Below are 57,671 nucleotides of genomic sequence, written 5' to 3' on the forward strand. Positions count from 1 at the left end.
TGTGGGCGCCAGCGGCGCGCAGGGCGGCGGCGCAGGCGGCGAGGGTGGCGCCGGTGGTGAGGACGTGGGCGACGCAGGGTGGCGTGATGCCGTTATCCTCCGGCATCGTCCATCACCGAGCGGGCCAGGGCGAGGGCACTGACTGTGTGGGCGCCAGCGGCGCGCAGGGCGGCGGCGCAGGCGGCGAGGGTGGCGCCGGTGGTGAGGACATCATCGATGAGGATAAGCCGGGGCGGGGGTGGTGTCGATCCGATCCACACGAAAGCCCCAGCAACGTTGGCGGTACGGGCTGGGGCTTCCAGTCGGGCCTGTTGGTGGGTTGCGCGCACGCGGGCGAGGCCGTCGATTAGCGGTGGTGCGCCGGGACGTTGGAGACGAGCCGCTAATTCGGCGGCCTGATTGAAGCCACGTTCGCGCAGCCGAGTTGGGTGTAGCGGCACTGCGATGAGGGCATCGGCGTCGAGCGGTCCGGCGACAGCAGCAAGGAGATCGCCGAGCGGACGCGCGATTCGCCGGCGATGACCGTATTTGAGCCGATGAATCGCGTGAGCGAGGCCACCTTCGTAACGGAACGCTACCCGTGCCGCAGTTAGTCCGGTTGGCGGCGGGAATGGTGGGTAGGGACGGAGCCGAGCGCGACAGTCGGCGCAGAACAACTCTCCGGTGAGACGACCGCATCCGGCACAATGGTCTGGAAACAACCATCCAATCATGTGACTAATCCCAGTCCCCTTTTCAGGATGTAGGCTTCTATAAAGTTTCTCCACGGCATAGACGTTCATACCGGTAGCAAACCTTCGCCCCAGTCCCTTTTCAGGAGGTAGGCTTCTAGGGATTTCTACCCAAGCTGTGTAGTCCCACAGCTAAAATGTTTAACGCAGCATTGTGATCGCGGTCGATTTCTAAGCCGCATGTTTGACATCGGTGCAGTCGCGTTGATAGATCTTTTTTGACGATGCTACGACATCGGCTGCACCGTTGTGAGGTGCCGCGCGGATCAACTTCTACAAACATCCTACCGGCGCTTGCAGCCTTGTAGTGTGTGTAGGTGATGAGCTGTCGCCATGCTGCATCGGAGATACTTTTTGCGAGGCGACGAGCCTTGATCATCTGTGCGATGCGTAGTTGCTCGAATACGATGACGTCGAATTCATTGGCGAGCCGCCGACTGAGTTTGTGGGCGAAGTCTTTGCGGCGGTTTGTGATCCGTTCGTGAATGTGGGCTACCACTTTTTGGCGTTTCGCTCGTTCGGGTGTGTTTTGCTCGGTTTTCGCCAGCCGACGTTGGGCTTTGCGCAGGGCTTTTTCGTCTTTGCGAAAGAAGCGTGGATTGGCGATCACTTCACCGGTTGATAGTGTGGCAAATTGTTGCAATCCAACATCAACGCCGACTGCGCGGTTAGTTGGTGGTAATGTTTTGGGGTGCGTTTCGACTACGAATGATGCATACCATTTTCCTGTTCGTGTCCGACGAATTGTTAGTGTCTTGATAGTGCCTGCAATTCGGCGATGTACGATCATCCGTACTCGCCCAATGTTGAAAAGGTTGATCCACTGCCCATTGATGCTGAGACTGTATCCCACTTGCCTGAATGTGAAACTGTCATACCAGCCGCGTCCTTTGAAGCGTGGAAAGCCTGCTTTGTGCCCACGCTTGATGCGCCGCACAAAGGCTTCCCATGCATGATGTACTCGTTTCTGAATGTCCTGTAAGACGTGATAGTGGATTCGTTTAAGTTCGGGATGGCTTGTTCTCCAACTCGCAAGTAGGGCGTTGGTTTTGCCTAGTTCGATGTGTAATCGCTGGTTTTTCCATACCTGTTTGCGGTAGGCTAGCGTTTCGTTGTATACCCAACGACAAAGCTCAAGCGTCTGTTCAAGCAGACGTACTTGGCCTTTTGTTGGGGTGAGGCGATATTGATATGCTTTTAGTTCTGTCATCCTCGCTCCTTGGGCGTGAGGTGAGGTGTTGGGTTTAGTTTGTTGTTGCTGTCGGTTTGACCCATGTCTGGCGAGTTTTGGTACTCTACTTATATACCGTTTGAGTCGGCAAAAGGATTCGCTATGGCGCGCACAAAACTTACAAATGCTACCGCTCATACTCCGAAACGTAAAGGCCAATTACCTACGAAAGTCTGTGTCGGGTGTGGTCGCCCGTTTGAATGGCGTAAAAAGTGGGCACGCTGTTGGGATGAGGTACGCTATTGCTCAGAGCGTTGTCGGCGTGCCGCGCGCTTGTGATATAGGGCGCGAAAGGTGCCGACAAGGCGTGATATAATTGCTATATCTGGTATCCGCCGGCAGTGAAGATGAGGAAGTTGGTATGCCCCGATTCGGCGCACATATGTCTATTTCAGGCGGTGTCTCGAAGTCGTTTGCGCGCGGCGAGTCGGTTGGGCTTGATGCTATGCAGATTTTCGCCAAGAATGAACGACAATGGGTGGCGAAACCGATTTCTGCCGAAGAGGTGGCTGCATTTCAGGCTGAACAGCAGCGTACCGGTATCCATCCGGTGATCGTCCACGACTCGTATCTGATCAATCTCGCTGCTCCCGCTGATGATCTGCGTGAGAAGTCGATTGCAGCTTTTGCTGATGAACTTGAACGCTGTGCCCAGCTTAAGATACCCTATCTCGTAACCCATCCCGGTGCTCATACTGGGATTGGTGAAGAAGCCGGTTTGGTCCGGGTTGCTGATGCGATCAGTCGCTTGCTCGTCGAGGGTGTGGGTGGTCCGACGATGATCTTGCTTGAAACGACGGCTGGTCAAGGGACAGCTTTGGGGTATCGCTTTGAACATTTAGCTCGCTTGTTTGAGTTGATCCCTTACCACGACCGCCTCGGTGTCTGTGTCGATACGTGCCATATCTTTGCTGCTGGCTACGATATTCGTGACCCCGATACGTATGCCGCAACGTTTGCTGAACTCGACCGCTTGGTTGGTCTGGAACGGGTAAAGTGTTTTCATCTGAACGATTCGCAAAAGGATTTGGGGAGCCGGGTTGATCGCCACGCACATATTGGGCAGGGGTGCATCGGTACGGAGGCATTCCGGCTATTGGTTAATGACCCGCGCTTTGCCCATCTGCCGATGATTATTGAGACGCCAAAGGGTGAAGATATGGCGGAGGATCGAATGAATCTGGCTCTGTTACGATCCTTGGTACAGATGACGGCAGCGTAGGTGTCGAGGTGTGATGTGGATTCGTGTGAGTATGATGGGGAGCACACGACTATGTGGCGGAAGTTGTTATTTGTTGTTCTCCTAGTTGGAATTGGGTATCTGATTTGGCGCCGTATGCAAAGCGGTACCGAGGTATTGCCTTCGTTTGTACCGTCACCCGCGAAACCGGTGACTCCGCAATCGACCCCGCCGACTTCCTCTTCTGTAGAAAGTGGGCCGCGTCCGGTGGTGACGCAGGTGCATCGCGGTGAGCCACCGAAACAGACATCGATGAGTGCTGCTCCTAGTAGTACGTCTACGAGTGGGCCGCGTCCGGTGGTGACGCGGGTGCATCGTGGTCCACCGCCAGAGACTCGTCGTCGCCCTATGTCGACTGGTGAGACGATGGTTAGTCGGAATGGTGCCGGTGAGCCTTCGTCAGATCAGGTCTCATCTGCGTCGGTTTTGTCTGAGGTGTCTTTGCCTCTGTCAGAGGTACCGTCATCCGCTACTCCAGTATCTCAAGCACGCGACCCGGCGGCTGCGGGGCCGAGCACGTTGGGGGCAAGCGCCGAGGAAGCACGCGACCCGGCGGCTGCGGGGCCGAGTACGTTGGGGGCAAGCGCCGAGGGAGCCGCTCCAGCGACTCCTGATACGAGGAGCGAGGAAGAAGAGATTGCTGAGCTAATCGAAGCTTCAGCAGCAGTAGATTTCACACCGGTTGATATTAATCGCGCCGACCGCGCCACACTCATAACTTTACCCGGTATCGGACCGGTACTGGCCGATCGAATCATCGCATACCGTAAAGCGCACGGCCCGTTTAAAAGTGTTGATGATCTGATAGCTGTGTCAGGCATTGGTGAACGTAATATCAACGCCTTCCGCAAGCTCGTCTACGTTACGCATGACTGAACCGTATTTGCTGCCACGTGGCAACCATGCCTGCTTACTGATCCATGGTTTTGTCGGTGACCCTAGTGAGATGCGCAGCCTCGCTAATTATTTAGCTGAGGCTGGTCTTACTGTGCTTAGTGTGCGCCTACCTGGGCACACCGGTCATCCCGAAGACTTAATGGCGGTCAGTTGGCGTGACTGGCTTGCGGCTGTGCGGCAGGCATTTGATTGGTTGACCGACCGTTATGCTACCGTTTCGGTGATCGGATTTTCGCTCGGTGGGGCATTGGCAGCCCTGCTCGCCGCCGAACGACCGGTGCATCGGTTGGTGATGTTGGCGACACCGTACCGCCTCGGTGGCGACTGGCGGATAGACTTGTTGGGTGTGGCGCGCTACGTTGTGCCGTGGTTTTATCTGTTGGCGCAAGCTGATTTTTCTAGTCCCGATCTGCGGGCTTCTATTTGGCGACGACAGCCTGACCTTGATCTCGATGATCCGGCAATTCAGCAGATGTTACGCCGATCGGTTAAGGTGTCGGTGGCAGCGATTGATGAACTACGCCTGGCGTTGGCAGCAGCTCGGCGTGTGCTACCGGAAGTACGAACGCCGGTGTTAATCGTCCACGGTCGGGATGACAATACGGCTGACCCGGCAAGTGCTTCAGCGATTGCGGCACGGATCGGTGGTGTGAGTTGCGAGGTCGTCTATTATCCGGCGACCGGCCATCAACTGTTGTTGACCGGACCGTACCGGCAGACGATTTTTCACCGGATTGGCCGGTTTTTGTCAAGATAGGGCGGGACATTCCTACATCCCTACATATTTGTCTCGCAGCCAACAGTCGCTTGGCCGAGGGTCAGAGCTGTTTCGCTATGCAAGTTCGCTCTCTGTCGATGGTTGTCGGTTCTCTCGCACAAGGATTGCATTCGCCATCGGAATGTGCGCTGCTACTACCTCCAAACTTACGTTGACGCACGTTTAATCACGATCAGCGTAATATCGTCAAACGGTGGTTGGCCGTGACTATGACGAGCAACGGCAGCCAAAATTGCTTGCATAATAGTTGCTGCCGGTCCTATGGCGTAGGCCTTGATCACCGCCCGTAAACCATCAACATCAAAGGGCACAAGCAGTTCATTGATCGTCTCAGTTGCACCATCTGTATAGCAGACCAACACATCCCCCGGTGCTAACTGTGCCTCCGCCTCCGCTAATGTCGCTTCCGGCAACACTCCTAACGCAATACCGGGTGTACGTAGCTCTTCGATCTCACCGGTAGCTGCGCGGTACAACAGTGGAGGATTATGTCCGGCACACGTATAGCAAAGCTGACCGGTGATAAGATCAAGGCGGGCGTAAAAGAGGGTAACAAACATTCCCGACTCGGAATCGCGGTAAAGCCAGCGGTTGGCGCGTTCCATCGCTCGTGCCGGTGCCGAGCCATCGAGTGCAGCAGCGCGCACCAGCGAGCGCGCCATCGTCATAAACATGGCAGCCGGTATGCCCTTATCACTCACATCGGCGATGACGAACCCTAGTTCGCGAGGTGGTTCGGTGCCGGTCGGCAATGACCAAAAATCGTAGAAATCGCCGCCGACCAGCCGGGCCGATTGCCACGCAGCTTCTATCTGCCAACCGGCAACGTTCGGTAAACGAGTGGGCAGCAGCGATTGCTGAATCTCGCGCGCTACACGTAACTCTTGTTCGAGACGAGCAGCTTCGGCAGCTTCGGCAGCAAGCAGCAAACTTTCCAGCGCACCGGCAATCTGAGCCGCAGCACCGGTGCAAAGGTTCTGCTGGCGCGTACTCAGTGAAACGAACGGATCGTTGTAATCCAGCACCAAGACACCGAGGAGTGTGTTACGGGCACTGATCGGTAAGCCAACCAAAGTACCGCTGCGCGCTACGGTTATCAGTGTCGGCCACTGATCGGCATTGTCTTGGGCCTGCCAGAGCAGTTCGAGCCGTGGTTGATCCGTCTCGGCGGTCCGTTCTCGTAACCGCCAGAAAAACGGTGAACGTGTCGGCTGGTTTAGAACACCGGTACGTGCTGTGGCCGGCAAACCGTACACTGCACGTACCACAAAATCACCCTGTTCGCGATCCCACAAGGCAACATAACAGCGTGGACACCCCATCAGGAGTGGTGGTAAGCGCACCACCGTTGCCAGTAGATCGGAGAGTGTCGTCGCCCGACCGATATTTTCGGCGATCTGGAGCAGTGCATTCAGCGTCCAGGCTTCCTCTTGTTGAGCAGTGTAGGCATTAGCACTCTCAATCGCAATCGCAATCTGATCGGCCAACGTCCGGATCACGAACAGATCATCTTCATCGAAATCGTCCGGTTCATCGCTCTGCACATCAAGCACACCGATCACCGTCGTACCCACACGCAACGGTACCGCCAATTCCGAGCGAGTCTGTAAGGTATCGCGAATCGCACGATGGTCGTTCAGCACATCACCGACCAATACCGGTTCGCCGCGTTGCACTGCTTCACCGACCAACCCCTGACCGATACGCAGTGAAAGCGCACGTAACCGTTCGAGATCAGCACCATCGGCGGTAGAAGCACGAAAGTAGATTCGCTCATCGTCGGGTGAGAGGGTAAAAATGTGTACCGGATGATAGCCGAAACGCTCACGAATAAGTTGCACGATCGAGGGTAACAACCGATCGAGATTGAGAATAGCGGTAATTTGCTGGCTTACCTCACGTATCGCTTGCAACTGATTGGCCCGCTGACGTGCTTCGTGAAAGGCTCGCGCCCGTGCGATTGCCACAGCGGCCTGATCGGCGATGAGTGAGATCAGCCGCAGATCGTTAGCGTCAAATGCCGACGGTTCGTAGCTTTGCACCGAAATCGAACCGATCACCGTCTCACCGGCAATGAGCGGCACATAGATACCCGAACGTGGCGGTCGTTCGCTCTGATAACGTGGACGGGCGGGGAGGCGATCCATCTCGCGCGTAAAATCCTCGACCAGAATCGCCCGTCCGGTTTCGCGAATCCAGCCGATCAGACCGCTATTTTCCGACAGATCGACAGTGAGCCGTGGCAATCGTACCCGATCTTGGACCCGCACCACGAGCGTGTAGTAATGACCGTTGAAGAGACCAAGGTGGAACGATGAGGTGTCAACTATCCGGCTCGCCTCGCGGTAGATCAACTCACAAAGGGCATCGACATCAAGTTCGCTACGGATGATCGCCCGGCTCACTTCGTTAAGCCGTGCCAACTCGCGCATCGAGCGACGCTGGCGTTGGAGGTTGAGCGATGAGCGACGCAAAATCGCTGCTGATGCAACTAATGCTCCTCCGGCCAGTATCAAATGGAGCATACCGAGATCGTGGGCAATCGCTGCGCCCAGCCATGCCAGTGGCAGCGGAGCCATCTCTGCACCGAGGATAGCCGGCCACGCCGAGCGCCACCACGTTGCCAGCCCGCTGTAGCCACCCTGCAACAGCTCACGCCCGATCCGCCCAAGTTGAGTCACGAATGGAAAGCTAAGCAGTGTCCAGCCAAATACATGCGACATCGGTAATGCCGTCAGTGGTTGACCGCTTGAGATAGTGGCAAGCCATGCACCGACCAGCAAACCAAGCGCGCGTAAACCGCTCCGTAACAATGGTCGTCCCAAGAGCGAAAACAGAGTACGCGGACGGTTGGTCTGCAACAGAATCGTCACGCCAGAGACAAATCCCTCGACGGCTGCGATCCATGCCGCAGGAATAGGTCCTAGCGCGAGACTAGCGCTGACCAATACCAATGGGGCAAGACTATGAACATCGGCAGGAGGGGTGCGGAACGCAAGCAGATCAACAGCGAAGGCCAGTACAGCGAACAATACCACCAACGCCGGTACTGTCGGTACGGTTGGTAACAGTAGCAGCCAGCCCCATGCCACCCCGCCGACGATAAAACCGTACCATGTCAGCAGGTGTTCGCGCGACAATCAACGCCTCTGGGAAAATGCTGCCCGAGCTTCAGCCACAGAAGGATGAATGTTGAACACCTGGGTGAAGCCGGTGATAGTGAAGACTTCATAGACTTGAGGTTGAAGCGCCGCCAGTCGTAGCTCCCCACCGAGCGTCATCAACTCTTTACGGATGAGGAGAAGGGCGCGCAAGCCACTGCTCGACAAAAACGACACAGCGCTCAGGTCAAGCACAATCTGACGTGCACCTTGGCTAATCCGTTCGCTCACCAACTTGGTTAGGCGAGGCGCGGTAAGCGCATCGATCCGATCATGCACCGGAACGACCTGCACTTCATCAGAAGACTCTGGCCGATCGTGGGGCAGGTACTTTACCATAGTCAGTAAATTGCCGCCCTGTGGCGAAAACTCAAAGCGGACTTCATCCATCAAGCGGGTAATCAGATAAATACCTAAGCCGCCAACCTGACGCTCTTCAAGCGGTGATGTAATGTCTGGCACCGGCACAGCATTGGGGTCAAATTGGCGACCATGATCACGAACGGTCACAATAAACCGATGATCATGACACTGCCAACTCAGGGTTAGATCGCCGGGCCGATCGGGATCGTAAGCGTGCTGAATGACATTTGTGACGGCCTCATCAACAGCGAGCTGGACTTGCCATGTTGCCCGATCATCAAGACCGCAACGTTCGGCAGCGGCAGTAATAAACGCGCTAATTTTAGCTAATGCATCGAGGTCGGCGGTAAGGGTAATACTCTCCATGGCGATCGGGTAGACCGGTGTATACGAACCGGCATTGAGCAGGGCTAAAACGATCCAACTGCTTCGACGGTATCGCCATAGATCTCGAACAGCGAGCTAAAGCCGGTTAGGTCGAAGACTTCTTTTATCCGAGGTGGTAAGTTGGCAATACGCACATCACCACCTTCAAGATCGGTGATTTTCCATTCCCGGGCCTTTTTGCGCGCTTCGATCAAGACACGCAAACCGGGGCTACTAATATATTCAAGCCGGCTGAGATCCAGGACAATGCGATAACGACCGTCGTTAAAAATGGACTCGATGAGTTGCTTGAGTTGGGGAGCAGTAGCTGCGTCAACACGCCCGATAACCTCAATGAGATCAACTCGATTGAGCCGGCGGTGAGTGAGTTCCATCCTTAGTTCCTCCTCAACAGGCGCTTGCGACGCATCAAGCGATACTGAAGTACATTATACCATACAGTTGCAGAGTTCAGAAAAAGAGGCAATGTCCGTGCTATAATGACACCGCCGGTAGGATCGGCCGGTTATTTAGAGGTATGTCATTATGCCGAAATGGAACGATCTCAGTGTTGCTTTTAACACACTGCGCGAAATTGATGTTGCGGCAATCCGTACCGAAGCCGAACGACCACTAACCATTGTCTGTGTGGGGGCAGTGGGGGTGTGTCAGGAGATTGCAACCCGCCTCGAGCGTGGTACCCAACGGTACGGGCCGATCGGGCCTTCACCAATCCAGCTCGCAAGTTTGGCGACGATCATACCCGATGAGTTACACAGTGTCGATCTTATTATTATCGGACTTGAACGTACTACTCGTCTCTCGGCGCGTGAATTGACGACGATCGATCGATTAGCTGCCTTAGCATTACCGACCGTTGTCGTAGTATGGGGGACGGCGCTACCGGCTGACGCCGGGCCATTGCATCCGCGCGTTGCCCATGCTCGGTTGTTGGTGGTGCCTGATCCAATGACACCTGATGTTGATGAACAATTGGCAAGCGCAATCCTCGACCGCTTACCGACTGAGTTGCACCTTGCGGCAGCTCGGCGGTTACCCGGTCTACGGGCAACCGTAGCGCGCCAATTGATCAATAACGTCTCGTTTACCAACGCTTCATATGTACTGGCAACGGCTTTACCGGCGCAGATTCCAATCTTTAATGTGCCGTTTGCCGCAGCCGATATCCTGGTCTTGACCAAAAATCAAGCGATACTCGTGTATCGGCTCGCTCTTGCCTACGGAGCACCGCCCGATATTCGTGAGCGATTGCGAGAAGTTTTGCCGGTGATCGGAGGGGCTTTCATCTGGCGCCAATTAGCGCGCTCGCTCGTCGGGCTGATACCGATCTGGGGGGTAGCGCCAAAGGTAGCAATTGCCTACGCCGGCACGTATACCACCGGAATGGCAGCGTGGCGCTGGTTTGCCGAAGGCGAAATTATCGATCAAGCGCGTTTAAAAGAACTAGGACGCGAAGCATTGGCATTGGGCCGCGCACGAGCTGCCGATCTGATTGCACAAGCTCGTCGTACCGGTGCCATCCAAGTCAATCGTTGGCAACGTTGGGGAGAGGCGTTGCGCAGCCGGTTTCGCCGGAAAGAAAAGTAACCGCTTGGCAAACATCGGCTCGCCCTGTGCCGTATGCCGCGGACGCCAACGGCTGATTGGAGATTCAACACCACAATAGGAATAAACCGTATGGATCATTTTGTGATTGAAGGTGGGTACCGACTGTCCGGTTCGATCCGGCCAGCCGGCAACAAGAATGCCGCCCTCCCTTTACTTGCCGCCAGCTTGTTAACCGATGAGCCGGTAACGTTGCGTAACATTCCGGATATCGGCGATGTACGCACCAAACTCGCGTTACTGGCCCACCTTGGTGTTCAGATCGAGCAACCTGCACCGAATGTCGTGCAATTGCATGCCGCTCATCTGCCCTCACACGACCCTGATGTTGCGCTAGCCCGTCGTATCCGTACCTCACCCCTGTTAGCCGGTCCGCTCTTGTTTCGGCGTGGCTACGTCACATTACCGCGTCCCGGCGGAGATGCAATCGGTCGGCGGCGGCTCGATACCCACTTGCTGGCGTTGCAGGCGTTGGGTGTGCATGTTGAAGTGACGCCAACCAGCTACATCTTGACAACCGAAGGGTTGCGCAGTGCCGACCTGTTTCTCGATGAGATGAGCGTGACCGGTACCGAGCAAGCGATCATCGCTGCTTCAGTTGCCGAAGGACATACCACGATTGCCAATGCGGCTTCTGAGCCACACGTCCAAGATCTCTGTCATTTTCTCAACCAGATGGGGGCGCGGATCAGCGGTATTGGTACCAACCTGCTCGAAATCGAGGGGGTCAGCCGTTTACGCGGGGCGGATTATACGATTGGCCCCGACTTTATGGAGGTAGGATCGCTGATCGGGTTGGCAGCGGTTACCCGAAGTGAATTGCGGATCGTCGATGCGCGGCCACGTGAGCATCGCATGACCAAGATTATGTTTGGGCGCCTGGGAGTGATGTGGCGTGAAGAGGGTAACGACATTATCGTTCCCGCCGATCAAGAGTTAGTCGTGCGTCACGATCTGCACGGGGCGATTCCAAAGATCGATTCGGCGCCATGGCCCGGCTTTAACCCTGACCTGATCAGTACGGCGATTGTGGTCGCCACGCAAGCGCGTGGGACCGTTTTAATTCACGAGAAGATGTTTGAGAGCCGTCTGTTTTTTGTTGACCGGCTGATCGGCATGGGGGCGCGGATCGTGCTCTGCGATCCGCACCGAGCGGTTGTGGTCGGGCCATCGCAACTCTACGGCGAGCCAGACGGGTTACCTAGCCCGGATATTCGGGCCGGTATGGCCTTGGTCACAGCGGCGCTATGTGCGAAGGGGCGAAGTGTCATCTACAACATCGGTCAAATCGACCGCGGCTACGAGCGGATCGAAGAGCGGTTAGCCGCTCTTGGTGCGCGAATCAAGCGGGTGCGGTCGGCGTAGGGTTTAGATCGCAGCCGGCTCAATCAACGCCGGTCCATCGTTACGCACCTGATTTACCGCCTTACCGACCGGATAGCTGTGGAGGGCCACCGGTGGCGGAGTAAGGCAAAATGCATGCAGGCGTGGAATATCGGTCGCCGGATCGAGCCAGAAAGTAGTGAATTCCGGTGGCACAATCACCGGCATCCGGTTGTGGATGGGAGTAACTATCTCATTCGCGGTGGTGGTCAAGATCGTGCAACTCTCGATCACTTCACCGATAGGCGCCTGCCATTGATCCCACAGCCCGGCAAAAGCCATCAGATCATCGGCCACCGGAGTGAAGTAAAACGGCTGCTTACCGGTTGCCGTTGTCTGCCACTCGTAGAAACCGGAGGCCGGAATGAGGCAGCGACGGCGACGGAAGGCGGTGCGAAACGACGGTTTTTCGAGTACCGTTTCGCTACGAGCGTTGATCAACTTCACCCCGACTGAGGCATCTTTCGCCCACGAAGGGATCAAGCCCCAACGCATGGATACCCCCTCCCGTCCGTCGTTGCCTTCTCGTACTACCACCACCGGCTGGGTCGGTGCGATATTGTAGCGTGGTTGGAGATCGGAGATTGGAGGAATAGCAAAACGTTCAGCTAATTTGGCCGATGAAACGGCTAAGGTATAACGCCCACACATCGTGCAACCATCACGTAAGCTTAAAAAGAGTCGTTGTCTTTATCGAGCGGCGTCGTTGCGCCGGTTGATGGCTCACCGCCGGCAGGGGGCTGCATCCGTCTGATAAACTCGGCCAACTGCTTGTTAAGCTGATCGATCCCTTGGGCAAGCGCATGTTGCAACTCTTGGGCTGCTTGGCTCCGCTCAAGCTCGTGCAACTTTTGTTGACCACGTTCGGCCAGCTCTTGCAAGCGCGGGTCGTCGGCAATGGTTTTCAAAGCCGACTGGACCTGCTCGCCAAGGTTGCGAAAACCGCTCACCAACTCTTGCTGGACCTGGCGCGTGTGCTCGTTGTCGATTGCAGCGCGAAACGCTGTTTCGAGCTGTTGGCCTAACTCGCGCAGGGCTGTGCCGAGGTCGGGTGGTTGGTTGGGGGATTGATTCGATTGTGTCATGGTTGTCTCCTTATGGTAGCAACTTTCCGGTAACGATTGACCTCCACGTCAGCTATGTGCGAGATGAACGGGACGTGCAGGTAGTTATATGACGAAGGGAGCGATGAAAACGTTGCGCTCGATGTACCGTTTAGCGGCGTCGGCGCAAGAGCAACCAAAGGCTAGCAACAACGATCAGCGTACCGAGAGCGGGTCGAGTGCTACGGGCAGGGCCTTGGGCAGCAAGCGATGCGACATCGCCGATGGTGGATGGGCAGGTCGGGGCACTGTGGGCTGGCAAAGCGATTTGCGCTGTCGTATAGTTGCGACGGCGGGCTACGGCGTACACGTGCGCGAGTGGTGGAGCTAGCTCACCATCGCCAGGGAGCAGGTCAATTAGTTCGGCGCGAAAGAGGGCAAGTGGTAAAAGCGGATCGGCCTGATCGCTGACCAAAATCTGCTTGAGGAGCGCGGTGTGGGTACGGTGCAGCAAGCTGGTAGGCGCCGGTGTCCGCATACCGGTGATGATGTCTTGCCCATCGTAGGCGGTCAGCAATCGTTCAAGGGCTGAGGCTGAGGGTGGGGTTGCCGCATCAAACGCCAAGACCAGCTCACCACCGATCAGGGTGCAAGCGTCGCGTAGCAGATAGGCCGGACGACGCGGCTGACGATGGTATGTAGCATAAACGAACGGACGAGTAGCAGCGCGGTTCGCAGCGTCGGTGGCTGCCGGTCCGGCAGCAATAATGATCTCGTAGTTGGTGCTAAAACGGGCGGCAGTAGCGGCGGCACCGGTGACTGCTCGCTCGACGTGGGTGCCATCGGTGGCCCACATCACGACTGAGAGGTTATTGATCGTAGACACAAGGATCCTCCACCTTGAATCGTATTGATAGCAGTATAGCATAAAGCACGTACCGAGCACATTCGAATTGAAGAGTGGTAGCAGGTCGTTGAAAATATGTTTAGTATTTCTAAATAAATGCTTTTGCATGAACAATTTTTCATCTGAACGTTAAAAATTTGTCATTAATTTTTATGGTGCTTGTCTTGACAAATATATTCACTCGGTTTAATCTTCTCTCCACCATTTTCCCAACCTCAGCTCATCTTGCTAGCATCGTTGCTGCTGAGTAACCGGAACAACGGGATATACCAATTCCGGTGTCTCATTGTGCGCTCGCTCAGCCTTGAATAGGTCGTTATCCGATGACCAAAAGAAAGGAGGTCCAGAGTAAGCAATCTCGACAGCGCAAGTGTTAAATCTCTTTCCTGTATTGTGATAGGAGCTGAGGAGTGTTTATGCATTCGATGCCAAAACGACCGTTGATTACACTGGCGGTAAGTTTGTTACTGACGATAACACTGGTCACACCGATTACCGCTCAACCGCCCCGCCCGATTCCTAAACTCGATGCTTTACGTCTAGATGAACCGGTAACCCTCGATCAAGCACCGATCAAGCTATCACCGAGTCTTATTAATGTGACCGGACGGCAATCTGTTGTCATTCGTCTCAGTGAGAATCCAACCGCACGTATCCCACAGGGTGCCGCACAAGCGGCCCAACTCAACCGTATCAGCCAGCAGCAGGAGCGAGTTTTGGCGCGGTTACGCGCTATTGATCCGACACTGATCGAGCTGGCACGGCTGCGTGTTGCGCTGAACGCCGTTATCGTCGAAGTAGATGGTGCAGCACTGTCAGCCTTGGCCCGTGATATTGAGGTTGTGCGAATCAATCCAGTGGTCGATTATGAGCGTGCCGATCAACCCCCGATGGAGACGGTGCCGTACATCGGAGCCACGCCCGAAGTACAAGTCGCCGGCTATCGTGGTAAAGATGTACGGGTAGCCGTGCTCGATAGTGGTATCGATTATACCCACGCTGCATTTGGCGGCCCTGGTACGCTCGAAGCGTATCAAGCGGCATATGGCACGAGTCCCTCCGATTCGCGCAACACGACTCTCGATGGCCTCTTCCCAACCGATCGGGTCAAAGGGGGCTATGACTTTGTCGGCGAAATGTGGCCGAATGGGCCGCTGATGCCAGATCCCGATCCGATCGACTGTGGTGTATCCGGTTTGAGCAGCGGTACATGTGCTGGCGGGCACGGCACCCATGTCGCCGACATTATCGGCGGCCAACAGGGAGTAGCGCCGGAAGTCGATCTGTTTGCAGTGAAAGTCTGCTCGGCGGTATCGTCGTCGTGCAGTGGCGTCGCTATTCTCCAAGGCCTCAACTGGGTAGCCGACCCCAACGGCGACGGTGTCACCGATGATCACATGCACATTGTGAATATGTCGCTGGGTGCGTCGTATGGGCAGAACTACGACGACGACGCGGCGATTGCCGTCGATAATTTGCAGCCGCTCGGCATCTTGGTTGTTGCTTCGGCGGGCAATAGCTCCGACCGCCCCTACATTACCGGCACACCGGCAGGGGCACGCACGGCCCTTTCGGTGGCACAGACGGCGGTACCAAGTGATTCATCGTATCCGATTACTGTACTCAGTACAACGGTGTACGGTGTTGCCCAGCCGTGGGCGCCGATCCCGAGCACAGCGGTCAGTGGTACCTTGATTTATGGTGCAGCGCTGGGTAACGCACTTGGTTGTACCGCGTACCCACCCGGTTCACTGACCGGCCAAATTCTCCTGGTTGACCGCGGCACCTGCGCCATCAGCGTCAAGGGGTCTAATGGAGCAGCCGCCGGTGCTGTAGCTGTGATTGTGGCAAACAACGTGGCCGGTGCAGTCCCGCCGACATTCGGCTTCGGTGGTGGCTCACCGACCGTACCGGTACTATCGATCACACAGACTGCCGGCAATGCTTTGAAAGCGCGGGTAAATAACTCGGCGACTATCGACTTTGCGAATCCGGTCAGCAACGCCGGTAGCGTGGTTGGCACATCGTCGCGCGGACCGACCATGGGTCAGATGACCTATGGCAATCAGATTATGTACGGTCAGATCATCAAGCCGGAAATCGGCGCACCGGGCGCCTCGATCTCGGCGGTGGCCGGTAGTGGCACCGGCGTTGAACCATTCGGTGGGACCTCTGGAGCTGCTCCGATGGTGGCTGGCGCAGCGGCATTGCTTTACAACGCCTCAAACTGGAGCCTCTCACCGTGGGAGCTGAAGGCACGTCTGATCAACACGGCGGAAACGAATATCTACAACGGTCCGCCGGTCTTCGTTGGTTCGGCCTTGGCTCCAATTACCCGTATCGGTGGTGGTGAGGTACGCATCAACCGCGCAATCGCGGCACAGGCCAGTGCGTGGGAATTGAGCAACGGAGCAGCGACTATCTCATTTGGGTTGGTTGAGGCAACGCGCAACCCGACCACGCTACGCCGCACGATAGTCGTGCGTAACTACGGCAATACGTCGCCTATACGATCACGCCGACCTTCCGCTTTGCTAACGATGCAGTGAGTGGGGCGATTACCCCAAGCACATCGGTAACCACAATCACGGTGCCGCCGCGTAGCCGGCGCACGTTCACGCTGACGTTGCGCATTGATCCGACGAAACTGCCGGTGTGGATACTCAATTCAGGGCCGAACGGAGGCAACGGTGCAGCGCTGACTGCCGTCGAGTACGATGGCTATCTGGTGCTTGATGCGCCTGGTACTGCTAACGACTTGACGATGCCGTGGCATGTGTTACCGCGGGCTGCAGGTAACGTGAGCGCACCCGCTTCAGTACGGGCGACGACCGGCAGCCCGGCGATGGCGCGTTTAACCAACACTGGCGCCAATCCAGTATCGGTTGATCCATTCACGCTGATCGGGAGCAACACCACTGTGAATGCTTCACTAGGGTCCGGAATGCAGATGCCGCCCATGGATCTGCGTTATGTGGGTGTCCGTGCCTTCGATGGGACCGGCATTTGTCCGGCTAATAGCCCGCTGATCCAGTTTGCAGTTACGACGCACCAGCGGATTACCCATTCCAACTATCCGGTGGAGATCGATCTGCTGTTCGATACCGACCGTAATGGTACTCCCGATTATGTTGGCTACACGGCGGAGGTTGGTAACTTTGCCAGTGATGGACGCAATGCCTTCTTTGTCGGTCCGGTAGGTGGACCGTACAGTGCCTTCTTTTTCACTGCTCATGCAACCAACAGCGCGAATACGGTGCTGACACTGTGTGGCAGTCAAATCGGGGTGGCGAGCCTTGGTCAGCAGATCAACGTCGATGCCTACACTTACGACAACTACTTCACCGGCTTCGAGTTGAGCAAGATTGAGGGGATAAGCACAGTGCTCGGCGCACCACGCTTCGATATTGACACCGGTAGTGGGGTGGTACCGGCAAACGGTTCGCTCACGACGACTGTGTACCGCTTCAACGCCCCAAGTGATGTGACCGATTCAGGCATTCTCTTGCAATACTCCTTCGCGCCGGCAGGTCGCGAGGCGAGTGCGATCATTGTCCGTTAGGCGGTCGCGTTACAACACCATCAACCACGGCGGGCTAGGGGCTTGTCGTGGTTGATGGTTGAACCGCACCTTCCTACCTGCGTTCGGCTATCGTGCTCCCCGGCCAGCGGTAGCGCACCCCCGGTGGCAAGTGTAGCGTCTCATCACCGAGCCGGCCCAGGCCAAAGACAGTGCCATCAGTATTGCGTTCGAGGCGGGCATATTCCGTCCACTGCACGATCCAACCGTTGCGGAACAGTTCACCGCTGAGCGGTTGGCCGAGGTCGGCTATTTGTTCGCTATAGTTGGTAAATCCCGGACAGATCGTTGTGGCCGGTGTTCCGGTGAAACACTGTGCGCTACGCATCGTTTCGGCGAGATAAAGTTCTCTGCCCAATGAGCGTATGGAGATGGTACTATCACGTGCTTCGAGACACACCCGCTCGAAGCATTGCAGCCATCCCCACGTAAATGGCACTGCCGGCATAAGAGGCCAGCCGACCCGTTCAACCGCCCCAAGCTCGGCCCACGCCCGCATAAAGGCTGCCGGCACAAAGTAGCCGGTTTCGGTGAAGAAACTGCCGCCTTGCGCCTCAATAGCAATCGTAGCAACCGGCTGCGGCGCGATGAGGTCATGACCATTGCTGTCGCGCAGGCCGACGGCTAGTTGATACGTGCCGGGCAATAATTCGAGCGGCAACGCAATCGGCTGCATGTGCTCGATGGGAGCCGTCGTTGACCAGCGCGCTGGTGGCAGCGCGCCGTAGAGCAAGGGTAGCTCGCTGTGGGCAGCGACGCGATTGCCGGCAAAGAGCACCCGTACCACGACCGTCAGGTCGTCTGCCGGGTACTGATCGATCCGCTGCCATTGCAAGCTGAGTGTGAGGAGTTGGCCCGGTTCATAGGCGACACCGAGCGGTGGAGCCAGTTGCACCCCGGCCAGTTGCACTCCGCCTGCCGCCACCGGCTGCAACGGCGGTTGGGCCGGTCCGGTGGCGACCGACCGGTAGCGGTCGATCAGTCCCAACGAACCGTCTTGGGCATACCGGTGCTGTATAATCGTGATCATCTCTGGCGTCAACCAGTTACCGAGGTAATCGAGCAAGATCAACGGTGGTTTGCCATTCGCTAATTCTTGCAACAGCGTGGTCTGATCGGCTAAGCCTTGATCGAGTAATTGGCGAAACTCGAAGACAGGAATGCGTGCAGTGACACCGGCCCCACTGGCGAGACCGGGCACATCGGTGAAGATGACCGGCCCGGCGGTGCGTGCTTCGCGCGCTAACGCCATACCGGTGCGCGTCAATGCCGCCAATACATCGGCTTCACGCCGGACGTCGGCCCACAACCCATACTGACCAAAGGCCAAGCGGGGTGGGCTAGGCTCGATCAACCCTGCCGGACGCAGCCGGTTGGCGTCCCACAACGGCGGATAGTAGAGCAGACTGAGGATCAGCAGGCTGCTCATTGCAAGTGACCGAACGGACCGGCGTTGGTTCACAGCGGTGAGCGTGCTCCATCCCAAACCGCACAGCCAAATCAGGCCGGCGTACCACTCGAAGAAGTAGTTGGCATACGCACCGACCTTCCCTACGCCAATGGCGCCGAGGGTGCCGGCCAATGTGTAGGTGAGGGCCGGGAGGAGCATCTTCCGTCGTTCGGTGCGCCACACAATAGCTCCACCGAGCAGGGCGGCGATGGCGAGAGGCCAACGCAGCGTCAGTTGCTGCCGCCAGAAGCCGAGGGCTAAGTCTGCTTCCCAGCGGTTTGCGTTGGCGGCTATCACGTGGATCAGGAACCAACCTTGGGTAGCCCAGGCGAGAGCTGCTACGATGCCACCACCGGCCAGTGTTGCAGTCGCAAGAAACGTCAGTAGTGCATAACGGGCATGTGGTTCGGGTTGGGGACGGAGCCGGATCCATTCGGCGAGGAAGATCGTAGCGGCGGCCAGCGGCCCGGCGATCAGTGAGGGCTTGGTCAAGAGACAACCAACCGCCAACCCACCGGCCAACGCTCCCCGCCAGACTGGAGGCAGGCGATCGTTATCGGCTACCCACACTGCCCACAGCCCTAGCGCGACTCCTAGCAGATCAACCCGCATAAGTGGCATCCACTCGCGCACCACCGGTACAGCCAACCAGAGCAAGGCCAGCCATGCCCCGCGCCGCCCGATGAGTGCGGCCAACGCCGCAGTCGCTGCGATTGCAGCGGCGAGCGCGATTAATCGTCCGGCAACTAATGGCATACCGATCAGGACGGTTAGGCCGGCACTTAGCAGTAAAAAGAGTGGCGGGTAATTGACGATCAAAAACGGAGCGCGCGATGGATCGGCGTACAACTGATGGAGATCGTATCTATCGGTCAAATGACGAACCTGCGCCAGTAACGGCCCTTCGCCGTAATCGAGTGGGAAGGGAAACGAAAGCAACAGACGAACGTGCTCGGCGGCGTACCAGATGTAGAGAGTCACCAGACCGGCTAGGACGCTCAACAATATTTGATCAAGCCAACGTAATCCTGCATGTCCCATGGTAAGATAGAACTCACCGAGCAACGGTGCTCGGCTAAGCCGCTAACACGCTGTCAATCACCTATCCACTCTCTGCGACAGCGTGAAGGAGAGTTCCTATGACCAAACAGCGAATTGCGCATCGCATTCGTGCCGTTCCCCCCTCGGGCATCCGTCGCTTTTTCGATATTGCCGCCACCATGCCCGACGTGATCTCACTCGGGGTCGGCGAGCCTGATTTTATCACGCCGGCAAGCATTCGTGCGGCCGGACAAGCGTCAATTGATCGTACCACAGCCTACACCTCCAACTCCGGTCTCCGCGAACTGCGCGTTGCGCTGGCTGAACACCTCAACCGTCGGTATGGCGTCCAGTACGATCCTGAAACCGAACTACTAATCACCGTTGGCGTCAGCGAAGCGATGCTTGGGGCAGCGCTAGCCTTACTCGATCCTGGCGACGAAGTGCTGATGCCAGAACCGTGTTTTGTGGCGTATCCGGCATGTGTGACCTTCGCCGATGCGCGGGTGGTCTATGTCCCGACCAACGTTACCGACGGCTTTCAAGTGACCGGTGCGGCGCTGGAAGCGGCGGTGACGCCACGCACGAAAGCGATCTTGATCGGCTATCCCAACAACCCGACCGGTGCCGTACTGAGTCGCGCGCGTTTGTTAGAGGTAGCTGCGGTCGCCGAACGCCACGACCTGATCGTCATCTCTGACGAGATTTATGATCGGTTGGTGTACGGTGTCGAGCATACCTGTTTTGCATCATTGCCCGGCATGCGCGAACGCACAGTACTGCTCGGTGGCTTCTCGAAGGCATACGCCATGACCGGTTGGCGGTTGGGTTGGCTGGCCGCTCCGGCAGCGATCACCGGCGCGGTGCGTAAATTCCATCAGTATGCCATTATGTCGGCCCCGACCATGAGTCAGTACGCCGGTTTGGAAGCCATTTTGCATGGCGAAGAAGCGGTACAGGAGATGGTGTGTGAGTACAACCGCCGGCGCAACGTGATTGTGGCCGGGTTAAACAGCATCGGTTTACCCACGTTTGAACCGCAGGGGGCGTTTTACGCTTTTCCGCAGGTGAGCCATCTTGGGCTTAGTAGCGAAGCGTTTTGTGAGCAATTGCTCCAGCGTGAGCAAGTGGCCGTCGTGCCGGGTGATGCGTTTGGACCGAGTGGAGCCGGCTATGTGCGGGCGTGTTATGCGACGGCACTGAATAAAATTGAAGAGGCGCTCGAACGGATCGAGCGCTTTGTTCGACGGATTGGCTAATGGACGAACAGAATCGGCAGCAAGCGAGGTACACGATGGCATCGCACAACCATGAAACAACCACCGAACTCCGCTGCTCGTTGACCGGGCGACCGCTGACACCAGAAGAGGCGTATTGGGCACCGCCGTTGATCACGGCGCGTGACTTGATCACCGTCTTTTTCAAAACCCTGTTTACCAATCCGACAGCGCTAGGCGCGATTTTTCTCAGCGAGTTACCCAACGTGCCGTATGCACCAGAAGCGCGGCCTTTACTGGCCCGGCGTCGTTCCATTGAACAAGTCAAATTGCTCAGCCTCCTGTTCCTGATTGCCGTAGTGGTGGTAGCGCTGATCTTCTGGCTAGTCCAGTGAATGGGAGCGAATTCCAACCGGTCTCGACGACGGTAGGCGGTGGGCAACTGACTACCGGCCGACTAAGTACCGGTCGGCGTTGGCTGCTCAGTGGTTTGGCCATCGGCTTGCTCGTTGCTTTGACGCCGACCGGACGGGTTGTGTTGGCGACGACCTTCTGGCTCATTGCGCCGGGTTACCTGCTCGAACGCTATCTTCCCGGTGCGCGTCCGCATTGGTTGCTACGGATTGCGCTCTGGGTTGGGATCGGTTTGAGCATCCTACCGCTAGTTTACCTATGGACAACCGCCATCGGTGGAGCGGTGACGCCCGCTCTGCTGAGCGGAGGCGCATTCCTGTTAGCGATAAGCACCGGCGTTGCCGCTTGGCATGATCTCGCAGCCGTACACGATCGCCCATCAGCTGCGACGTGGTTGTTACTTACGATACTCGTTATCACCGCCGGGTTGCGCGCTGTGCAGATCGCCGATCTCGCTTTTCCACCGTGGGTCGACTCGGTTCATCACGCCTTGATGATCCGGGTTGCAGCCGAGACAGGGCGAGTGCCGTGGACGTTAACCCCCTACTTGCCAGTAGTTGACATGCCGTATCACTGGGGGTACCACGTGTTGATAGCCGCAGCGTGGCAGCTTAGCGGTGGTGAATTACCCGATGTAATGCTTTGGAGTGGCCAGTTCCTCAACTGGTTGCAGAGTGTAACGGCGGCAGCGTTGGCCTTGCTGTATTGGCGACGACCGGTGGCCGCGAGTGTAGCTGCCGTTATCGTTGGCTGCATTTCGTGGATGCCGGCTTACTACGTATCATGGGGTCGTTATACCCAACTAAGCGGGTTGTTGTTGTTGGTCGGCTTGGCAATCAGTTGGCACCATTGGCTGCGTGCCGGCGACAGACGGGAGCGGATCGGCTGGCTGGCTCTGATCATCCTCACGGCAATCGGTCTCAGTCTCGTGCATATGCGAGTCTTTGTGTTCGGCGGGGCACTGATTGCCGCAGAGAGTCTCGTGTGGGGCATTCGTCAGTCACGACGCACCATCAGCATCTACACGGGTCTCGTCGGGCTGGTCGGGGTTGGTGTTGCGCTCCTAGCAGCACCGTGGTGGTGGTTAATCCTCCGGCGCGTCTTATTACCGGCAGCAGTCGGCGAGCAGAGTTTAACCACCGGTGGTTCGTATGCGCGACTCAGCTACGACTTAATGTGGATTGGCCCGAACGAGTGGTTGGTCGCGTTGGCGTTGCTCGGCGCACTGCTCGGCGTTGCTCGGCGGCAACGGGCGACTACCATCCTCACGTTGTGGGTAGGTGGTCTGGTGGTGCTGACCAATCCGTGGCTGATCAGCTTTGTGTTGCCATCGGTAGGTGTGATTGTCTTGATCGTCGGTATTGTGCAGCGTCGTTGGCGTTGGGCTGGGATGGGGCTGCTCTTGTTGGCGATCAACCCGGCGACGGTACATCTGCCCTTTCTCTGGCTACTCCCGGTTGACATTGCTGCGATCAGTCTTTTTTTACCCCTCAGCAGCCTGATCGGCGGAGGGGTCGCATTGATCTGGCCGTCCCGACGCTGGTTGCAGATCGGTGGTGTTTGTGCTTTGATCGGGATTGCCCTGTGGGGTGCGCAGCAGCAACGTAACATCGTGAATCCGATCACCGTGTTGGCTACTACCGACGACCGCGTTGCTATGCGGTGGATCGATGAACATACTCCTACAGATGCACGCTTTCTCATCAACGCAGCACCCTGGCTACCGACCATCGAGCGCGGCAACGATGGTGGTTGGTGGATTACACCTCTCACCGGACGGTGGACAAGTACGCCGCCGGTTCTGATCACCTACGGCGACCCAACCGCCTTGCGCATAGCACGTCAGCTCAGCCAGCAAGTGATTGCGATTGGCAACGGTCAACCGATTGATCTGGTTCAACTGATCACCGATGCTCAGATCGACTACATCTACACCTCTCCGGCCGGCCCACTAACTCCGGCACAGATTGCCGGCCTGGGTTATGAGCCGGTATACACACAGGGTGGTGTTGTGATTTATCAGGTGCGAGCACCGTAGATCAGGTCAGGATCGACTACAACAGCGCCGGTGACGTTAGACCATCACGAACGCAGCCCAAGTCGTTACCGTACTGAGCTGGACCCCATTATTGTCCGATTATCCACCACCAATCACGCCATCCAACCAGTACCATGACATAGAGTATCAACATCACGCTCAGCACCGTATCAAACCGTTGCCAGCGGCGTGGTCGCGGACGGGCCAACCAACTAGCTCCGGCAACAACGATGAAAACGAGCATACCACTGCCGGCCAGGTAGAGTCGGTAGAGAGGGATGCTCGGATCAACCGGGCCGTGGGTCAAGCGCAGTACATTTTGCAAATCGGCAGCGATCGGTCCATCGGGTGGGAAGGCCGGTGCGAGTGGTGCAATAATCATAGCGAAGGGATTGAACGCGACTAGTGAGATGAGGGTAGGGTTAGGAACGGGATTGTTGGTGATGATCAGCGTCGCTGCTCCGACCCATACGAGCAGTGAACTATAGATTGCCACCAAGGCTGGCGGCGTTTGCTTGACTAAGGCTATCCAACCGAGACTATAAGCACCGCTAAGCAAGCCGCTTGTGAGGATCACGGCAAAGGCCCAGCCAATTTCAGGCCAGCTAAGGCTCCCAAACAACGGTAAGATGCTAAAGAAGGGTAGTGTGATCAGCACGACCAGGAGCATACCTCCCCACACAGCCAGCAAACGGGCAAACAAACGGGCAGGCGGTAACGCGGGTTGCAGGCCGGTCGGTGGTGACGTACTCGCGGCTACCAGTGGGGTTGTGACTATCACCCAACCTTGTAACGCCAGACAGAGACTCGTCGCAAATAACCGACCAATTTGCGCATGAGGAAGGGGAATAGCCTGCGGTGTTGCAACAATGATGTTGGTGAACCCCGACTGTTGGGCGATTAGCTGTGTGGCTGCGATCATTGCCAGCATTGTGCTAACGATCAGCACCGCGATGCGTCGTCGCCGGATCAGGTAGTGCCATTCTTCGCGCAAGATGACGCTCATGGTATTTCTCCCTGAACCCCACCGGCGGCAACCACACACCCAAGCCGATCGAGGTTGCCGTTGATCCGAAGCCGCACTTCACCGGCTCGCAAATATGGGTTGGCCGTCGGGATGGTGAAGTTGGCCGGATTGGTCAACGGAATGCTATTCCATTCGTCGGTGACCCAATTGTAGACTTGAATAGTGATATTATCCAAGGAGCCCGACGACTCAAGACGCACTTGAATGCTTGTAGCCTGTAGTGAGGAGAGTGCCGGTGGGAGGCGTAGGTGGAGATCGGCTGTGCTGCCGCTCAGTTGTATTCCTCGATCGTTGAGACAGCGTTTCGTCGTTGGATCGGTTACATCAAGACGCAACCAACCGGCGGGAAGATTAAGCTCGCCTTGACCGCTAATGGGTGGACGTAGCACCAACAGCGTCTCGCTGAGCTCAACCGTGAACTTTTCTCCGGCCAACGGATCACGATTGAGCCATGCCAACATAAACGGCCCCGGATCGAACCGATTTGGGAGCGTCGCGATGACCGCATCGATAAGGGAGCCACGGATACGAGCAATCTGTTCGACATTTGGACCGGTAAGCAAACCGTTATTCTGCAAGTCTTGTATGATCAATTGCCCAAGCGAATCACCGGTACTCGTTATCGGGAGACCGAGTGGCCAGCGCGCGACCGAACGCGCACCGGGGCGCAGGGTGCCGAAGAAGAGCAGATGATCACCGTAGACGAAATAGGTGTCGCGCAGGGTATACGGGCTATCGTTTTGCACATCAACCCGTAGCCGACCCTGATCGACAGTAAATATCGCCCGTATCGCCGGCGCCGGCAACAACGCAGTTGCCCATAACCCTTGGGCTTGCCATGGTTTGAGCTTGACCGCCATCTGTGTGGTCAATTGCGGCAGGTCCCTTTCGCTCCCATTCATCCCTTCGAGGTGACTCGCCACTCCTGAGAGCGGGCGAATCATGGTTGGGTAGGCAAACTCGATGTTCTCTATGCGGGGCATTGCCGACAGCATCACGATTGCCGTCTGGGCTTGAGCTTGTGCTGGATCGAGAACTTCGATCCACGTCAAACGGATGGCGGCGTGCGTAGGGGAGGCATTTGCAATCGCCCACCACACGCCTACGGTGCTGCTTATCATAGCAAATAATGCCAAGACGGCTGCCGGTACCACCTTTCGTCGCCACCAACCGATCATGAGTATGCCGGTAAGTGCTAAAGCGTACCACGTCAGCGCGGTCAGCGCTTGAGCGAAGGCTGGCAGGTCAAGCGTCGGTAGCTCGCTCAGCACCGGCAGAAGACGTTGTTCCTGGACGGTAGCAATCTGCGCAGTCGTGCCAAGAGCGGTTGGTAGCAACAAAGTCGGTTGCGCTAACGTACTCCAAAATAGTTCACGACCGGGCCAATCGGCCAATTGTTCGGGAGCGAAGGCCAATTGAGTAACACGCCCACGCCCTATCGGATATTCGATCCATGGCGGTGCGTTGGGATCACCGATTGCTTGCGCACCGACTACCGGCGCCAACTTCAAGCCGATCAACCGTGTTGTTAGCTCCAGCTTGCCGTACTCGGCGATTGGTTGGTTGTCAATGACCGTTACACCTTCGATCTGAGCAGCTTGTAACGCAGGTGGCAATGCAGCCAGCAGATCCACGGCGCTCACCCCACCGCCGACGATGAGGTGACCGCCGTTGGCAACCCATACTAGCAAAGCACTTTGTTGACTTGCCGTCAGTGGCTCGCTCAATGCAAACAGCGCTAATACGCTCAGAGTACTCAAGCCAAGTGGATGATCGGGCAGATCGTCGACGGTCAAACTATCGGTAGCAAATAGATCGCTATTCACCGGTGAAGGCCCGATCACAGCCCGCATCCGTTCGACCGGTCGCAAGAGGAGCAAGATGTCTTGTTGGGCGACAACTCCGGTATTGGTGGAAAGAATAACGGTAATTGCGCGCAGCGGTCGGGCAATAAACACATACAGCCAGACGACCTGCTCGGTATCGGCGGCGATACGGAATGTGCGTACATACTGTGTCGGCTCATCGATGAGTGAAGCGGTTAACGTGACCGTCACCGTAGGGCCTTGATTACGTAGCGTCGCGCGGATGGGTAGCCATTCGCCAACCACGTATTGACCGCCAAACGGGGTGAATACTTCCAACTCAATTTGGGCTTGGGCTAAGGTTTGTGCGGGCACACCGATCTGTACGACCAACAAGACGGTTAAGCAGTACAGCAGCAGAGCAAAACGCGACCGTCGTACAATCATACCAGAATGAACCTTGCACGTTAAGAGTGGCAATACCTAATTATACGAGAAGTTTTTGCCTGCTGTCAGCGTAATGCTTTGCCCACAGTTGTGCTCAATATTCTCTCCGTCGGGCGTTTGGTCACGCCGATACATCAAGTATGTGCTATGATCAACGCAAAATGTCAACCGAAGTAGCGTGCAAGATTATGACGAACGAAAGCCCTATCAGCGAACGAGAGCGTGAAATCTTGCGCCTCGTCGCTACCGGTGCTACCAATCAGCAGATCGCAGTTGCCTTAAATATTAGTGTCAATACGGTCAAGGTGCATCTGCGGAATATCTTTGCCAAGATCGGCGTTGAGTCGCGGACTGAGGCCACAGTGTATGCTATTCGGAATGGGATTGTAACCGTTGGCGAGACAGGAACCGTGATCAACGATGAGACATTGGCTACTGGAGAGGAGCCGGTCACTACCGAGCCGGTCTCTGCACCGATCGCTGCCGAACCTGAACCGCTCATCACCAAACCATCGGCGACCGAGGTGTCGTCCGTGTGTGCCGAAGGAGCAGAGCCAGTCACGACCGAGCCGGTCTCTGCTCCGACCACTGCTGAACCTGAACCGCTCATCACCAAACCATCGGTGACCGAGGCGTCGCCTGTGCGTGCCGAGCCGGTTCCAATCCCTCTACCGGCGCCTGAATTGACCGCATCTACTCAACCACAATCTCAGGCTATGCACAGGTGGTTTTGGCCGATTGGATTAGTGGTCGTGATCGTCATAGCTAGCATCACATTTTTCGTGAATACGCGCTTAGCGGCTAATCCACCGGTACCCGTCGTTTCGACCACGTCCGTTCTTATCGATTCCACTCAACGTTGGTTTATTCGCCAGCCACTCGACGAGCCACGCGATCATTTTGCGCTTGCCGGTTACGATCTCGAGCGACGACTCTATGTTATTGGTGGCATACGCAACAATACCGTTGTCGCCACCGTCGATCGCTACGATCCCGATACCAATCGTTGGGTAACTCTCACCGACAAGCCAACCGCAGTGAGCTATGCCCGCGCCATCACCCTCCGTGGTCAAATCTTTGTACCCGGTGGTGAAGACGAGAATGGGACGGTCAGTGACCGGCTCGAGATCTACGATCCGCGCGAACAGCGTTGGTACAGCGGTGCGCCCTTACCCGCACCGCGGAGCCGCTACGCCCTGGTTGCGTGGGAAGGTCAATTGTACCTCATTGGCGGTTGGGATGGCACGACGATTCGGGCTGAAGTCTTTATCTACGATCCGGTACTCGACCGTTGGGAGACGGGGCCGTCGTTACCACAGCCACGGCAATACGCCGGTGTAACCATTGCCGATGGGCGACTGTACCTGATCGGTGGTGAGGGGAGCAACGGCCCATTGCGCGAGAGTGCATGGCTCGAACCACCGAACAGTCCGAGTCGGCGTTGGATGGTCATTGCCCCGTTGCCGCAGGCGATCGCTCGCCCGGCAGTGATTGGTCTCTCTAACGCCTTGTTAGTCTTCGATAGCGAACGCCGCGAAAGTCTCTCATATGACATCGCTGCCGATGCATGGAGTAAGGTGTCGTTGCCGGCAGACGCGCAAGTATTTCCCGATGCCGTCTTGCTCGGTCAAAACGTCTATTTCGTGGGCGATAGCCATGCACAAGGTACATTGAGCGAGTATCGCGCCTTGTACGTCATCTTCATTCCCGGTCAGTAGGATGAGAATGGTAGACCCTGATCCACTGCTCGGCTAACCGATCCCAGTCATATCGTCGGGCCTGTGCGACTGCTGCTGACGCCATCGCCATGCGCCGTACTGGGTCGGCAAGCAATTCATTGATGGCTGTGGCCAGCGCTTGTGCATCACCGGGTCGCACTACTATCCCCGCAGCACCGAAGTCAAGCATCTCAGCCCGATCACCGACATCACCGGTGATGACCGGTACACCTAATGCCAAACTCTCGATCAGCTTGAGTGGTGAACGTGCGCGGGCGACGGCGTCATCGTAGACCGGATCAACACTCAGATCGGCGAGGGCAAGTAACCCGCGCACCGTTGTGTGTGGTACGTATCCGGTGAATATGACGCGGTCGTGCCACGGTTGGCGCGCAACATTCGCTTGCACGGCAGCCAAATCCTCACCGCCACCGATGATGAGGAGACGTGCGGTTGGATGTTGCGTTACGACCTGCGCGAATGCCGCAATCAACAGATCAACGGGATGGTTGTGCAGGGCAACCGTACCAACGTAAGCGATGACCGGTCCTTCGTCAAGGCCCAGCGCGTGCGCAAGAGCTGTGCGGATTGAGTCCGGTGGCACGGTGAATTGCGCGATGGCTACCCCGTTGGGAACGATAACGCATGGTTTGCCGGGTTGTCCCAGTTGGGCGGCGAGATAGTGCGTATTGACGGTGATGCCAACAGCCAGGCGTGGTAGGAGCCATTGCCAGAAGGCAAACATCGCCCGTTGCCAACCGGCAGTTACACGATTGGCAGTCACTTCATCGTCGTCACAATCAACAAAAAAGGATTTTCGGCGCAACAGGCATACCGCAATGATTGCCGCCATGCCATTAATCGGTTGCGGTTTGCCCAGATGGTAGTAATCTGCCGGCGAACAGAGTACTCCCCAGATCAGACCTAACGTTGAACGGATCACCACCCACAGCAAGGCGAGCGGGCTGAAACGCACCGTGGTGTTGCCAGTTTTGCGGGCATGCATCTGGCCCACATACCAGACCTCGACCCCATCGGCGACGAAGCGACGTTGATGGCAGGTAGCGAAATCGGGATGCAGGGCCAACAGACGCACGTGCCACCCACGCCGAACCAGACCGCGCGCGATATTGAAATACCGCCGGCCCGACGGTCGGTCAATACCCATTGGGAGGAGAAACACGATCCGCATGCTAGGTTGTTCCCTGCAACTCACGCGCGAGATTGGCGATAATCTGAACCAACCGCGGCCACGACTCGGCTCGTTCGGCAGCCGCTGTTTGTAGATTCGCCGTAAAGCGCGGCCCTAAATCCTCTTGGAAATAGCGAATAATCGCCCCAGCCAGCGCATTGGCATCTTGCGGTGGCACGATCAAGCCGTTTACCTCATCTTGCACAACCTCAGGCAACCCACCGACATGGGTAGTGATGACCGGTTTGCTCGCACCGAACGCTAACTGCACGACAGCGCTCTGAGTTGCGGAAATATAAGGTAAAACTACTACATCAGCCGTGGCGAAGATCGCAGGAATCTCTTCATTTACCACGTAGCGATTCACGAAGGTAATATACTGCGCAACATCAAACTCTGCGGCATAGCGCTGATAATAGGCTAACGATCCCCAAATCTCCCCAACGACTACCAAATGGACATCAAGATGTTGACATACTTTGGCCAGTGCTTGGATTAAATATTCAAGACCTTTGTATGGTCGCACAAAGCCAAAAAAGAGCAATACTCGTCGTTGCTCGGGGATGCCCCATTGTGTGCGCAAGTGTGCGATGGTTGCCGTCGGTGTCTCGGTCAAGATCGGCTCGTATGTTGGAAGGAAGGCCTTGACGATCCGGACATCCGGTGCCAATGCTCGTGCCCGATAGTAATCGGGATCGCTATGGACAATGAGCGCGTCGGCACGCCGCAAGACGGTGGATGTCAAACGACGGTCAATGACGCCACCACCATCATGGGGTAAGACGTTGTGGCAAATGATAGCAATGTTCGTGGGTGGTGGGCGTTTGAGCAGACTGGAAATCACCGTGAGGCTCGGTGTCCAATAAGGAACCCACCATTGCAGCAACAGCAGATCGGGCCGATCGACCCGCACGCGCCGCACTAACCGCCACCACGTGAGCGGGTTTATTGGATCGAGAATGTACTCACACTCCACACGCAACGGGTTCGAGCTTGGATCACGGTCACTCCGGCCAGGGAAGAGCCATGCCGGATACTGACGAGTAAAGGAATAGAAGAATGTGGTGTGACCGGCTGCACGCAAATAGCGTACCAGCAACGTCGTATACTGCGCAATCCCACCACGAAAAGGGTACGTCGGACCAACAACTGCAAGACGCACTAGCGAATTCTCCAAATACTCACGCCGTCTTGGCGGTAGATAAGCTCATACAACGGTGTGGCGTCAATTTGCGCCGGATCGAGATATTCGTCAGGCGGATTAGCCGCCGGGCCATTGTACAGATACGCAAAACCAAGTGAACGCAGTGCTGCTGCCGCTTCTGCACTACCAATTGGGTATTGTTGTATCGCTTGATGCTGTTCACGGATGATCTGCAACAGATTCGGCGGGTTGGTTGCCTCAAAGCCGACGGCCATCGGCAACAGATTCGTTCGCCGTCCGGTCAGAAAGGTCAACCACCAGCCTCCATCGTTACCGGCGTAAACATAGCCGCCGTAGGCTGCAAACCCGTTGACGAAAATCGCTGCATCTGGTGGGAGATGATCACGAATCCATGCTGCGGCTTTCAGATCGGCAGGGGTAGCAAGTTGGTAGGCCGGATCGAGGATCGTCGCCTGAAAATACGATCCCCACCCGACAACGAGGATACCACTCCCCAAGTGGATGGCAACGAGTGCAGTTGCAGCGTGACGAGGCAGGGTGATCATCAGGCGTGCGATTAGCCTGAACAGCGCCACGATACCCGCACCGGCAGCCGGTGCAATCACCAGGTAGGCCCCGATCAAGACGGTAAAGGTGGAGATCAAACCCTGCCCGTTCAGGCCGATCAATTGCGGGTTCGCGACCATCCATGCTAAATAGGCCCAGAGCGCGAGCACGATCCCACCGAGCTGCCGTCGCCAGAGCAGACTACCCAAGCCCAACGCGGCCAAAGGGAAGAGACCATGCTGAAATGCTGCCCCGACGGTTTCGAGTGAAAAAGGATTACTGGCTTCACTATTGTTGAGGACGAGGTTCGTAGTCAGTCGCGTGATCTGCCCCTCTCGTACTCGCCATAGCCAAGGCAATGCCAGCAGCAGTGTGCCGATAGCACCGATGGCTCCTACCGTCAGGAAGCGGATCAATGCTCGACGTTCGATTGGCCAAGCCGTCACGAGCACCGTTACCGTGTAGGCTACCAGCAGGCAGATCGCAAGGATCGCGACCCGGTAGTGACTGACCACCAAGCCAGCACTGGCGATGATGACCAGCACCAGCGGCCTGACCAGGGAACGCCATGACCGTTGCGGCTGCAAAGCGCTGTCGATCAACGTCATCCACGCTATCCCTGCCGCCGGCAAGACCGTCTGTCCGGCTAACTGCGTGTAGCGTCCCCAATTGACGTAATAAGCCGGATACACACTCACAAAGCCCACGATCACCGCAGCCCATACACCGGTCAGACGCGAATTGGTAAGTTGTGCAGTCAACAAATACATCAACGGTACTGACAAGCCGTTCATCACCTGCCCTACCCAGATCACTGCTTGGGTTGCCGGGATACCGGCGAGCCAATGCCACCAAGCACCTATCGTGTGAAACGCATAGTGATAGGTGAAGGTGACGGCAGGAGCATAAGGTTCCCATGATCGGAACAGGCCACCGTGGTCGATAAGGAGCTGGGTGATCACCGTATGATGATACGAATCACCGTAAAACCCCAGCGGCACATCACGCACAAGAAACAAGCGTACCGCACAGGCTGCACCGGTTAGCAAGATCAACACCCATCCGATCAAGTGGTGGCGTGGTTGAATTGGTAGAGCAGCTTGTCGCCAATTGCCTGAAGCAGGAGCGATTCGGCGTATCGCCGATGTCTGCGGCCACAAGGCCAGTACTGCACAGCCACCGATAACCAACCAGGCAGACAGTCCATTCCAGCGCCAGCCGATAGGTTCACTGAACAGGAGGATGAGAGGAAGGACCGTGCAACTCAGACTTGCCGCGTATGCCAGGCGTTCAAACCAGGGCAACGGGCTAGGGTGGAGCCAACGTAAGAGGGCTAACCCCGGTAGGGTAAACAGCATCCCGCCGCTGATCACAACTAATGGAGTGCGGAAGAATGACCACGGCAGCCACCAAAGCAATCCCGGTACGGCTATGCTAATCATTGCCGCCAGCCAAATCGCTGCCAGCCAGATCGTTGTGCGCGAGGAAGTGAGTTTGCCGGCAATCATGACCAACCGTGTTCGATGATCAACGTCAACACACTATGCAAGCCCGCTTATTGTAGCACGCCTACGTGTTCGTCGATCAACACGGTGCAACGCTCGATTTACGCATTAAACTGTGACCAGAAGAGCCGCTCGTATTCGCGGGCAGCCTGATCAACTTTTTCTTTCGACATCAGGTTCATCCGCACGAGGAGTTGACCGATACTTAACCGTTTGCCTTGCATATCAAGCCTAATCTGCTCGGCCAACACATCTTCCAATTGGGCTGCGGTAATGTAACCTTTCTCAACGAGATACTCACCCAACACCTGCGGTGCAGTGCGTGCTCGACTGCGCTCTTGTTGTTGGATGATCAAGGCCTTGGCCAGCTTTGCCGGAGTGATTAATCCGCGCTTCAAAAGTAACTGGCCCAGCCGTCGATCGGATTTCAGCAAACTTGTCCGTCGTTGCTCAGTCAACGCTTCGTGTAGTTCAGCTTCACTAATCGCACCAATCGAGACCAAAATATCGCCGATCAGTCGTGGTTTGGGCTGTTCGTGGAAATAAGACGTTTTTACATCGCTCAGCAAGCGTTTGGTGTGGATTTCGTTCAAGCGTTGTTGGGCAAATGCGTCAGACGGATCCAGGGCGAGTCGCGATTCCAAATAGGCAATAACGAGTTCTTCGTTGTCTGGATCGAGGACCGCAGCGCGTTCAAGACAATCTTTGCGCTGCCGTGGATTCTGCACGAGTTTGCTCAGTGCCAGCCATGCATCGCGACATTGATAGCCTTCGATCAAATGCTGACGGATCATCACGAGATCGCTATTATGGGCAGCGACAAATGGGCATGGAACCGGGCACTGTTTCATGACAGGCGACCTTAGATGAGTAATGGAACTTCGTTATGATGTGAAGTACCTCACCGCTAGAACAGATAGAATATAGATTTATATTATACACGCCTACCGTACTGTTGCCTAGGAGTTGTTATGGTTATCGTAAACACCATCGTTACCGGTTTGGGTAACATTGGGCGAACCCTGCTTGAGTTGCTAGCTCGTGATCCTGATCGGTTATTGCACCGATACGGTTTTACCCTGCGCATCGTAGGAGCAGCCGACTCTACGGGGGTAGCCCTCGATCCGGCCGGGCTTGATCTATCGGCGGTTGTTGCGGCGAAACGGCAGGGATTAGGGGTACGCACATTATCAGCCTTTCGTCCCGATCTGGATGTGGTTGCGCTCGCTGCAACGGCTGCGTATGATCTGTTACTAGAAGCTACACCTACGAACCTCCGCGACGGTCAGCCTGCGCTCGATATCGTGCGGGCCGCGTTACGTCGTGGGAAGCCGGCAGTGCTTGCCAGTAAGGGACCGTTGGTACTCGCCTTTGCCGAATTGGCAGCCCTGAGCGATTGGGCCGATGATCTTTCACCGCGCAGTCCGCGTCCGGCGCTACGCTTCTCCGGCGCCGTAGGTGGCGCGCTACCAACCATCAACTTCGGTCGCCGTGATCTGGCCGGTGCGCAGATTGAACGGGCCGAGTTGGTTGTAAACAGCACCACGCAAGTTATCCTCGAACAGATGGCCGCCGGCGCCGATTTTGCCGGCGCTCTGGCCGAAGCCCAACGACAGGGGATCGTCGAACCGGACCCAGCACTTGACGTTGATGGCTGGGATGCTGCCAACAAGCTGGTGATCTTTGCCAACGCGGTGCTCAGGCAGCCAACAACCCTAGCCGATGTAACGGTGCGCGGGATTCGTGAGGTGACGATGGCAGAGCTGGCAGCAGCTTGGGGCGCCGGTGGTCGGGTGTCGTTAGTAGCGCTGGCCGAGCGTCAGCCCGATGGTCGTTACGCCATGTCCGTTGCCCCAACCGTCCTTGGTCGCGAACATCCACTCGCCCGCTTAGCGCAGGGTGAGATGGGATTTGTGATATATACCGATACCGCCGGTCGTTCAACGATCAGCAGTCTTGAAGACGGGCCTTTGGGCACGTGTCAAGCGATGTTACGTGATGTGATCGAGATTATGTGGCGCTAAGGTCGTTACGGAATCAACCCCAACCGTCGCCCACGTGCCACCGCTTGCGTGCGTGAGGCGACCCCTAGTTTGTTAAAGATATTGTTGATATGCGATTTCACCGTACTCACCGCGATCACCAAACTTGCCGCAATCTCATGATTGCTGCGGCCCTCGGCCATCAGGCGTAAGACCTCGATCTCACGCTGGCTCAGTGGTTCGGGTAGGGTTGACGGTGCCGGTGTTATCGGCATACTCACCGGCAAAGGTTCATCTTGGTCTAAGCGGGAAAGGATGTATTCACCATAGGCGGGTAAGCGTTGGCGCGCACTCAGTTGGTGCAATATCATGCGGAGCGATGCACCGGCTTGCACAAACGGTGTAACGATTCGTTCAACCGTCGCCAAATCAAGTGCGGTCAAGATTATGTCGGTCACATCTTCACCGACAGCAAGGAGGGCCAGCCCGCGCAGCAGAGAGGCATCAAGCGGAGCTAGCATTTGCCAGATCTCACCTTGCATCGGCGCGGCCAATGCTGCGGCCAGGGCATGGAGTTCAGTGCTATTGCTGGCAGCGTGGGCCCGCGCCAATCGCCATTCGTACTGGGTGCGGGTAATATGTTCGCGCGCGTAGAAAGCGGCGATCGGTATCATCCGAAACTCAACCGGCGGGTGCAGTTGTGCTTCGAGCAGATGCTCGGCGGTCACGAGATCACCCTGTTCTAGTGCCAATTGAGCCTCGAAACCGTTCAACACCGCTAGCACCCAATCAATCTTACGTTGACGGGCCAGAAAGCGGGCCTGCCGCACAACACGTAATGCACCGGCCACATCGCCTCGTGCCCGATTGATCCGTGCCGTCACGATCAACAGACACAAATAGCTCGTTGTGTTCCCCGGCTTGATCGAACTCTCGGCTTCGGCCAATGCCGGCAATGCTCCGGCAAACTCATGACGCACACCGTGCAGGTCGGCAATCGCCAGAAAAGGCAACCCGATACCGGGTGATGCGCGATCGCGGTTGCGTTGCAGCATGTGGTTAATGGTCTCGCGACACGTCTGAATAGCAGTGCCGATCGAACCGCGCAGCGTTTTCGTATACGCATCATCGCTGGTAGCCATCGCCGAGATATAAGGCAAGCCGGCATTGAATCCATTGACAATTGCCTCACTAAACGCTTGCTCGGCACGCACCAGATCGCCTTGAGCGAAGTATGTATATCCCAAATCTTTAGCAATTCGCATCCGTAGGGCTTGATTATCGGTTTGCAACCATGCCAACGCTTGTCGCCCCTCTTGCAGCACCTGGTCGTTATCACCGCGTAATACAGCCAGTCGGACGTGCACTGCGCTCAATTCGCCGCGCAGATTCGCAATTGGCCCAAACGGCGTCGCAGTTCCACTCGCGACCCTGGCCAATGCTCGCTCAGCCACGGCGATCCAATACGCGGCATCTTCCATCTGATAGTCGGTAGTCGCCAGCCATGCACGTAACAGGGCTAAACGCGGATGTTGCTCGAAGGCCGTATCGGGGATTTGCAGCAACCAGCGGCGCAGCGTGGTTTCACCCACCTGTGACACCACCGCCAAGCCAATCGGTTCAATCATTGCGACTACGTCATCAAACGCCTGTGCGCGTAAGGCATGGTTGATGGCAAGCGGCAATATACCATGGGCAGCAAACCATGCGCTGGTCCGCTGGTGAAGTAGGGCGATGTGGTCTGGGCTACTCCCGGTTTCGAGCCGTTCACGCAGCACATCGGCGAAGAGATGATGATAACGGTACCAATTACGCTCAGTATCGAGCGGGAAGAGAAACAGGTTGTTGCGTTCAAGTTCGGCCAAGATCAACTGGCTGTACGAACTGTGGCTCTGTTCATTACTTCCTCTTTCATTGATGCTGATCACCGTATCACACAACGGTCCGCACAGCCGGTCAAGGATCGACGTTTGCAACAAAAATTATTGGATGTGGGATGGTTGTTGGTTAAAGACATCTTCGATCAGGTAATCAACCAAGTAACGATTACCGGAAATAATGGTATCAACCGGTTTACCTTGGTGCGAATGATGGCGTAAAGCCAGCGCCGCTAAATGAAGACCGGCCGGCCAGCCCTCGGTACTCTCCAGCAGCGCAACAATGTGTTCCCGTTCGAGGGGCAACTCCATTTCTTCAAGCAAAAACGCCGCCGCTTCTTCAGGGGTAAAGGCCAGATCAAAACTGCGCAGTTCGGCTAACTGCCCTCGTGCTCGCCAGCGTGCAAGTGGCAACGGTGGATCACTACGAGTGGCGATGATCAATCGGCAGCGTTGGGGGAGATGTTCGACGAGAAAAGTTATTGCGTGATGGATCTGGTTATCGGTGATCGTGTGATAGTCGTCGAAAACAATGATCGTTGCATCGCCTATTTCGGCGAGATCGTTCAGCAACTCGGTGCACCACTGTTCCGCATCCAGACCAACTTCGGTTTCGCGCCACGCTTGAAGCTGTGCCCGTCGCGTCGGTGGCAAGTGAGGTAATGCTTCCACCAAATACACGAACAACCGGCGTAGATCATTATCGGCGGCATCGAGGGTCAACCACGCAATCTGCGGCCATTCCTTGCGGGACTCACCGATCCATACGGTGAGCAGCGAGGTTTTGCCGTAACCGTCCGGTGCGGTGATCAGAACAACCCGACTGTGTAAGGCGTACCGCAACCGTTCGTACAGGCGAGGACGGGCTAACAGCGACGGACTTGCTTCCGGTGGTTGCAGTTTGGTGCGTACCAACGGCATCATACCCCAACTCCGTCTTGCTTTCTAGGGTGATGTATCTAGTGTACCACGCCTAATATGGTGTTAGCCGGCTGAACAAACCCAGATCGTCGATTTAGGGGAATCTCCCTAATGATGCTCTAGGAGGAACACCCTATGCGCATTCAGGGTTGTCGGTATGGGCAAGCCGGCGTCACTGTGCTTCAATGCATATATCAGGATCAGACCGATTACTTCGCACACATGGAGGTGTACCCGGCAACAAAGGTATTTGGCGTCCAGGTATATCCGCAACAGTGACGTTGGTTTATGTTCAAGGAGGACTCTGTCATGTCGTCGAAGAAAATTCTGTGGTTCGTTCTGTCGTTGATGACGGTATTTGCGTTCATGGTGAGCGCATGTGGTGGTGGCAGTACCGGTGGCAGCAGTAGTGGTGGCAGCAGTAGTGGTGGCAGCAGTAGTGGTGGCAGTACCGGTAGTAGCACCGGTGGCAGCAGCCAGCAGCTTGCGGTTGGGATCGTCCTTCCCACTAAAGATGAACCCCGCTGGATTCAAGACGAGACCCGCTTCCGCGAAGCGCTGCAACAGGCCGGCTATCAGGTTGAAATCCTGTTCAGCCAAGGCTCATCGGCCAAAGAAAAAGAGAATGTTGAGGCCCTGATTGCCAAAGGCATCAAGGTACTGATCATCTGCCCGCACGATGGTACGGCTGCGGCGGCGGCTGCCGAAGCGGCTAAGGCTGCCGGTGTTAAGGTTATTTCCTACGACCGTCTCATTCGTGAGACCGATGCTGTTGACTATTACGTTACCTTCGACAGCATTGCCGTGGGCGCCCAGCAGGCCCAGTATCTGGTCGATAACGCGAGTGGCAGCGGCAACCCGCTCTACCTGTACGCCGGTGCAGCCTCTGATAACAATGCCTTCCTCTTCTTCGAGGGAGCATGGAAGGTGCTCCAGCCCAAGATCGCCGATGGTACCTTCGTGATCAAGAACTCGAGCGAGGCAGTTGCACTCCAGAACAAGCTCGACCTCACCCGCGACGAGATGGCGAAGATCATCGGTCAAATTACGACCAACTGGGACTTCAACACCGCCAAGAACCTTGCCGAGGCTAATCTGACCGCTGCAACCGCCGCCGATAAAGGTACAGTCTACATTCTCGCACCTAATGACGGTACTGCGCGTGCGATTGCCGATGCCTTCGCCGCCGACAAGGACGTAACCAAATACTTCGTCACCGGCCAAGATGCCGAGAAGGCTTCAGTGCAGTACATCATCGATGGTCGCCAGTCAATGACCGTCTTCAAAGACGTGCGCACGCTGGTCAAAGATGCGATCAGTGCTGCTGTGGCCCTGCTTGAAAACAAGCAGCCTGAGGCGCGTGGCTCCTACAACAACGGCAAGAAGGACGTGCCGGCCATTCAATCGCCGGTGGTGACCGTCACCCGTGACAACGTGCGCGCCGCTCTTATTGACTCCGGTTATTATAGTGCCAGCGATTTCACTAATCTCCCGTAAGGCTGTCGTGATGTAATAAGGAAGGGGTCGTGCGGTCTCATCCGTCTCGGGCCGCCACCCTTTCCCCAAAATCAGCGGTTCATCCACTGAAGCGGTGCGTGTATGGAAACCCCTATTCTCGAAATGCGCCACATCACCAAAGAGTTCCCCGGTGTACGTGCGCTTGACAACGTGACGTTTAGTGTCAAGCGCGGCGAAATCCACTGTCTCGTCGGGGAGAATGGCGCCGGTAAATCCACTCTCATGAAGGTACTTAGCGGTGTTTATCCGTATGGTACTTACAGCGGTGAAATTCTGATCAACGGTCAACCTCAACGCTTTACCGGCATTGCTGATAGCGAACGGGTAGGGATTGGTATCATCTATCAAGAATTGGCTCTGGTACCGGAATTAACCGTCTACGAAAATATCTTTCTCGGCCACGAAATTAGTCGCAACGGGATCATTGACTGGAACGAAACCATCCGCCGTGCCGATGGAATGTTGCGTAAAGTCCGCCTCAATGTGAATCCGGCAGCAAAAATCCGCGATCTCGGTGTAGGAAAGCAGCAACTGGTCGAAATTGCGAAAGCACTAAGCCGGGAAGTCAAGATTCTGATCCTCGATGAGCCAACCGCTGCGCTCAACGAAGATGATAGTGAGAATTTATTGAATCTGTTACGTGAATTGCGCGATAACGGCGTGACCTGTATTCTCATTTCGCACAAATTGAAAGAGGTGTTATCGGTCGCGGATACGGTGACGGTGCTACGCGATGGGAAGACGGTCTGCACACTCGATGCCCACAAAGGTGAGGTGAACGAGCAGACCTTAATTCGCAATATGGTTGGTCGTGAAATTACCAACATCTACCCCCCGCGTACCCATCAGCCTGGTCACGAGGTGGTGCTGGAACTGCGCAATTGGTCGGTCTTCTCACCTGACGTCGGTCGCTATCTACTCCGTGATGTCAATATACAGGTGCGTAAAGGTGAGATCGTTGGTTTAGCCGGGCTAATGGGTGCCGGTCGGACCGAACTCGCGCTCAGTATCTTTGGGAATGCGCCGGGCTACCGCTTAAGTGGCGAATTGTGGCTCAAGGGGCGCAAACGGCTGTTCCACCACCCGCGTGAAGCAATTGCCGCCGGGATGGCGTATGTCTCAGAGGATCGGAAGGCGAAAGGTCTCGTGTTGATCCAGGATGTGCGTCAGAATATCACGCTGGCCAACTTGCGGGCATTGGCAACTAATGGCGTGATCGACCGCAATGCCGAGATTCAGATCGCCGAAAACTATCGCAAATCGCTCAATATCAAAACACCAACCATTGAGCAGCAAGTAGCGAATTTGAGTGGTGGCAATCAACAGAAAGTATGTCTCGGTAAATGGCTGTTTGTTCGACCCGATCTTCTGATCCTCGATGAACCGACCCGTGGTATTGATGTCGGGGCGAAATACGAGATTTATCAGTTGATGAACCAACTGGTGAGCGAAGGGATGAGCATTCTGATGATCTCGTCGGAATTGCCCGAAGTGTTGGGAATGAGTGATCGCGTCTACGTCGTGTCCGGTGGGCGTATCAAAGGTGAGCTGCCGATTGTCGAGGCGACCCAAGAGAAGATTATGGCGTTGGCAGTAGATTACTAATGTTACGAAGCGCACCGTGCGCCGCTCATAGTCGGCACACTGGTGTTTAGCAAATGATTACCGAACGGAGGCTGTCAGGGCGGGTGCAATGCCATCTGTCATTGCGAGCGGAGCGAGCAATCTGCCACACGTTAAGATTTCTCGGGCGCTGGTGCGCCCTCGAAATGACAGCAGGGGTCAGGGTGAGCGCAGTCCCCGCTGTCATTGCGAGCGGAGCGAGCAATCTGCCGCACGTTAAGATTTCTCGGGCGCTGGTGCGCCCTCGAAATGACAGCAGGGGTCAGGGTGAGCGCAGTCCCCGCTGTCATTGCGAGCGGAGCGAGCAATCTGCCGCACGTTAAGATTTCTCGGGCGCGGGCGCGCTTTCACAATGACAGCAGGGGTCAGGGTGAGCGTAGTCCCCGCTGTCATTGCGAGCGGAGCGAGCAATCTGCCGCACGTTAAGATTTCTCGGGCGCTGGTGCGCCCTCGCAATGACAGCAGGGGGTTAGGGTGAGCGTAGTCCCCGCTGTCATTGCGAGCGGAGCGAGCAATCTGCCGCACGGTAAGATTTCTCGGGCGCGGGCGCGCTTTCGCAATGACAGCAGGGGGTTAGGGTGAGCGTAGTCCCCGCTGTCATTGCGAGCGGAGCGAGCAATCTTGCCCACGCTTAGGCACACTGGTGTTTGGCGATGATCACAGTGTGGAGGAGATGATGAGCACGCAGGGTACATTTGTTCAGAATCTACGGCGGGTGTTGGGGCAGAATATTCGCCAATACGGCATGTTCATCGCCCTATTTGTGATAATGATTATTTTTTCGATCACCACCAACGGTATTTTTATCTCGTCGCGTAACCTCAGCAATCTGATCAACCAGACCGGCTACATTGCGGTGTTGGCGGTGGGAATGACCCTGGTGATTATCATTCGCCACATCGATCTATCGGTTGGGTTTTTGGCCGGCTTTCTCGGTGCGGTGGCCGCAATCGCACTGCGGTTCTGGGATCTACCGACCATTGTGGTGGTGCCGATGGTGTTGGTCTTGGGTGGACTGGCCGGTTTGCTGACAGCGTTGCCGGTCGCGGAATTGAGGATTCCTTCGTTTGTCGCTTCACTGGCCGGTTGGTTGATCTATCGTGGTGCGTTGCAGTTGGTCACCGCCGGTACCGGTACCATTATTATCGAAGACGAGAGCTTCAACGCGATTGGGAATGGTTTTATCCCCGATGTGCCGTTTACGTTGATCCCCGGCTACCATACACTCACCCTTCTGCTTGGTGTCATTGCGATCGTTACCTTTATTTTCAGCGAAATTCGTACCCGCAACAGGAAGCTGGCATACCATTTTGAAGTCTTACCCACCGACATGTTTGTACTCAAGCTGGTCTTCATTTCAGCATTAATCGGCTTGTTGTCGTGGATTATGGCCGGCTACAATGGCCTCTCGTGGACGATGGTGATTGTGCTGGTGGTGGTGGCGATCTATCACTTCATCACCACCCAAACCGTGTTGGGCCGCCATATTTACGCGGTCGGTGGCAACCCCGAGGCGGCTGAACTGAGCGGTATCAGCGTCAAGCGCATCACCTATATTGTGTTTGCGTCGATGGGTGTACTTTCAGCGTTATCGGGCATTTTGTTCGCCTCGCGGTTACGGTCGGCAACCACTACTGCCGGTACTCTGTTTGAACTTGATGCCATCGCTGCTGCCTACATCGGTGGAGTGTCGGCGGCGGGTGGCGTTGGCAATGTGATCGGTTCCATCATCGGTGCGCTGGTGTATGTGTCGCTGACCAGCGGGATGAACCTGATGGGTATTGATATTGCGTACCAATACATCGTGCGCGGTTTAGTCTTGGTTGCCGCCGTGATTTTCGATGTATCGACACGTCGGCGTGGCCGCGCCGGGTAATGATCGGCGCCGGTCGGGCGGGGGCTGCCCGACCGGAATATTTGCCCCAAGCGGTTTCTTCGGCGATAATACTCATCATCTCTTTGGTGTGAGACGCCGATAGTTCAACCGTGGTGGGGAATGGACGATGGGCATAACCCGCGTCGTGTTGGCCGATGACCATGCCGTTGTGCGGGCCGGTTTGCGCACTGCCTTAGCCGCCTTACCCGATTGCGAGGTGGTAGGCGAGGCGGCGACCGGCCCACAACTGCTCGCCGTACTGGCCCAGCATCACCCTGATTTATTGGTGGTTGATGTCGCGATGCCGGACTTTGATCCGATTGCTACCATCCGCCAAATCCACGCTGATTATCCGGCTATGAAGATATTAGTCGTCAGTGCCTACGATGATCAATCTTACGTCGTGGGCATGCTTGCCGCCGGCGTTAACGGCTACCACCTCAAAGACCAGCCGCTCAGCGATCTCCAACTGGCAGTCCAACGGATTATGGCCGGTGGCAACTGGATCTCTAGCCCGTTGCTCAGCCGCCTGATCCAGGCTGCACCACAAGTAGCGCATTCCTCACCGATCACACTCACCAAACGCCAGCGTGATCTCTTACGCCTGATCGCGCAAGGCTACGACAACCGTCGCATGGCCCAAGAGATGGATCTAAGCATTAAGACCATCGAAAATCACCTGACTGCCCTCTATCGTACTATTCGCGTCAGTAGCCGGCTCGAAGCCTACCAGTTTGCGCTGCGCCATCCCGAATTACTGGCCGAATCGGGACACGAAGCTGCCCTCAGCCGCGAACCTTCAACAAGCCCTACCCCACTGACGGTCATGATCATTGACGATAACGAGCGCTACCGTGCCCAACTCAAGCGTATGATCGGTAAGGCTTGCGCCGAATCGCAGATCTACGAGGCGGAGGATTGCCACGAAGCGACCCGCTTACTCCGCCAAATCACGCCCGATCTGGTCTTCGTGGATGTGATCTTGCAAGATGGTGACGGGATTCAATGTCTACGCCGGCTGAAAAGCGTCTCACCCAACACGCGGGTGATCCTAATCAGTGCCTATCCCGATCGGGAGTTCCGTCGGTTGGGTCTGGAAGCCGGCGCGCTCGCCTTCCTCGATAAGAAAGACCTTGATGCAGCTACCGTGCGGCAAGTGGTCGAAGATACACTACGGCGCAAGTGAGTGCAAGGGAACGGTGCCGAGGCGACACTTGCGGCAACGCTCATCCTGCCACACCAACCCCTTCCGCCGGGAATGGTGATGGATTGGGAATCTCGATCTGCAATTCCAATCCACCCCACACCGATCGCCCAATCTGCAACGTGCCGCGTAATAGCGATACCCGCTCGCTGATGCTGATCAAGCCAAAATGCTTCTGTTCGGCGAGATGTTGCAAGTCGGGCGGAGTCGCCATTCCACGCCCATTATCGGCCAATCGTACCATAATTCCCGCCGCCGACGTGCGTCGTACTTCGAGGACCACCCGGCTAGCGCGGGCGTGCTTGCGGACATTGTTGAGGCCCTCTTGCACAATCCGAAACACTGTCAGCTCAATCGTCTCTGACCAGCGTTCGAGCGGTTCGGCGAGGATCAACTCCACCTGAATCCCGGTCTGCTCACTCCATTGGCTCACCAACGAACGTAACGCCGCTGCCAGGCCGTGGCTGTCGAGCGTTGGTGGACGCAGATCGCTACAGATTTGGCGCAACATGCCCACTACTTCGCGAATCCCACGGCGAATGACTTGCAGTTCGTGTGCCGTTTCTGCCGCTTCGATCTCCTCTTCGAGGTGTTCGAGTTGGTAATTAAAACTGAGCAAATCTTGAATTACCTGATCGTGCAATTCGCGAGCGAGGGCTTTGCGCTCAGCTTCCCGTTCGGCAATTAGCCGGTGATTTGCCTCTTGCAGCGCTTGATTTAATTGATTGAGGGCGACCATCTGATCGTGGAGCCGCCGCACCAATTCGCGGTTGAGCGAATCTTGCTCGGCAAGATTGTCACGCAGTTGTAGTTGTTGTTGGCGCAACGATTCGGCTTGTTGCTGAGCCTGATAATAATTCTCAAATGCCCAAATTAACGGTGTGACCCGTTCTTGGCGTACCGAACCCACCATCAACTCCACGATCTCACGCGGTGTCGTATCGGCGGTACGGTGGAGTGCCGCTTGTCGCCCCTGGTAAAGCACTAACACCCGATTGGTGATCGCAAAAAGCAGGTTGAGATCATCGCTACTGAGAATGATGCCGGTGCCGTTGGCTGCTAACGCGCGTAGATGGTGGAGGATCGTCTGCTGACGAGCAAAGCTGATCGAAGCGAGAGCCTCATCGAGGATCAGCAACCGCCCAGGTCGGACAAATGCTCGCATCAGGGCCACGAGCTGCCGTTCTTCTTCGGTTAGATCACCGGCACGCTGATGGGCAAAGGTGTGTGGCAAGCCAAACTGTTCGAGCCACCGATACGCAATCTGCGCCATCGTTGCCTGATCGAGCCGTTGCCGTCTCTGTTCGCGGCCAAGAAAGATGTTCGCCAATACAGGTAACAGATCGACCAGCGCCGGCGTTTGGGGTACGAACTCAATCCCGCGCTGTTGCGCTAACGGTGTCCGCCAGCGCATTGGCTGCCCCTCGATCTGCACCTCACCGGAGGTGGGTGGGTAGATGCCGGCCAGCGTCTGCAAGAGCACCGACTTACCGGCGCTACGCAGGCCGGCCACGCCGAGAATGTCGCCATGGTCAAGCTCGAAACTAATCCCGCTAAGGATCGGCTTTGCGGCGAGCACAATCTCAAGATCGCGAACGGTAAGTAGTGGCACCATAGTGGCCTGATCATATCACGTGATGGCGGTCTGGGATCATGCCCGATCACACACTATCACCCCACACGTGTGCCACAGCTTGGGCAAAAGATGGCATTACCCGGCATCACAAAACCACACTGCCCACAGATTTTTGATTCGGTGGCCGGCTTGGGAGATGATGCTTCGCTGATCGGCACCGATTGTACGGTAGGTGACGTAATTGGTGGCGGTGTCGTTGGGGTTGGTTCGACGTATACCTCGCGCTGGGCCTGCTTCAGCTCTTCTTCGCGAGTCACAAGCGTTGCCCGCAGTTGATCAATCGTCGTACTCAATTCGGCCAGCGAAGGTGCATGAATCTGGCCTGCGCGCTGTAAGTCATAGGCGCGTTGGCCCAATTCCATAAGCTTGAGATCGATTTGACGGCGGAGTTCATTAATTTCGAACTGTAAGCGCGTCGTTTTTTGGAATTTCTCGGCTTCGAATTTTGCGCGGTCGGTGACCTGTGAAAGCGTTTTGCCGATTTGATTGAGCAGTCCCATCTGCTTCTCCTTTCGCACCGGTCACGAGCATCATTATTGTATCATGCTATCTTGCCATGCCACTGCTTTGACGATGTAGCTCATCAGTTGGATGCAACCGACTCCGTCGGTACAGCGTAGTCCTAACCAAAAATCAACCTGTTGTACTATAGACGGAAGAGCGAAGCATCTACTACGATAAACTGTAGTGGCCATCTCCCACCAGTGCGAGGTCTACCGTGACAGCCATAACCTTACAAACTTCTCCCATCGAATCTCTCAATCAGATCATCGCGCTCCTTCAGCAGCTTCGCCATCGGTTACCGTTTGCTGACGAGGAGCTGGCTCATCATGCGCACTTGCAGGCAATTCTGGCAGAGCGGCAAGAGCAGAGCACTGCGGCATTGGCGGCATGGCGGTCGGCGCTGGCTGCACGTTGGGAGTGTGAAGTACGTGCGCAGCGTCTTTATACCCGTGTGCGCCGGCAAGTACTAACCCTGCCTGACGCTAAGAAGGCCTATGTGCCGCTGTTTGAGTCTGAGGTGGGTTCAGGTACGCTTACGGCTCAGGATTTGCTGCGTAGTCTGCACCGATTGACTGCCGTACTGAGCCTCATCCAACCGCAACCACCGTTTGCCGAGCAGGCGTTAACCGATCTGAATGCGATAGCATCTGAATTGCAAGCAGCCATCATCCACACTGACCGCTGTGACGAAGAGCGACGGCGTATTCAGGCGGAGCAGCGATTGTTGCTTGAACTGTGTCACCGGGCGTACCAGCGTACTCGGCATCGGATTGCCGAGCATTTGAGTGAATAGGGCAACTCAAAGCTTCATGAGGATGTGGAAGCCTAGCGGAGGTTTCGCCACGCTCAGCCAGCCGTTGCTATACGTGCCCTCCTACGGCTACGCCGGCACTTCCGGCGCCAATTGCGCAATTTCGCGACGTAGTTGTTGAATGCGTGCCATCACATTCTGTCGATTCCCAACACCGTTGAGCAAGTGATGCTTTTTGTGCGCCAACTCGGCACAGGCCTCGTAGAAGCGGCGTGCAGCAGCACTACGCACCCGGTTACGAAGCTGACCGCTGAACGATTTGGCAGCATGATAGTGAGCCGGCGAGATGAGACCGACACTCACCTCTTCAGCAAGGTACTCGGCAATATGCAGTTGCTCGCGCCGAATTTCCCAGAGTACTAAGCCCAACACCACAATCCACGACACCCAATCAACAATCAGAGTCACGCCGAGACCGGTCAATCCAAATGTGCCGGCCAGCACGACCGCCATCGTGTTATGCAAAGCGTGCAGACAGACGGCCAGCAGCCAACCGGCAAATGGTGAGATAATCCGCACCGTGCGGTTGGGGTGAAGGCGCGACATTGCGAGGCCTAAACCAATCCACGCCGTGTAGACGGCATGTCCCCAACCACCCAAGATGACCCGCAGCACAAACAGGGTGATCAAGCCACCGATCCCACCTTCAGCGTACCCGGCAAAGTAGAGATACAGCACGTTTTCGGTGGCGGCAAAGCCAAGAGCGGTGATCGCTGCGTAAAGCATCCCGTCGAGGCGCGAGTCGAACTCTTCGGGGAATGCCAGCATGATGATAACAACGGCTAATCCCTTCAAACTCTCTTCGACCAGCGGCGCGAGCAAGGTGGTACCTGCGACCTCTGCCGATGCTTCCCCGATAAACATCGCCAGTGAGGCTTGGGCGAGGCCCGTCCAGACAATGGCGCCAAGAGTTGCGACAAACGCTCCCCAAAAGAAAGCGCCGAACAGAAGCCGACGCGGTTCTTTTTCAAATCGGTCGAGCCAGTAGGCAATCGTTGCATAGATAAATGCCGGCACGAAGCTAAGGATGGCAGCAGCTAAGAACCCTATCATAAAACGCCCTTTGTGCTGGGAATCGTACCACCAAGCCTTGGATCGTAGCGTGTAGCTGCGTCAAGCGCCCGTCCACACGCTTTGAACAGAGCCTCGATCTTGTGATGGTCGTTACGCCCGTACAAAACTTGCGCATGGAGATTAAACCGGCCGTTGAAGGCAATGCTCTCGAACAGATGACCGATGAGGTCGGTGCCGAGCTGACCAACGCGCGGCGTGGCAAACTCGGCCTGTATAACACAGTAGGGACGGCCACCCAAATCAACCGCGACAAGGGCTAATGCTTCGTCCATCGGTACAAAGCTGTGTGCGGTACGCACAATCCCGGCCCGTGTCCCTAGCGCCTGATCAAGAGCGCGCCCCAAACAAATACACACATCTTCGGCGGTGTGATGTTCATCCACATGCAAATCGCCGTGTGCGCGAACGGTAAGGTCGAAGAGACCATGCTTGGCCCACAGGGTGAGCATGTGGTCGAGAAACCCTATTCCGGTCTGAATATCGGCCTGCCCACTACCGTCAATCGTCAATGTGAGCGTAACACTCGTTTCGCCGGTGGTTCGCTCGATGGTTGCCCGGCGGGCATCACTCATTGCGCTGTTGGCTTCGTTCACTACTAAATCCCTCCGGGTAACGGCGGCGCAGTTTTTCGATATTCGCTGCCATTACCGTGCTTAATGACGTATCAAGCGCATCACACGCCAGCGCTGCGTACCATAACACATCGCCTAGCTCTTTCATCATGGCCTCGCGGTCGAGCGGGTGACCGTGGAAGAGATGCTTTTTGACGGTATCGGCTACTTCTCCCGCTTCACCGGTTAAGCCGAGCGCCGCCTTGGTCAATCGCTCTTGCCTACTGAGTCCGGCAGCCAGCGTTCGCAACGCGAGCTGCTGATATTCATCGGCGTTCATGCCTCCTCCTCAGAAATAAGCGCCAACAATTCGGGTAAGACGTGACGGTTGCTTCCGATCCCTTCCTCATTGTAGATCGTCGGTACGCCCTGCCAGTCGGTGTACGTACCACCGGCCTCGCTCAAGATTGGGAAGAGAGCGGCGGCATCCCAGACATTCATTACCGGATCGAGTGCCACTTCGGCCCGCCCGGTAGCAACCAGCACATACCCATAGCAATCGCCCCACGTCCGAAAGAGACCGGCCCGTTCGATGATCCGTCGGAAGGCAGCGGCTTTGCCGTAGCGCTCGTAGCCGTGAGCCGTCGTACCGACGACCAAACTCTCACGCAGGGCCGTTACGCTGGAGACACGACAGGGGCGACCGTTCCAATCACACCCCAATCCTTGCGCAGCCGCGACCGTCTCGGCCAGTGCGGGAATGTGGATCACACCCAACACCGGCTCACCGGCGCGGAGCAATCCGATCAACACACCGTACAGCGGTACACCGCGGACAAAACTCTTGGTCCCGTCGATAGGGTCGAGCACCCAGCGGTAGGTTGCATACTCACTGCCGGTCAAGCCATCTTCTTCGCCGAGTACCGCGTGATCGGGATAGGCAGCGGTAATGGCGGTGCGCAGATACCGTTCGGCTTCCCGGTCGGCAATCGTTACCGGTGACGCATCGGCTTTCCGCTCGATGGTCACCTCTTGCTGAAAGTAACGTAACGTGATCTGACCGGCTTCATACGCTATCCGACGGGCAAACGCGAGCATCCGTTCGAGCGATTCACTCATTGGTCACCTCGGCGAGGATGGCGAGCAAGGCATCGGTTTGATCCGGCGTCCCGACGCTGATCCGAATATACCCATCGAGCAGTGGCGTGCGGTAGTGACGTACCAACACGCCCCGCCGTTCAAGCGCAAGCTTGAGTTCACGCGCATCACGGTCGTTTACCCGACAAAGGATAAAGTTGGCTGCGCTGGGAAAGGGCGTCAGGCAGGCAACCTCACTCAAACGGGCAAACAACCGTTCGCGTTCGGCGACGATAGCTTGTACGCGCCGGCGCAGCTCGGTTATGGTGTTGAGGGAAGCGACTGCCGCCGCTTGAGCGGCCACCGATACATTGTAAGGTTGTTTAATCTTCCAGAGCTGTTCACTCAGCCAGCGTGGAAAGAGACCGTAGCCGACCCGCAATCCGGCGAGACCGGCCCATTTGCTGAACGTTCGTAAGATGACCAGATTCGGGTAATCATCGAGAAGATCGCTGGCCCCAATCGGCGCATGGTCGGGTTCGGCAAACTCAACATACGCCTCATCGACTACCACCAAGATCGGTAGTTCGAGGATCCGCAGGAGATCGGTGCGGGGGAGCGGATTGCCGGTGGGATTGTTGGGGGCAGTGAGGAAGATCGCTTTGGCTCCCTGCGCTGCCGCGCGTTCGATAGCCGGCAAATCAAGGCTAAAATCAGCGCGACGGGGTACGCTGATCACCCGCCCGCCACAGATACCGGCATCAAATCGGTACATGCCAAACGTCGGTGGACAATCGATAATCGCATCACCGGGATTAATGATGAGGCGCAAAACCAAATCGATCAACTCATCGGCGCCGGCCCCGCAGAGAATCTCCTCAATTGGGCGACCGGTATAGCTCGCGAGGGCGCTGCGTAACGCCGTTTGTTCAGGATCGGGATAAATGTGGTACGTTGCCGTCCGGTGGATGGCCTCCAGCGCCGCCGGGGCGGGCCCATACGGATTTTCGTTGGCATCGAGCTTGACAATCTGTTCGACCGGCAGGCCGAGCCGAGCGGCCAATACTTCCAATGGCACGATTGGAGTATACGGTTCGAGATCGGCAATTTCGGGACGAATAAGTTGTGATAACACAGGTGTCATAATAACTCCGCGGGATAAACCCGGATAGCATAACGCACTTGTGCCATTCATTGTAAGCCATCACAGAGCAGTGTCAACGATATGTCTTCGCAGGTAGTGGGGCATGGTATAATTCAAGTCTTGAATTGTTAAGATTGATGGAGGATCGCATGACCCCGCGAGCACAGGATCGGCGCGCAATGTTGCGGTCTGAACTGCTCGGTCTGGTGCGCGAGCAAGTGACGGACGAAGCTATCGAGTCACAGATCGAGACGTTACTGGCCGAGATATTGGCCGATGATCCGACGGTTGAGCCGCAACCGGTTGTGATCGACCAACAGCCCCCCGATCAGCGTGTCGTCGTAACCGGTATTGGTGTGGTATCGCCATTCGGGGTGGGGCTTGAGCCATTTTGGTCGGGGTTAACGGCGGGGCGCAGTGCGATCGGACGGATTACTTTTTTTGATCCGAGCAGCTATCCTTGCCAAATTGCCGGGCAAGCTAACGATTTTCAGCCGCAAGCGTTTATGGACGCCAAAGAGGCTCGGCGGATGTCGCGGGCGAGTCAGATGGCGGTGGCCGCCGCGCGTATGGCCGTCGAACATGCCCACTTACCGTTAGAACGAATGTACTGCGATGAGGTGGGTGTGCTGATTGCGAGCGGTACCACCTCGATGCCCGACGTTGAACAGGCGGCAGCGACGTTGCTTCAGCGCGGTGGGATGAAGATTAGTCCTTTTTTTATTCCGGCGGCCCTGCCCAATATGCCTGCCAGTCAGGTAGCGATCCAGCTTGGTTTGCGCGGCTACACGACGGCTATTTGCACCGCTTGCGCCGCCGGAGCGCAGGCCATCGGCGAAGCGGCAGCGGTGATCCGACGTGGTGATGCTGAGGTGATGTTGGCCGGTGGTGCCGAAGCGCCGATTACTGCGCTGAGCTTGGGGGCGTTTTGTGTGTTGCGCGCGCTGAGTACGCGCAGTAACGATGACCCGGCACGAGCATCACGCCCATTCGATGCACTACGTGATGGTTTTGTTCCCGGTGAAGGTGCTGCTGTGCTGGTGCTCGAACGGCTTAGCAGTGCCCAACGGCGCGGAGCACCGATCTTGGCCGAGCTGATTGGGTATGGCGTCTCGGCGGACGCTTACCACGTCACCGCCCCCGATCCCAATGGTGAGGGTGCTGCGTTGGCGATGCAGCGAGCCTTGTATCACGCCCGTATCTCGCCACAGCAGGTCGATTACATTAACGCCCACGCTACCGGCACTCCCACCGGCGATATTGCCGAAACGCGGGCGATTAAGCAAGTCTTTGGTGAGTATGCCTACAGTGTACCGATTAGTTCGATCAAGTCGATGATCGGGCATCTAACCGGCGCAGCCGGCGCGGTGGAGGCTGCCGCTACTATTTTGGCGTTGTATCACGGTGTGATACCACCAACGATTAATCTTGAATACCCCGACCCAGCGTGTGATCTCGATTATGTGCCGAATGTCGCCCGCTCGGCAGCCTTGCAAGTGGCAATCTCGAATTCGTTTGGGTTTGGTGGGGTGAATGCGGTGTTGGCGTTTCGTAAAGTGATATGATGGGTGCAGATGTGGGTTGCCGCCGGTTCGGTATGCTCTGCAATGAGTAATCCTCCATCAACCCCTCCGATGCAGACGAATATGTGGCATATCTACGGGCATGAATGGGCGATTGAACAACTGCGCAGTAACATTCGCACGCAGCGTGTAGCGCATGCATACCTGTTCGCCGGGCCGTCGGGTATCGGTAAATCGTTGTTAGCGTTGCGTATGGCGCAGGTGCTGCTCTGCGAACGCCAGGATGGTGACCCATGTTTGCACTGCCGTACCTGCCGGCGGATCGAGCACGGTACCCATCCCGATGTGCGGGTAGCCGGGATGGCAACGCAGGCCGCCGCAGCGAAGGCTGATGAAGCGACCCGGCAGAAGGAATTAAAGATCGCGACCATCCGTGAGTGGCAACGAGATTTGGCTCTCCGTCCGTTTGAAGCTCAACGGCGGGTGCTTATTCTCCACGACGCCGAACGTCTCAGCGAAGAAGCTGCGAATGCGATGTTGAAGACGCTCGAAGAGCCACCTGATTACGCCACCCTCCTGCTGGTGGCGCACAGCAGTGAATTGATCCCAACGATTGTATCGCGCTGTCGGGTGTTGCGCTTACGCCCCTTACCGCGCGCGCAGGTAGCAGCCGCCCTCCAAGCGCGTGGTGCAGCGCCTGCACAGGCCGCCGAACTGGCTGCATGGAGCGATGGCCGTGTGGGTTGGGCCATCAGTATACTGTCCGATCCCGATGCCCAAACTGCGCGCCGTGCCCAACTGACCGAATTGATCACCCTGTCTCATCAAGATGTGGGTGCCGGCTTGCATTGGGCCGAGCAGCGGGCCAAGGAATATCGGGCCGGTGACCAAGAGACCGTGTTGGCATGGCTAGAGTTGTGGCAGCGTTGGTGGCGCGATGTCATCTACACCGCCGCCGGTTGCGACGAAGCGATCACCAACATCGACCGCCGCGCCGAGTTACATGCCGTAGCCCAACGAGTCACACCCGTCGCTGCCTTCACCTTCTTGCAACACCTCATCACCGCCGCGCAGCAGTTGCGCGATAATGTGAGTCCACAATTGGTGTTCGAACATTTGATCTTACACCTGCCACGCTTGCAGTAAACCGAGCATCTTCATCGGCGGTATGATAGAGCCTGCTCGACTACCACCCCGATCTCGCCGACGATGGCCGGCGTCTGACTTTTTCCTTCACCGCCGGTTCCGAACGGAAAACCACCGGCTCATACTACACGCCGCCGGAATTGGTGCACGAGGTTGTCGAGCAAACCTTGGCACCGCTGATCGCTGACCGCCTGCGCTCGGCGTCAACGCCCGTCGCCAAACGCGCCGCCCTGCTCGATCTGCGCATCCTCGATCCCGCCTGCGGCTCCGGGCATTTTTTGCTCGCCGCTGCCCGCACCTTGGGCCGGGTCGTGGCCCGTCTTGATGCGCATGGTGATGAACCGTCACCCGATCAGGTGCGCCGCGCCGTGCGTGATGTGATCGGTCACTGTATCTACGGCGTTGATGCCAACCCACTCGCGGTTGAGTTGGCCCGCGTTGCCCTTTGGATCGAAGCCCATGACGGTGGCAAACCGCTGACCTTCCTCGACCACCGCATCGTCTGCGGCGATTCCCTGGTCGGGGTGCGCGACCTCGCCGTCCTCGCCACCGGTATTCCCGCCGGCGCCTTCGACCCCGTGAGTAGCGATGTGCGCACCGTGGCCCGCGCCGTTGCCAAACGGAATGCCGCCGAACAGGCCGGGCAATTGGGCTTATTCGATGCCCCACCGTCGCCCGACCTCTCCGCGCTGGCCGCACTCATCCGCCGCATCGATGCCATCGCCGATACGACCCACGCCGACATCCGGCGCAAACAGGAGCTGTTTGCGCAGATGCTGCAACGTGCCACGACCCTCCAGACCGCGTGCGATCTGTGGACGGCGGCGTTTTTTCAACGGCGCACGACGGACACCTCAGAAACGGCGTGGATTACGACCGCAGCGGTGTGGGCGACCATGGCCGGCCATGCACCACCGGCTGCCGTGGCCGCAGCGCAGGAATGGACCATTCCCACCCCGTGGCTGCATTGGCCGCTCGCCTTCCCCGATGTGGTTGGCGACCGCGGTGGCTTTGATGTCATCCTTGCGAATCCGCCGTGGGAACGGATGAAACTGCAAGAACAGGAGTTTTTTGCCGCCCGCGACCGCACGATTGCCGATGCACCCAACGCCGCCGCCCGCAAACGTCGGATCGCCGATCTACCCCAGACCAACCCCGCCCTCTGGCAGGCCTATCGGGACACCCTGCACCGCACCGAAAGCATTGGCCGCTTTTTGCGCCAGAGCGGCCACTACCCGCTGGCCGGACGCGGCGACATCAACACCTACGCCGTGTTTGTCGAACGTATCCGCAGCCTGCTCCGCCCAAGCGGTCGGGCCGGGGTGATCGTGCCAACCGGGATCGCCACTGATGACACGACCAAACATCTGTTCAATGATCTGGTGATGCATGGGCAGATTGCCGGAGTCTTCGATTTTGCGAATCGGGAAGAGATATTTACCGGTGTTCATCGCAGTTACAAGTTCTGCATCCTCCTGCTCGGTGGACGGGAAGAACCGGCAGCGGCCTTTCCGGTAGTCTGCTTCGCGACCCATCCCAACCACCTGCATGACCCGCTGCGGCGGTACGAGCTAACGCCCGCGGCTATCACCCGCGTCAATCCCGCCACCCGCACGCTCCCCATCTTCCGCACCACCGTTGACGCTGCACTCACCCTCGCCATCTACGAGCGAGTGCCGGTGCTGATCCCGCCTGAAGCGGGGGATGGTGCACTGACCACCGGCTGGAACGTGCGGTTTTTGAGTATGTTCCACATGGCCAACGACTCGCACCTCTTCCGCACCCGGTCCGCCTTGATGGCGTCAGGGTACCGGCTGGTTGGGAACCGGTTCCTTCCGCCGACGCCGACCGCCGACGAGTATCTGCCGCTGTACGAAGCCAAGATGATCTGGCACTACGACCATCGCTTCGGCGACTATGCCACCATCACCGAGCGTTCGAGTACTCAGCTCCCCACACCAAGCGCGGCCCAGCACGCCGATCCGACCTTCGTCGTCCAACCGTGGTACTGGGTACCGGCAGCGGAGGTTGCCGCACGTGTGCGCGGATGGTCGCATCGCTGGCTGCTGGGGTTTCGCGATGTGACCAACGCAACCAATCTACGTACCGCTATCGTCAGTTTTGTCCCGTGGGTGGGAGTGAATAATAAAATGCCCCTGATCATGTCAGGGACCGATCCTGTCCGAATCACGTGTCTGATGGCCAATCTCAACGCACTGGTGTTCGATTTCGTTGCTCGGCAAAAGATAGGTGGAACGTCGTTAGGTTTCTTCATCCTCCGCCAACTCCCCGTCCTCCCACCGGACGCCTACACCACCGCCGATCTGATCTTCATTGTGCCGCGGGTGCTGGAACTCAGCTACACCGCGTGGGATCTGGCCGCGTTCGCAACCGATGTTTGGAACGGGGCCGCTGCACCGGTGCAGGCTGCGATCCGTGTCCAATGGGACGTGAACCGCGCCGTCACCGGTGGCGTCGATCCAACTCCGCCCACCTGGGCCGACGCAGCGCCGTTCCCGCCCTTCCGCTGGGACGACGCACGACGGACCGTGCTCCGCGCCGAACTGGATGCCTACTACGCCCGGCGCTATGGTCTCACCCGCAAACAGCTCCGCTACATCCTCGATCCCGCCGACCTCACTCCGCACGAGTTGGCAACCATCCTCGACCCCACCGAGGAGGTGACCGACCCTCTGGAGCCGACCGGCTATGCGGCACGAGTATCGGCCAGCACCTTCCCCGGCGAGACGTTCCGGGTGTTGAAGACCACCGAGATCAACCAGTACGGCGAATACTGGACACGCCGCCTCATCCTTGAGGCATGGGCACGACTCACCGACTGCGCGGCGTAATCCGGTCGTTGGGGTTGCGTCGGTGCGGATGCACCACGCCAGACCGCCTCATGCGCGGGGGATCGCACCTGGGGTTGGTGGAGGCAGGCGGCTCCCGTACCGGTCAACCGGCAGATGTACCGAGGAATCGTGAGCGCCCGGCGCACACTCCCGTGCGTTGCACGGGCAGTACCCCTGTGGAGATTAGCCCTCCGGCGGCACAGCGTCGTGCCGGTCGCCGATTATCCGGTTGATGCTTGACTATTGACAAATACTTCTCGATGTGATATAGTACAGCGTCGTGCCGGTCGCCGATTATCCGGTTGATGCAGCACAAGTCAAGCCTGTCCTCTGCGAACATGGTTTGAGAATGGTATAGTGATCAAGCCGAGGGGTGACTCGTTCGTCGAAAAACTATTCCTCGCCGTGTCACTTCTACCATCTATCAACGTCATAGGAAACGATCATGCGACGCATCACCCACTTCATCCTCGCAACACTTGGTGTAGTAGGTGGCATTATCCTGTTCGCTTCAGTCCTATTACTGCTCGACAACCTTTTATTCGGATCGGCGGCCACCCAAAACCAAATAGCGGCGGCACCCTCACCCATCGTCACCACCGAACCGACCCAAGTGCCCGTGACACCATCTGCCACACCTAAGCGACCCACCATCACCCCAACACCACTGCCTCCCACGCCCACGGCGTCGTCCATCCCCCTTCCCTCACCTACAGCAGCGGCACCGCCCATCGCCGTTGCGTGTTTGGCCGACCTCTCGTGGGAACCGGCCACCCTCGTGCGCGTTATCGATGGCGACACCATCGATATTCGGATCAACGGTCGTGAGGAGCGTGTCCGCTACATTGGCGTTGACACCCCCGAGCGAGGGCAGCCCTGGTACGACGAAGCGACCCAAGCCAACCGCCGCCTTGTCGAGCAAGAACCGCTCTTGGTAGCCCGCGATGTCAGCGAGCGCGACCGGTATGGCCGTTTGCTTCGCTACGTATTCGCCGGCGATCAGTTTGTTAACCTGGTGTTGGTTGAACAGGGCTTCGCCCAAGTCGCCACCTTTCCGCCCGATGTACGTTGCGCCGAAACCTACCTCGCCGCCCAACAGCGTGCCCGCGCCGAAGGCGTTGGGCTATGGGGAACCACCGCCGCACCGGCCTCCAGACCAACCGCCGCACCGGCAACCGGCCAACAATGCCACCCGGCCTATCCCACGGTCTGCATCCCACCACCGCCACCCGATCTCGATTGCAGCGACATCCCCTACCGCCGGTTCCAGGTTGATCGGACATACGGTGATCCCCACCGCTTTGATGGCGACCGTGACGGAATTGGATGTGAGCGATAGACGCCGGCTTGCCCGCCGTATCTGTATAAACCGGCGCGCACCGGTTCACCCACAGCGTCCACACCTCTCCGGCGATGGCTCCAACCGCTATCGAGCCTTCTACCGCTCACCTCCGGCAGGTGGCAGGGAATGACCACGCGGC

45 protein-coding genes and 1 pseudogene are annotated in these 57,671 nt (G+C 56.9%); 22 read left to right on the forward strand and 24 right to left on the reverse strand.

Annotated features, from left to right (window positions below; genetic code table 11):
* Positions 1–92 precede the first annotated feature (92 nt).
* Together ACP5OT_RS07715 and ACP5OT_RS07720 are read right to left on the reverse strand one after the other, a co-directional pair.
* Positions 93–713, reverse strand: coding sequence for a ComF family protein (locus tag ACP5OT_RS07715; RefSeq protein WP_428131814.1), 621 nt, complete (start codon positions 711–713; stop codon positions 93–95).
* A 115-nt stretch (positions 714–828) separates the two neighbouring features.
* Positions 829–1,941, reverse strand: a complete 1,113-nt coding sequence (locus ACP5OT_RS07720; protein WP_424674845.1) for an RNA-guided endonuclease InsQ/TnpB family protein — start codon at positions 1,939–1,941, stop codon at positions 829–831.
* A gap of 123 nt (positions 1,942–2,064) precedes the next feature.
* Between ACP5OT_RS07720 and ACP5OT_RS07725 the strand changes: the two genes are divergently transcribed.
* The 4 genes from ACP5OT_RS07725 (at position 2,065) to ACP5OT_RS07740 (ending at position 4,856) form a co-directional block, all read left to right on the forward strand.
* Positions 2,065–2,241, forward strand: a complete 177-nt coding sequence (locus ACP5OT_RS07725) for a DUF2256 domain-containing protein (RefSeq protein WP_428131817.1) — start codon at positions 2,065–2,067, stop codon at positions 2,239–2,241.
* A gap of 82 nt (positions 2,242–2,323) precedes the next feature.
* Positions 2,324–3,184 carry a deoxyribonuclease IV gene (locus tag ACP5OT_RS07730; protein WP_424674843.1) on the forward strand — a complete coding sequence of 287 codons (861 nt, stop codon included), beginning with the start codon at positions 2,324–2,326 and terminating at the stop codon, positions 3,182–3,184.
* A 51-nt stretch (positions 3,185–3,235) separates the two neighbouring features.
* Positions 3,236–4,078 carry a helix-hairpin-helix domain-containing protein gene (locus ACP5OT_RS07735; protein WP_428131820.1) on the forward strand — a complete coding sequence of 281 codons (843 nt, stop codon included), beginning with the start codon at positions 3,236–3,238 and terminating at the stop codon, positions 4,076–4,078.
* Positions 4,071–4,856: an alpha/beta hydrolase gene (locus tag ACP5OT_RS07740; RefSeq protein WP_424676115.1), complete on the forward strand. Its 786-nt coding sequence runs from the start codon at positions 4,071–4,073 to the stop codon at positions 4,854–4,856. Before ACP5OT_RS07735 ends, ACP5OT_RS07740 begins: the two co-directional genes overlap by 8 nt.
* A gap of 167 nt (positions 4,857–5,023) precedes the next feature.
* On the opposite strand, the gene ACP5OT_RS07745 is transcribed toward ACP5OT_RS07740, so the two are convergent.
* From ACP5OT_RS07745 to ACP5OT_RS07755, 3 genes are read right to left on the reverse strand one after another with little or no spacing between them, the layout of a single operon-like run.
* Entirely contained in the window at positions 5,024–8,017 is a 2,994-nt protein-coding gene (locus ACP5OT_RS07745; RefSeq protein WP_424676114.1) for a SpoIIE family protein phosphatase, read from the reverse strand.
* On the reverse strand, positions 8,018–8,767 hold the full coding sequence (locus ACP5OT_RS07750; RefSeq protein WP_424676113.1) for an anti-sigma factor antagonist: 750 nt from the start codon (positions 8,765–8,767) through the stop codon (positions 8,018–8,020).
* Positions 8,768–8,811: 44 nt separating this feature from the next.
* On the reverse strand, positions 8,812–9,162 hold the full coding sequence (locus ACP5OT_RS07755; protein WP_015941283.1) for an STAS domain-containing protein: 351 nt from the start codon (positions 9,160–9,162) through the stop codon (positions 8,812–8,814).
* A 151-nt stretch (positions 9,163–9,313) separates the two neighbouring features.
* Here ACP5OT_RS07755 and ACP5OT_RS07760 point away from each other — a divergent pair, with 151 nt between their 5' ends.
* Positions 9,314–10,375, forward strand: a complete 1,062-nt coding sequence (locus ACP5OT_RS07760) for a hypothetical protein (protein ID WP_428131822.1) — start codon at positions 9,314–9,316, stop codon at positions 10,373–10,375.
* 90 nt (positions 10,376–10,465) lie between these two features.
* The gene (gene murA, locus ACP5OT_RS07765) at positions 10,466–11,758 is read left to right on the forward strand and encodes a UDP-N-acetylglucosamine 1-carboxyvinyltransferase (protein WP_424676111.1); all 1,293 of its coding nucleotides are present in this window, start codon (positions 10,466–10,468) and stop codon (positions 11,756–11,758) included.
* Positions 11,759–11,761: 3 nt separating this feature from the next.
* Here the strand turns inward: murA and ACP5OT_RS07770 are convergent, their stop codons facing one another.
* From ACP5OT_RS07770 to ACP5OT_RS07780, 3 genes are all read right to left on the reverse strand, one after another.
* Positions 11,762–12,427, reverse strand: coding sequence for an SOS response-associated peptidase (locus ACP5OT_RS07770; protein ID WP_428131824.1), 666 nt, complete (start codon positions 12,425–12,427; stop codon positions 11,762–11,764).
* A gap of 20 nt (positions 12,428–12,447) precedes the next feature.
* Positions 12,448–12,861: a hypothetical protein gene (locus ACP5OT_RS07775; protein ID WP_424676109.1), complete on the reverse strand. Its 414-nt coding sequence runs from the start codon at positions 12,859–12,861 to the stop codon at positions 12,448–12,450.
* A gap of 130 nt (positions 12,862–12,991) precedes the next feature.
* Complete coding sequence (locus ACP5OT_RS07780; protein WP_424676108.1) at positions 12,992–13,705, reverse strand: hypothetical protein; 714 nt, start codon at positions 13,703–13,705, stop codon at positions 12,992–12,994.
* Positions 13,706–14,142: 437 nt separating this feature from the next.
* Between ACP5OT_RS07780 and ACP5OT_RS07785 the strand changes: the two genes are divergently transcribed.
* Together ACP5OT_RS07785 and ACP5OT_RS07790 are read left to right on the forward strand one after the other, a co-directional pair.
* Positions 14,143–16,275 carry a S8 family serine peptidase gene (locus tag ACP5OT_RS07785; RefSeq protein ID WP_428131827.1) on the forward strand — a complete coding sequence of 711 codons (2,133 nt, stop codon included), beginning with the start codon at positions 14,143–14,145 and terminating at the stop codon, positions 16,273–16,275.
* Positions 16,272–17,288 (forward strand): hypothetical protein, encoded by a 1,017-nt coding sequence (locus ACP5OT_RS07790; protein ID WP_428131832.1) that lies wholly within the window; start codon positions 16,272–16,274, stop codon positions 17,286–17,288. Before ACP5OT_RS07785 ends, ACP5OT_RS07790 begins: the two co-directional genes overlap by 4 nt.
* Before the next feature lie 73 nt (positions 17,289–17,361).
* Here ACP5OT_RS07790 and ACP5OT_RS07795 read toward each other — a convergent pair whose 3' ends face one another.
* Positions 17,362–19,797 carry a hypothetical protein gene (locus ACP5OT_RS07795; protein WP_424676105.1) on the reverse strand — a complete coding sequence of 812 codons (2,436 nt, stop codon included), beginning with the start codon at positions 19,795–19,797 and terminating at the stop codon, positions 17,362–17,364.
* 98 nt (positions 19,798–19,895) lie between these two features.
* On the opposite strand from ACP5OT_RS07795, the gene ACP5OT_RS07800 reads away from it, so the two are divergent.
* The 3 genes from ACP5OT_RS07800 to ACP5OT_RS07810 are packed head-to-tail and all read left to right on the forward strand — an operon-like array spanning position 19,896 to position 23,466.
* Positions 19,896–21,056: an aminotransferase class I/II-fold pyridoxal phosphate-dependent enzyme gene (locus tag ACP5OT_RS07800; protein ID WP_424676104.1), complete on the forward strand. Its 1,161-nt coding sequence runs from the start codon at positions 19,896–19,898 to the stop codon at positions 21,054–21,056.
* Between the two features lie 35 nt (positions 21,057–21,091).
* Positions 21,092–21,409 (forward strand): hypothetical protein, encoded by a 318-nt coding sequence (locus tag ACP5OT_RS07805; RefSeq protein ID WP_424676103.1) that lies wholly within the window; start codon positions 21,092–21,094, stop codon positions 21,407–21,409.
* Positions 21,406–23,466 (forward strand): hypothetical protein, encoded by a 2,061-nt coding sequence (locus ACP5OT_RS07810; protein ID WP_424676102.1) that lies wholly within the window; start codon positions 21,406–21,408, stop codon positions 23,464–23,466. Before ACP5OT_RS07805 ends, ACP5OT_RS07810 begins: the two co-directional genes overlap by 4 nt.
* 88 nt (positions 23,467–23,554) lie before the next feature.
* Here ACP5OT_RS07810 and ACP5OT_RS07815 read toward each other — a convergent pair whose 3' ends face one another.
* Positions 23,555–24,472, reverse strand: coding sequence for a hypothetical protein (locus ACP5OT_RS07815; RefSeq protein ID WP_428131835.1), 918 nt, complete (start codon positions 24,470–24,472; stop codon positions 23,555–23,557).
* On the reverse strand, positions 24,469–26,745 hold the full coding sequence (locus tag ACP5OT_RS07820; RefSeq protein WP_424676100.1) for a hypothetical protein: 2,277 nt from the start codon (positions 26,743–26,745) through the stop codon (positions 24,469–24,471). Before ACP5OT_RS07820 ends, ACP5OT_RS07815 begins: the two co-directional genes overlap by 4 nt.
* Before the next feature lie 188 nt (positions 26,746–26,933).
* Between ACP5OT_RS07820 and ACP5OT_RS07825 the strand changes: the two genes are divergently transcribed.
* Complete coding sequence (locus ACP5OT_RS07825) at positions 26,934–28,463, forward strand: kelch repeat-containing protein (RefSeq protein WP_424676099.1); 1,530 nt, start codon at positions 26,934–26,936, stop codon at positions 28,461–28,463.
* Here ACP5OT_RS07825 and ACP5OT_RS07830 read toward each other — a convergent pair.
* From ACP5OT_RS07830 to ACP5OT_RS07845, 4 genes are all read right to left on the reverse strand, one after another.
* Positions 28,447–29,655: a glycosyltransferase family 4 protein gene (locus ACP5OT_RS07830; protein WP_428131837.1), complete on the reverse strand. Its 1,209-nt coding sequence runs from the start codon at positions 29,653–29,655 to the stop codon at positions 28,447–28,449. The two genes, ACP5OT_RS07825 and ACP5OT_RS07830, sit on opposite strands and share 17 nt — an antisense overlap.
* Position 29,656: 1 nt before the next feature.
* A complete protein-coding gene (locus ACP5OT_RS07835) occupies positions 29,657–30,817 on the reverse strand; it encodes a glycosyltransferase (RefSeq protein WP_428112945.1) in 1,161 nt (386 codons plus the stop codon).
* Entirely contained in the window at positions 30,817–32,874 is a 2,058-nt protein-coding gene (locus tag ACP5OT_RS07840) for a DUF6541 family protein (protein WP_428112944.1), read from the reverse strand. Before ACP5OT_RS07840 ends, ACP5OT_RS07835 begins: the two co-directional genes overlap by 1 nt.
* Positions 32,875–32,972: 98 nt before the next feature.
* The gene (locus ACP5OT_RS07845; RefSeq protein ID WP_424676095.1) at positions 32,973–33,722 is read right to left on the reverse strand and encodes a hypothetical protein; all 750 of its coding nucleotides are present in this window, start codon (positions 33,720–33,722) and stop codon (positions 32,973–32,975) included.
* A 120-nt stretch (positions 33,723–33,842) separates the two neighbouring features.
* Between ACP5OT_RS07845 and ACP5OT_RS07850 the strand changes: the two genes are divergently transcribed.
* Entirely contained in the window at positions 33,843–34,895 is a 1,053-nt protein-coding gene (locus ACP5OT_RS07850; protein ID WP_424676094.1) for a homoserine dehydrogenase, read from the forward strand.
* 5 nt (positions 34,896–34,900) lie between these two features.
* On the opposite strand, the gene ACP5OT_RS07855 is transcribed toward ACP5OT_RS07850, so the two are convergent.
* Entirely contained in the window at positions 34,901–36,829 is a 1,929-nt protein-coding gene (locus ACP5OT_RS07855; protein WP_428131840.1) for a LuxR C-terminal-related transcriptional regulator, read from the reverse strand.
* A gap of 6 nt (positions 36,830–36,835) precedes the next feature.
* Entirely contained in the window at positions 36,836–37,654 is an 819-nt protein-coding gene (locus tag ACP5OT_RS07860) for a hypothetical protein (RefSeq protein WP_428131842.1), read from the reverse strand.
* Positions 37,655–37,960: 306 nt separating this feature from the next.
* Here ACP5OT_RS07860 and ACP5OT_RS07865 point away from each other — a divergent pair, with 306 nt between their 5' ends.
* From ACP5OT_RS07865 to ACP5OT_RS07880, 4 genes are all read left to right on the forward strand, one after another.
* Entirely contained in the window at positions 37,961–39,148 is a 1,188-nt protein-coding gene (locus tag ACP5OT_RS07865; protein WP_428131844.1) for a sugar ABC transporter substrate-binding protein, read from the forward strand.
* A 102-nt stretch (positions 39,149–39,250) separates the two neighbouring features.
* A complete protein-coding gene (locus tag ACP5OT_RS07870) occupies positions 39,251–40,774 on the forward strand; it encodes an ATP-binding cassette domain-containing protein (RefSeq protein WP_424676091.1) in 1,524 nt (507 codons plus the stop codon).
* 694 nt (positions 40,775–41,468) lie between these two features.
* Positions 41,469–42,668, forward strand: a complete 1,200-nt coding sequence (locus tag ACP5OT_RS07875) for a sugar ABC transporter permease (protein ID WP_428113390.1) — start codon at positions 41,469–41,471, stop codon at positions 42,666–42,668.
* A gap of 127 nt (positions 42,669–42,795) precedes the next feature.
* Positions 42,796–43,854, forward strand: coding sequence for a response regulator (locus tag ACP5OT_RS07880; RefSeq protein ID WP_424675566.1), 1,059 nt, complete (start codon positions 42,796–42,798; stop codon positions 43,852–43,854).
* Positions 43,855–43,894: 40 nt separating this feature from the next.
* Here ACP5OT_RS07880 and ACP5OT_RS07885 read toward each other — a convergent pair whose 3' ends face one another.
* Together ACP5OT_RS07885 and ACP5OT_RS07890 are read right to left on the reverse strand one after the other, a co-directional pair.
* Entirely contained in the window at positions 43,895–45,487 is a 1,593-nt protein-coding gene (locus ACP5OT_RS07885; protein ID WP_424675567.1) for an ATP-binding cassette domain-containing protein, read from the reverse strand.
* Positions 45,488–45,543: 56 nt separating this feature from the next.
* Positions 45,544–46,008 (reverse strand): zinc ribbon domain-containing protein, encoded by a 465-nt coding sequence (locus ACP5OT_RS07890; RefSeq protein WP_428113385.1) that lies wholly within the window; start codon positions 46,006–46,008, stop codon positions 45,544–45,546.
* A gap of 218 nt (positions 46,009–46,226) precedes the next feature.
* On the opposite strand from ACP5OT_RS07890, the gene ACP5OT_RS07895 reads away from it, so the two are divergent.
* A complete protein-coding gene (locus ACP5OT_RS07895; RefSeq protein ID WP_428113383.1) occupies positions 46,227–46,805 on the forward strand; it encodes a hypothetical protein in 579 nt (192 codons plus the stop codon).
* Between the two features lie 87 nt (positions 46,806–46,892).
* On the opposite strand, the gene ACP5OT_RS07900 is transcribed toward ACP5OT_RS07895, so the two are convergent.
* The 5 genes from ACP5OT_RS07900 to hisC are packed head-to-tail and all read right to left on the reverse strand — an operon-like array spanning position 46,893 to position 50,669.
* Positions 46,893–47,876 (reverse strand): PrsW family intramembrane metalloprotease, encoded by a 984-nt coding sequence (locus ACP5OT_RS07900; RefSeq protein WP_424675570.1) that lies wholly within the window; start codon positions 47,874–47,876, stop codon positions 46,893–46,895.
* Positions 47,873–48,469 (reverse strand): imidazoleglycerol-phosphate dehydratase HisB, encoded by a 597-nt coding sequence (gene hisB / locus ACP5OT_RS07905; RefSeq protein ID WP_424675605.1) that lies wholly within the window; start codon positions 48,467–48,469, stop codon positions 47,873–47,875. The genes ACP5OT_RS07900 and hisB overlap by 4 nt, the downstream gene beginning before the upstream one ends.
* A complete protein-coding gene (locus ACP5OT_RS07910) occupies positions 48,462–48,788 on the reverse strand; it encodes a nucleoside triphosphate pyrophosphohydrolase family protein (RefSeq protein ID WP_424675571.1) in 327 nt (108 codons plus the stop codon). Before ACP5OT_RS07910 ends, hisB begins: the two co-directional genes overlap by 8 nt.
* On the reverse strand, positions 48,785–49,567 hold the full coding sequence (locus ACP5OT_RS07915; RefSeq protein WP_424675572.1) for an inositol monophosphatase family protein: 783 nt from the start codon (positions 49,565–49,567) through the stop codon (positions 48,785–48,787). The genes ACP5OT_RS07910 and ACP5OT_RS07915 overlap by 4 nt, the downstream gene beginning before the upstream one ends.
* Positions 49,560–50,669 (reverse strand): histidinol-phosphate transaminase, encoded by a 1,110-nt coding sequence (gene hisC, locus ACP5OT_RS07920; RefSeq protein WP_424675573.1) that lies wholly within the window; start codon positions 50,667–50,669, stop codon positions 49,560–49,562. The genes ACP5OT_RS07915 and hisC overlap by 8 nt, the downstream gene beginning before the upstream one ends.
* 149 nt (positions 50,670–50,818) lie before the next feature.
* Here hisC and fabF point away from each other — a divergent pair, with 149 nt between their 5' ends.
* The 4 genes and pseudogenes from fabF (at position 50,819) to ACP5OT_RS07940 (ending at position 57,529) form a co-directional block, all read left to right on the forward strand.
* Entirely contained in the window at positions 50,819–52,234 is a 1,416-nt protein-coding gene (gene fabF / locus ACP5OT_RS07925) for a beta-ketoacyl-ACP synthase II (RefSeq protein ID WP_424675574.1), read from the forward strand.
* A gap of 81 nt (positions 52,235–52,315) precedes the next feature.
* Positions 52,316–53,338, forward strand: coding sequence for a DNA polymerase III subunit delta' (holB, locus tag ACP5OT_RS07930; protein ID WP_424675575.1), 1,023 nt, complete (start codon positions 52,316–52,318; stop codon positions 53,336–53,338).
* A gap of 29 nt (positions 53,339–53,367) precedes the next feature.
* Positions 53,368–56,190, forward strand: a pseudogene (locus tag ACP5OT_RS07935) (Eco57I restriction-modification methylase domain-containing protein); the annotation flags it as partial.
* Between the two features lie 445 nt (positions 56,191–56,635).
* Positions 56,636–57,529 (forward strand): thermonuclease family protein, encoded by an 894-nt coding sequence (locus tag ACP5OT_RS07940; protein WP_424675576.1) that lies wholly within the window; start codon positions 56,636–56,638, stop codon positions 57,527–57,529.
* Positions 57,530–57,671 lie beyond the last annotated feature (142 nt).

This window comes from Chloroflexus sp. (assembly GCF_049970315.1).
Classification (GTDB): domain Bacteria; phylum Chloroflexota; class Chloroflexia; order Chloroflexales; family Chloroflexaceae; genus Chloroflexus.

Bases quoted from the DNA above. Each gene is read 5' to 3' on its own strand.
- ACP5OT_RS07715 (WP_428131814.1), bottom strand. From the start codon at position 713: ATGATTGGATGGTTGTTTCCAGACCATTGTGCCGGATGCGGTCGTCTC.
- ACP5OT_RS07720 (WP_424674845.1), bottom strand. From the start codon at position 1,941: ATGACAGAACTAAAAGCATATCAATATCGCCTCACCCCAACAAAAGGC.
- ACP5OT_RS07725 (WP_428131817.1), top strand. From the start codon at position 2,065: ATGGCGCGCACAAAACTTACAAATGCTACCGCTCATACTCCGAAACGT.
- ACP5OT_RS07730 (WP_424674843.1), top strand. From the start codon at position 2,324: ATGCCCCGATTCGGCGCACATATGTCTATTTCAGGCGGTGTCTCGAAG.
- ACP5OT_RS07735 (WP_428131820.1), top strand. From the start codon at position 3,236: ATGTGGCGGAAGTTGTTATTTGTTGTTCTCCTAGTTGGAATTGGGTAT.
- ACP5OT_RS07740 (WP_424676115.1), top strand. From the start codon at position 4,071: ATGACTGAACCGTATTTGCTGCCACGTGGCAACCATGCCTGCTTACTG.
- ACP5OT_RS07750 (WP_424676113.1), bottom strand. From the start codon at position 8,767: ATGGAGAGTATTACCCTTACCGCCGACCTCGATGCATTAGCTAAAATT.
- ACP5OT_RS07755 (WP_015941283.1), bottom strand. From the start codon at position 9,162: ATGGAACTCACTCACCGCCGGCTCAATCGAGTTGATCTCATTGAGGTT.
- ACP5OT_RS07760 (WP_428131822.1), top strand. From the start codon at position 9,314: ATGCCGAAATGGAACGATCTCAGTGTTGCTTTTAACACACTGCGCGAA.
- murA (WP_424676111.1), top strand. From the start codon at position 10,466: ATGGATCATTTTGTGATTGAAGGTGGGTACCGACTGTCCGGTTCGATC.
- ACP5OT_RS07770 (WP_428131824.1), bottom strand. From the start codon at position 12,427: ATGTGTGGGCGTTATACCTTAGCCGTTTCATCGGCCAAATTAGCTGAA.
- ACP5OT_RS07775 (WP_424676109.1), bottom strand. From the start codon at position 12,861: ATGACACAATCGAATCAATCCCCCAACCAACCACCCGACCTCGGCACA.
- ACP5OT_RS07785 (WP_428131827.1), top strand. From the start codon at position 14,143: ATGCATTCGATGCCAAAACGACCGTTGATTACACTGGCGGTAAGTTTG.
- ACP5OT_RS07795 (WP_424676105.1), bottom strand. From the start codon at position 19,797: ATGGGACATGCAGGATTACGTTGGCTTGATCAAATATTGTTGAGCGTC.
- ACP5OT_RS07800 (WP_424676104.1), top strand. From the start codon at position 19,896: ATGACCAAACAGCGAATTGCGCATCGCATTCGTGCCGTTCCCCCCTCG.
- ACP5OT_RS07805 (WP_424676103.1), top strand. From the start codon at position 21,092: ATGGCATCGCACAACCATGAAACAACCACCGAACTCCGCTGCTCGTTG.
- ACP5OT_RS07815 (WP_428131835.1), bottom strand. From the start codon at position 24,472: ATGAGCGTCATCTTGCGCGAAGAATGGCACTACCTGATCCGGCGACGA.
- ACP5OT_RS07820 (WP_424676100.1), bottom strand. From the start codon at position 26,745: ATGATTGTACGACGGTCGCGTTTTGCTCTGCTGCTGTACTGCTTAACC.
- ACP5OT_RS07825 (WP_424676099.1), top strand. From the start codon at position 26,934: ATGACGAACGAAAGCCCTATCAGCGAACGAGAGCGTGAAATCTTGCGC.
- ACP5OT_RS07830 (WP_428131837.1), bottom strand. From the start codon at position 29,655: ATGCGGATCGTGTTTCTCCTCCCAATGGGTATTGACCGACCGTCGGGC.
- ACP5OT_RS07840 (WP_428112944.1), bottom strand. From the start codon at position 32,874: ATGATTGCCGGCAAACTCACTTCCTCGCGCACAACGATCTGGCTGGCA.
- ACP5OT_RS07845 (WP_424676095.1), bottom strand. From the start codon at position 33,722: ATGAAACAGTGCCCGGTTCCATGCCCATTTGTCGCTGCCCATAATAGC.
- ACP5OT_RS07850 (WP_424676094.1), top strand. From the start codon at position 33,843: ATGGTTATCGTAAACACCATCGTTACCGGTTTGGGTAACATTGGGCGA.
- ACP5OT_RS07860 (WP_428131842.1), bottom strand. From the start codon at position 37,654: ATGATGCCGTTGGTACGCACCAAACTGCAACCACCGGAAGCAAGTCCG.
- ACP5OT_RS07865 (WP_428131844.1), top strand. From the start codon at position 37,961: ATGTCGTCGAAGAAAATTCTGTGGTTCGTTCTGTCGTTGATGACGGTA.
- ACP5OT_RS07870 (WP_424676091.1), top strand. From the start codon at position 39,251: ATGGAAACCCCTATTCTCGAAATGCGCCACATCACCAAAGAGTTCCCC.
- ACP5OT_RS07875 (WP_428113390.1), top strand. From the start codon at position 41,469: ATGAGCACGCAGGGTACATTTGTTCAGAATCTACGGCGGGTGTTGGGG.
- ACP5OT_RS07880 (WP_424675566.1), top strand. From the start codon at position 42,796: ATGGGCATAACCCGCGTCGTGTTGGCCGATGACCATGCCGTTGTGCGG.
- ACP5OT_RS07885 (WP_424675567.1), bottom strand. From the start codon at position 45,487: ATGGTGCCACTACTTACCGTTCGCGATCTTGAGATTGTGCTCGCCGCA.
- ACP5OT_RS07890 (WP_428113385.1), bottom strand. From the start codon at position 46,008: ATGGGACTGCTCAATCAAATCGGCAAAACGCTTTCACAGGTCACCGAC.
- ACP5OT_RS07900 (WP_424675570.1), bottom strand. From the start codon at position 47,876: ATGATAGGGTTCTTAGCTGCTGCCATCCTTAGCTTCGTGCCGGCATTT.
- hisB (WP_424675605.1), bottom strand. From the start codon at position 48,469: ATGAGTGATGCCCGCCGGGCAACCATCGAGCGAACCACCGGCGAAACG.
- ACP5OT_RS07910 (WP_424675571.1), bottom strand. From the start codon at position 48,788: ATGAACGCCGATGAATATCAGCAGCTCGCGTTGCGAACGCTGGCTGCC.
- ACP5OT_RS07915 (WP_424675572.1), bottom strand. From the start codon at position 49,567: ATGAGTGAATCGCTCGAACGGATGCTCGCGTTTGCCCGTCGGATAGCG.
- hisC (WP_424675573.1), bottom strand. From the start codon at position 50,669: ATGACACCTGTGTTATCACAACTTATTCGTCCCGAAATTGCCGATCTC.
- fabF (WP_424675574.1), top strand. From the start codon at position 50,819: ATGACCCCGCGAGCACAGGATCGGCGCGCAATGTTGCGGTCTGAACTG.
- holB (WP_424675575.1), top strand. From the start codon at position 52,316: ATGTGGCATATCTACGGGCATGAATGGGCGATTGAACAACTGCGCAGT.
- ACP5OT_RS07940 (WP_424675576.1), top strand. From the start codon at position 56,636: ATGCGACGCATCACCCACTTCATCCTCGCAACACTTGGTGTAGTAGGT.